Below are 57,349 nucleotides of genomic sequence, written 5' to 3' on the forward strand. Positions count from 1 at the left end.
ACGCGTTGTCCCGCCACGGGATCCGGATCCTCAAACTCGGTGTCATCCACCCGCTCGAACCGTCGATCGTCCGCCGCTTCGCCGACGGACTCGACGAGATCGTCGTGGTGGAGGAGAAGCGCTCCTTCGTCGAATCGGCGATCAAGGAAGTCTTGTACGGCACCGCCGGCGCGCCCGCCGTGTACGGCAAGACCGGCCCGGACGGCCGCACGCTGTGCACCGAACTCGGCGAGCTCGACCCGGACGCCATCGCGAGGGCGCTGGCCACCCGGCTGAGCGAGCATCACGAGATCCCGTCCGTGACCGCGTGGCGGCACCAGCGCCGCCGCGAGCGCATCTCCGTGCCGCTGCTGACCAGGACGCCGTACTTCTGTTCCGGCTGCCCGCACAACTCCTCGACCAAGGTGCCCGAGGGCACGGTGGTCGGCGGCGGCATCGGCTGCCACGCCATGGCGTTGTTCATGGAGCCGGAACAGGTCGGGGACGTCGTCGGCCTGACCCAGATGGGCGGCGAGGGCGCGCAGTGGCTCGGAATGGAGCCGTTCGTCGACGCCTCGCATTTCGTGCAGAACATCGGTGACGGCACGTTCACCCACTCCGGCAGCCTCGCGGTCCGGGCGGCGGTGGCCGCCGGGGTGAACATCACCTACAAGATCCTCTACAACGCGACGGTCGCGATGACCGGCGGGCAGGACGCCGTCGGCGGCCTGTCGGTGGAACGGCTGGCGTCGCTGCTCCTGGTCGAAGGCGTCGCGAAGGTGGTCATCACCAGCGACGAGCCGAAGCGGCTCCGCGGCGTCCGGATGCCGGACGGTGTCGAGGTCCGGCACCGTGACGAACTGCTGAGCACCCAAGAGGAACTGGCCCGCGTTCCCGGCGTGACGGTGCTCATCCACGACCAGGAATGCGCCGCCGAGAAACGCCGCAAACGCCGTCGCGGCAAACTGGAGACCCCGGCGGCCAAGGTCGTGATCAACGAGCGGGTATGCGAGGGCTGCGGCGACTGCGGCGAGAAGTCGAACTGCCTGTCGGTTCAACCGGTCAGCACCGAATTCGGCCGCAAGACCACGATCCACCAGTCGTCGTGCAACGTGGACTACTCCTGCCTGGCCGGCGACTGCCCCTCGTTCATGACGGTGGTGCCCACCGGCCGCAAACACCGGCGCAAGGCCGGGGAGATCACCGCGGCCGAACTGCCCGAGCCCGAGACCTCCGGCACCGACTTCACCGTGCGCATCACCGGGGTCGGCGGGACCGGCGTGGTCACCGTCGCGCAGATCCTCGCGACGGCCGCCGTGCTCGAAGGCAAGCAGGTCCGGACACTGGACCAGACCGGGCTCGCGCAGAAGGGCGGTGCCGTCGTCTCGGATCTGAAGATCACCGCCGAGCCGACGCCGCAGGCCCCGAAACTCGCGGCCGGGGAATGCGACCTCTACCTGGCCTGCGATGTCCTCGTCGGCGCTGATCCGGCGCATCTGACGGTGGCGGACTCCGGCCGGACCACGGCCGTGGTCTCCACGACCGAGGTGCCGACCGGCCGGATGGTCGTCGACACCACGGTGTCCTTCCCCGATGCCGCCGCCGTGCGCGGGGCGATCTCGGACAACGCGGCGCGGACGGTGGCGCTCGACGCGCGGGAACTGGCGGAAATCCTGTTCGACGACGACCAGTTCGCCAACATCCTCCAGCTCGGCGCGGCGCACCAGACCGGCGCCATCCCGCTGGACGCGGCCAGCCTGGAACGCGCGATCGAACTCAACGGGGTCGCCGTCGCGGGCAACCTCCAGGCGTTCCGGCGCGGCAGGCAACTCGTCGCCGATCCCGACGCGCTGCACGCCGTGGTCGCCCCGGCCGCCGTCGCCGCGAGCCCCACTCCGTCGGCGGCCGCCCTGCGTGCCCGCGCGCTCGTGCACGCCGAGCCGGGTTCGGAACTCGCGCGGCTGCTGGACATCCGCGTCCCCGAACTCGTCCGGTACCAGAACGTGCACTACGCGAGGGAGTACGCCGAGTTCGTCGAGCGTGTCCGGATCCTGGAAGGGGATTCGACCGCCATCACCGAGGCGGTGGCGCGGAATCTGCACAAACTGATGGCGTATAAGGACGAGTACGAGGTCGCGCGGCTGTCGCTCGATCCCGCCGTGCTCGCCGGGATCGAGGAGGAGTTCGGCGTCGGGAGCCGGTACGCCTACCGCCTGCACCCGCCCTTCCTGCGCGCGATGGGCATGAAGCGGAAGATCGCGCTGGGCCCGAAGTTCCGTCCGGTGTTCGTCGCGCTGCGTGCCGCGCGGAAACTGCGCGGCACCCGCTGGGACCTGTTCGGCAAGGCACACGTCCGGAAGGTGGAGCGGGAGCTCGTCGGGCAGTACCGGGCGACGATCCTCACCGCTTTCGGCACCGAGGAGGCCGATCGCGGAAGGCTGCTGGCCTTGGCCGAGCTCCCCGATCTGGTTCGTGGCTACGAGGACGTCAAACTGGCGAACGTCGAGGCATACCACCGGGAACAGGCCGCGCTCCTGGCCGATCTCGTCCGGGCGGACCGGCTCGGCGCGAACACCTGACGCGCCGGCCACCGGATACGGCCGAACGTACGAATGCCGCCGCCCGATTGTGTTTCCCGACGGCATTTTCCGGATAGTCCGCGCTTCTTGTGTCAAGAATGTGCCGGGTTTTCGGATACCGGCGCGCGTGACTGCCAAATTCGGCTGCTGTCAAGAGTTTCCGCTGCCTGACGGTCCCGGTCGGCTGTTCGTGTGGAACGTGCGCGATTCGTGAAGTGAGTGCATTAGTGTCGCTCCGGGGTCCGCACATCCACACCACTGATCGGGATTGGGGAGTCATCGTGAAGAGGAATAGTGTGCCTGTCGCGCGAAGACGGATGTTCACACTGGTGGCGGCTCTCGCCGTGGTCACCGGCGCGGTGACGGGGACCGCGCGGGCCACCACTACGGGCCCGGTGGATCTCGGCACGCTGCCGGGGGACGACGAGAGCACGGTCCTCGCGGTCAACGAGGCGGGGGAGATGGTGGGGCTGTCGCTCGCGGGCCCGACCCCGAAGCGCAGCCATCCGGTTCGCTGGGACGCCACCGGCCAGATCATGGCGCTGCCCACGCCGGGAGGCACCGAGGGGCAGGTGCGCGACATCAACAGCTTCGGGGTGTCCGCGGGGTACGTGCTGACCGCGACCACCGCCGTACCCGCACGCTGGGACGCCACGGGGCAGGCGACCTTGCTGCAGCTTCCGCCCGGTTATCACAACGCCACCGCCTGGGCGATCAGCGACACCGACGTCGTCGTCGGGGCCTGGCTGACGCCGGCCGAGCAGTATCACGGGTTCCGCTGGGATCCCGATGGCACGGCCACCGACCTCGGCACGTTGCCCGGTGAGACCTGGAGCATGGCCGACGGTATCTCCGGCGACGGCACCATCGTCATCGGCAGCGCCGTCCGCTCCGCGGCGAACCAGGCCGCGCGGTGGGTGAACGGCGGGCCGATCACCGAGCTGGCGCCGCAAGGGGTGAGCAGCGGCGCGAGCCGGATCAACAAGGGCGGAGTGGCCGCCGGCGCCTTGCGCGAGACCAGCAGCGGGCCCCCGATCCCGGCGAAATGGGATCGGGACGGCGTGATCCATCCCCTGGACTGGCCCAGCCCATATTCGGTGTGGATCTACGGGATCGGCCCCACCGGTTACGTGGTCGGCAGCGGCTATCTCAACCCGCCGCGCCGATCGGCCGTGCTGTGGGATCTCGACGGCGACGTCATCGCGCTGCCCGACGACGGTCTCGGCGCCGACGCCGAAGCGGTCGACTCGCAGGGCACCGTGGCGGGCACTTTCCGGAGCCAGGCGACGGTCTGGTTCCGGGACGGGGAACGCAGGCAGCTCGGCACGCTGCCCGGCGGCACCCGCAGCCAGGGTTACCGGATCACGGACAACGGCCGCGTCGTCGGCACCGCCTCGAACGCGGCCGGGAAGTCGCACGCGGTGTACTGGACCCTCGGCTAGGGCTGGAGGAGCAGGTATCGGTTGCGAGTGGGGAGGATTCGGGACGTTGGACGTCCCGAATCCTCCCCACTCGGCATGACGTCCGCCGAATATCCACTGGACGGCACGACGAGACTCGGAGTGTGGATTCCCCGCGACCGAAGAGCACTACGCCGGACCTGGGCCCGATGCCGCGGCGCGTCACCGTGGACGCGGCGCAGCTACTCGCGCTGCTGAGCGGGCAGTTCCCGGAGTGGGCCGGTCTCCCGGTCCGCCCGGTGGCCGAATCCGGGTGGGACAACAGGACTTTCCGGATCGGCGACGACATGGTGGCACGGCTGCCGAGCGCCGCCGAGTACGCCTTGGCGGTGGACAAGGAGCAGCGCTGGCTCCCGTTGCTCGCTCCCCGGTTGCCGGTGCCCGTCCCGGTTCCGCTGGCGAAAGGACGGCCTGGCGCCGGCTACCCCTTCGAGTGGTCGGTCTACCGATGGCTCGACGGCGAACCCGCGAGCGCCGACCGTATCTCCAACCCGGTCCGGTTCGCCCTCGACCTCGCCGGTTTCCTGGCGGCGCTGCGGACCATCGACACGACGGGCGGCCCGCAACCCGGCAAGCACAACTGGTTCCGGGGCGCCACACTGCGCACCTACGACGCGCAGACCGAGCGGGCGCTCGCGGCGTTGGACGGCGACATCGACACCGGCGCAGCGCGCGAGATCTGGAAGACCGCGCTGGACAGCCCTTGGGACGGAACGGATCGCTGGTTCCACGGCGACTTCGCGCCGGGGAATCTCCTGCTCGACGGCGAGGGACTCGCGGCCGTCATCGATTTCGGCACCTGTGGCGTCGGCGATCCGTCCTGTGACTTGGCGATCGCCTGGACGTCGCTGACCGCCGACGGCAGGCGAGCGTTCCGCGAGCGGCTTCCGGTCGACGACTCCGAATGGGAGCGTGGCCGTGGGTGGGCGCTCTGGAAGGCCTTGATCACTCGCGCGCGGACGAGGGACCGCGTCGACGAGGAAGCGGCGAACGCGCGTCGCGTCTTGGCCGCGATCGCTGAGTGACACTCGCCGGGCGGCCGATCGTGGTTGGATCGATCGCATGTCTTCCATCGTCGTCGCCGTGATCGCAGCCGTCGCCTCGATCTCCGCGGCGGTGGTCGCCGGGATCTTCGCGCTGGCCGCGCGCCGTCTCGAGGCGCGGGTGCAGAGCGCCGACCAGGTCCGCGAACGGATCTCCGAGCAGAAACGCGCGATGTGCGAACCCGTCGTCGACATGCTGGAACGGATGTTCACCACCGACGACCTGCCCACGGAAGAGGAGCTGAAGCACAAGCGCCGCTTCGACACCTGGGTGAACGTCTACGGCTCGGACGGCATCGTCAAGGCGTACTCCCGCCTCATGCAGGGACTTCCGGCCGGGGCACCGCCGGACATCCAGTTCCGCCTCTACGCGGACTTCCTGATCGAGGTCCGCAAGGACATCGGCGACCCGGGTACCGCGGTCGACCGGATGCAGATCCTCGGGCCGCGGTCGGCGAATCTCTCGGATCGCCGGAGCCTGACCGACGCCGACTTCGACACGGTCTGCAAACGCCTCGGCTGGGTCCCGCCCTGGCGCGGCAAGTAGGCCGACCCGATCGCGGCCCTGTTGGCCAGTAACCACCCTCGCGGGGGTGGCGGCGGACGTTTTGGGGGCGCGGCTGACAGATTCGCGAACGGCGAATCGACCGCGTATGACAAAGACGAAGAATGGTCGCGCGGGCGCTGTGATTTTCCTTGCCTGCCGAGCCTCGCGGGTGTGTTAATTCCCTGTGGCATACCCGTAAATGTGCACACGCGCCCGCTGGGAAGGGCCCGCGAAAGCGGCCATTAATCGTTTGTCCGATGCTTTCGGCGGGTGTGGTCTATGTGTTGGAGAGGGACCTGTGAAACACAGAAGACGTAGTCGAAGACTGGCCGGGGGCATCGCCGTCGTGAGCACGGCGGCCTTGGTGACACTGGGTCTCACGATCGGCTCGGGCACCAGTGCCGCGGCTCCGGGTGAGCTCACGCAGAATTACTCGTGCCCGTTCCCGTTGATCGGTGATCAGAACGTCTCGGTCACCATCAAGACCACGCAACCTTCGACGATCGAGACCGGGAAACTGACTCCCGCCATCGAGATCACCGCCGTGTCCAACGCGGGCAAGACGGCGACGGAAGGCCTTCGTCTCGTCGGTGCCGAGTCCATCAAGGGCACCGCGAAGGCGACCTCCACCGTGACGATGCCCGGCAGCCAGGGCACGATGACGGTGAAGGTCGATTCCGACGTGCCGAAGCAGCCGATCCCGGCGGCGGGCAACGACCTCGTCGTGAACGCCACGGGCAGCGCGCCCGCGCTGAGGTTCGATCAGCCCGGCACCGCGACGCTCGCCGTGAACAACTTGCAGCTGGTGATGACCCCGCTCAAGGCCGACGGCACCGAAACCGGTCTCGGCACCTTCACTTCGGACTGCACGCTGGCGGCGGGGGCCGAGACCGTCTTGCAGACCTACACGGTGACCGGTTCGCCGGTCACCCCGGAAGCCGTTGTCGGCTCGGGGAACCACCCGCCGCTGAAGCAGGTCTACAGCTGCCCGTTCCCGTTGATCGGCAACCAGGACGTCACGGTCGACATCAACGCCACGCTGCCGAACTCGATCCCGGTGGGCCAGTTCACCCCCAAGATAGACATCACGGCGGTCTCCAACGCGGGCTCGACCGCGACCGAAGGGCTCCGGCTCGTCGGCGCCGAGACCATCAAGGGATCCGCGCTGGCCACCTCGCTGGTCTCGAGCCCGCAGGGGCATCTCGCCGTCGGCGTGCCGACCGCGGTTCCGCAGCAACCCATCCCGCCCAAGGGCAACGACCTGGTGATCAACGCGACCGGTTCCGCGCCGTCGCTGCGGTTCGACCAGCCGGGGACGGCCACGCTGTCGGTGCACGACCTGGTGCTGACCATGACGCCGCTGACCGCCTCCGGCGCGGAGACCGGCCTCGGTACGTTCGTCGCGGACTGCACCCCCGCAAGCGGTCAGGCCAACGTGCTGCACACCTTCACCGTCACCGCGGCGGCGGACACGATCGCGCCGTCGGCTCCCGGCGCCGTGACGGTCGGTGACGTCACCCAGAACAGTGTCGCGCTGTCCTGGGGCGCCGCCACCGACAACGTCGCCGTGACCGGCTACGACGTCTACTCGGGCGCGAATCTCGTCAAGTCCGTGACCGGCACTTCGGCCACGGTCGACGGTCTCACCCCGGACACGGAGTATTCCTTCACCGTCAAGGCGAAGGACGCGGCCGGCAACGTCTCGCCCGCCACCGCGCCCGCGACCGCCCGGACCGCGAAGGCCCCGGACACGCAGGCGCCGACGACGCCCGCGAACGTGCACTCGACCGGAACCACCCAAACCAGTGTGACGCTGGCGTGGGACGCGTCGAGTGACAACGTCGGTGTCACCGGGTACGACGTCTTGAAGGGTTCCGAGGTCGTCAAGTCGGTCACCGAACCGCAGGCCACGATCGACGGTCTGACGGCCGACACGGAGTACTCGTTCACCGTGGTGGCCAAGGACGCCGCGGGCAACCCGTCGGCGGCGAGTGCCGCTGTCACGGCGCGGACGCAGGCGGCGCCCGACACGCAGGCTCCGGGTGCGCCGGGCAACCCGCGCTCGACCGGTACCTCGGCCTCCAGCGTCGGCCTGGCGTGGGACGCGTCGAGTGACAACGTCGGCGTCACCGGTTACGACGTCTACAACGGCGCCACGCTGGTGAAGTCGGTGACCGAAACCAGCGCCACCGTCGACGGTCTCGCCGCCGACACCGAATACACCTTCACCGTGGTGGCCAAGGACGCGGCCGGGAACAAGTCGGAGCCCAGCGCGCCGGTGACCGCCCGGACCGCCACCGCTCCGGACACCGAAGCACCCGGCGTTCCGGCCGGTCTCGCCACGACCGACGTCACCCAGTCCAGCGTCGCGCTGTCCTGGACCGCGTCGAGCGACAACGTCGGTGTCGTCGGCTACGACGTCTTCAACGGCGGCACGCTGGTGAAGACGGTGACGGGGACTTCGGCCACTGTGGACGGTCTCGCGCCGGACACGGAGTACTCGTTCACCGTGGTGGCGAAGGACGCCGCGGGCAACGTGTCGGCTCCCAGTGCCGCCGCCACGGCGCGGACGCAGGCCGCGCCGGACACGCAGGCTCCCGCCGCGCCGGGCAACCCGCGCTCCACCGGGACCACGCAGACCAGCGTGAACCTCGAATGGAACGCCGCGACGGACAACGTCGGCGTGACCGGCTATGACGTCTTCAACGGCACCACGCTGGTGAAGTCGGTGGCAGGGACTTCGGCCACTGTGGACGGTCTCGCGGCCGACACGGAGTACTCGTTCACCGTCGTCGCCAAGGACGCCGCGGGCAACGCGTCGGCCCCCAGCGCCGCCGTCACCGTCCGGACGCAGGCCGCGCCCGACACGGTGGCTCCCGGCGTGCCGGGCAACCCGCTGTCCACCGGGACCACGCAGACCAGCGTGAGCCTCGCGTGGGACGCGGCGACGGACAACGTCGGCGTGACCGGCTACGACGTCTTGAAGGGCACCGAGGTCGTCAAGTCGGTCACGGGCACTTCGGCCACTGTGGACGGTCTCACGGCCGACACGGAGTACACCTTCACCGTCGTCGCCAAGGACGCCGCGGGGAACAAGTCGGCCGCCAGCGCGCCGGTCACGGCGAAGACCAAGCCGAGCACGTCCCCGGTCGTCAAGTACAGCTACGACCTGACCGGCAAGACGCAGCTGAAGAAGCTCTCCGGCCCGATCGACCTGCGCGGTGGTATCAACGCCGCGATCAACCTGGCGAACGGGACCTTCGAGGCCGACCTGACGCTGAACCCGACGAGCGCGAACCTCACGCTCTGGGGCTTCGTCCCGGTCAACGCGAAGATCGAGTTCGCGTCGGCGGGCAAGACCACCGGCACGCTGGCCGGCGGTGTGCTCAAGTCGACCTCGGCGGTGACGGTCAAGTTGCCGCGGATCAGCGTCTTCGGCTTCCCGGTCTCGGCGAGCGCGAAGTGCCAGACGAAGACGCCGGCTCAGATCCCGCTGCAGTCGAAGGCGGGCTTCGACCCGCTGGCCGGTGGCAAGCTCACCGGCTCCTACACCCTGCCGCCGCTGCAGGGCTGTGGGTTCCTCAACGACATCATCACCGCCGTCACGTCCGGCCCCGGCAACACGGTGGAGGTGAACCTCAAGCCGCGTCCGGTCGGCTGATCCCGCGCACTCCCTGAACCGGCCCCGTCGCATCCCGCGGCGGGGCCGGTTCGCTGCGCAGGATCCCGGCCAGCAGCAGCGCGGTCGCGATCAGAAGGATCGGCCAGGGCGTGAACAGAAGGACCGCGGCGATCAGCAGGGTCCAGATCCCCAGCGCCCAGGCGAGGAACAGGGGAGGGGTGATGCCGCGACGCTCCAGCCAGAGCACGGTCAGGCCGACCAGGACGAGCGGCACGCCGAAACTGGCCGCGCTGAGCCAAAAGGCGCTGTTCGCGGGGCTCATGGCGGCGAGATCGTCTCGCCACAGGGCTCCGCTGAACCAGGCGCCGGCGTGACCGGCGGCCTTCATCACCGTGAGGGCGCCCAAGGTGTGGGCCGTGCCGAACAGGGTGATGAGCCAACCCGCCCATTTGATCATGTCAACTCCCCAGGTTGTGTTATACGGTTGCGTATAACGTCAGGCTAGACCGGTTATACGGTGGCGTACAATCAGTGGAGAGGGTGAGGTGGGCCACGGCATGGGCGCATTGCGCACACCGCGGGAGAAGTGGGTCGAAGAAGGTCTGCGGGCACTGGCGGAAGGCGGGGTGGACGCGGTGCGCGTCGAGGCGCTCGCCAAGGCGCTCGGCGTGACCAAGGGCGGGTTCTACGGCTACTTCGCCGACCGCGCGGCGCTGCTGGAGGCGATGCTGGACGCTTGGGAGTACGAAAGCGTCGACGAGGTCCTCGCTCGTGTCGAGCAGGAGGGGTGCGACGCGCGGGACAAGGTCCGGCTGGCCGGTCGGCTCACCTTCTCCGGCGGCCGGCTGCTGCCCATCGACCTGGCCGTGCGTGACTGGGCTCGTCGTGACGAAGCCGTGGCCGAACGTCTGCGGCGCGTGGACAACCGGCGGATGCAGCTGGCCCGCGACGGGATCGCGACGTTCTGCGACGACCCGGACGAGGTCGAAGCCCGGGCGCTGCTCGCGTTCTGCGCGGCCATCGGCAACCACTTTCTCGCCGCTGACCACCCGGGACAGACCCGTGTTCAGGTCCTCGCTCGCGCCGCCGACCTGATTCTCGATGGTCCGCCCAGTGATCCCAGCCGATTCACCGGACCACCGGCGTAACTGGTCCGGGTTACTCCGATCGGCCCTGCCGGGCGCGACGGTTCAGGTAATAAGTTGCCGCTAACAACAAATCCTGCCGTCGATGAAGCCTGTGGGAAGGACCCTCATGAAGTCACCGAAGCGGCGTCGCGCGATAGTCGCGCTGTTGACCGTGCCGGCACTCCTGGCCGCCACGCCGGTGAGCGCCGCGCCCTTGGCGGACGCACCAGGGGCGCCGGGTACCGGGGCGGCCTGGACGACCGGGGGCAAGGAAGGTTTCGGTACCGCCGCCGGGGCCGCGTCGAAGGTGTGGTTCACCCTCGGCCAGGGCATCAATCACGAGATCTATTACCCGACCGTGGACACCGCCAACGTCCAGGACCTGCAGTACGTGGTGTCGGACGGCGCCGGGTTCACCCAGCTGGAACGCGATCACACCACCAAACAGCTCGTGCTTACCGATCCGCGTTCGCTGAGCTACCGGCAGATCAACACCGCCACCAACGGCCGGTATCGCATCACCAAGACCCACACTGCCGACCCGGCCCGGTCCACCGTGCTGATCCAGACCAGGTTCGAGGTACTCAGCGGCGGTCCGCTGCAGTTGTACGCGCTGTACAACCCGTCCCTGAACAACAGCGGCATGGGGGACACGGGCGCCACGTCCGGCGGGCAGCTGGTCGCTTCGGACGGGCCGGTGTCCAGCGCGTTGGCCGCCTCCACCGGTTTCGTCAAGGCGACCAGCGGCTACAGCGGGACCGCGAGCGACGGCTATGTCGACCTGAGCGGTGATCACGTTCTCGGCGCGCAATACGACTCGGCCTCGACGCCGGGGAACCTGGTGCAGCTGGGGCAGATTCCCGTGGGGACCGACACGACCTTCACGCTCGCGGTCGGTTTCGGGAGTGATCGCGGTGCCGCGTCGGCGAACGCGTCGGCCTCGCTCGCGGGCGGTTTCGCGGCGGCGGACACCGCGTACCGGTCCGGCTGGACCGGTTATCTCTCGTCGCTGGCCGCGGTACCCCGGTCGATCTCGGGCGCCGGGCTGACCACGCAGTACAACGTCGCGCTGATGACCCTCAAAGCCCACGAGGACAAGACCTATCCGGGAGCGAACGTCGCGTCGCTCACCAATCCGTGGGGCGAGGCGAAGGACGCGAACGGCACGGGGGACTGCGGATACCACGCCGTCTGGTCTCGTGACCTCTACCAGGTCTCGACCGCGCAGATCGCGGCGGGCGACTCGGCGGCGGCCAACCGGTCGGTCGACTATCTGTTCACCGTGCAGCAGCGAGCGGACGGCTCCTTCCCGCAGAACACCAGGCTCGACGGCACCAACTGCTGGACCAGCCTGCAGATGGACGAGGTCGCCTTCCCGATCGTGCTTGCGTGGCAGCTGGGCCGCTTCGACGCGGGGATGTGGGCGAAGGTGAAGAAGTCCGCGGACTTCCTCGTCGCACGCGGTCCCTCCACGCCGCAGGAACGCTGGGAGGAGAACGGCGGCTACTCGCCGTCCACCATCGCCGCGGAGATCGCCGGCCTGATCTGCGCCGCCGACATCGCCGAACGCAACGGGGACACCACGAGCGCCGCGCGCTACCGCCGGCTCGCCGACCAGTGGCAGGCGCAGGTCAGCGCGTGGACGTTCACCACCTCCGGCCCGCTCGGCGACGGCCGGTACTTCCACCGGATCGACGGAAACGGCAATCCCAACGACGGCCAGAACGTCTTCCTGCAGAACGGCGGCGGGAACCACGACGAGCGCGCCATCATCGACGCGGGCTTCCTGGACCTCGTCCGGCTCGGCGTGAAACCGGCGGCCGATCCCGACGTCGCCGCTTCACTGTCCGAAGTGGACTCCACGCTGAAGGTCGACACCCCGAACGGCCCGATGTGGTACCGGTACAACCACGACGGCTACGGCGAGACGGCGTCCGGAGGTCCCTACACCGGCGCCGGCGTCGGACGGCTGTGGCCGCTTCTCACCGGTGAACGCGGCGAATACGAACTGGCCAACGGCCGCTCGGCGACGACGCATCTGGCCACCATGGCAGCCTCGGCGAACGCCGGTTTCCTGATCCCGGAACAGGTTTGGGACCGGCCGAGCGCCGCGGGCTTCACCTTCGGCGAAGGTACTGGTGCGGCGACACCGCTGGCGTGGTCGATGGCGCAGTTCGTCCGGCTGGCGCACTCGATCGACGCCGGTGCCCCGGTCGAGACGCCGTCCGTGGTGAAGCAGCGGTACAGCGCGGCGTGCTCCGGCGTTTCGGCGGAGTTCACGGTGAACGCCACGACTTCGTGGGGCCAGAACATCTTCGTCGTCGGCGACCGTGCCGAACTCGGTGCGTGGAACCCGGCGAACGCCGTGCCGCTTTCGTCCGCGAACTATCCTTTGTGGACGGGTAAGGTCGCGCTGCCGAAGGGGGCCGCGTTCCAGTACAAGTACATTCGCAAGGAGGGTGGCGGCGTCACCTGGGAATCTGGTGCCAATCGCGTCGGTAACGCTTCGAGTGGCTGCACGCTGGCGTTGAACGACACCTGGCGCTCCTGACGTTGCGCGTGAAGGCCTCCTTCCCTCGGCTCAGCCGAGGGAAGGAGGCCTTCACGCGCAACGCTTGCCGGCGTTGCGAAAGCCACTTTCGCAACCTTCAATGTTGCGAAAGTGGCTTTCGCAACACCCGCACCTTCGGCTTGGCAGGCCTGCGCCCCTGACCTCGTGAGCGGTAAGCCGCTTAGCGTCAAGGTGGTGGTGGCAGTGGGGTCGTAGTCCGTGAAGGCCTCCTTCACTACCCTCAGGGTAGGTAAGGAGGCCTTCACGGACTCAGCGGCGCCGCATGTGCACCAGCAACCACAGCAGTCACAGCGATCGCGGGTGAAGGGCCCCTTCCCTCGGCTCAGCCGAGTGAAGGAGGCCTTCACGCGCTGCCAAGTACATGAAGGCCCCCTTCACTGCGTCTAGCGCAAGGAAGGGGGCCTTCACGTACTTCAGCGAGCAAGGGCGGCGCCAGCGCGGTCCTCACCCCTCGGCCGGGGCGGGATCGTTGGGCGGCACCATCTTCACGCAGTCCCCTGGCGACTTGATCTCCTGGTCGGTGGCATCGGCCACCTGCTCGAAGTTCGTCACGAAGCTCTGGTAGATCGCCTTGTCGTTCAACACCCGGATGACGTTCTCGTCGTTCTCGTGCAACGACGGGTTGTTGAAGTTCTGGCTCCCGGTGAAGACGACCTTGGTGCCCGGCTTCAGGTAGTCGCCCTCGATCATCATGTTCTTCTCGTGGATACCGGCCTCGTTCCCGGCTTTGAACCCGCGAAGCCGCACTCGATCCGGCTCCCCCTTCATCAGCGCCTCGCACGAGCCCTCGGTCATCCGCAAGGCGACGATGTCCACCGAGCAACCCTGCGCGGCCAGGATGCGCAGCCGTTCGATGATCTTCATCCGGGTGAGTGACCAGACCCCGATGCGGATCTTGCTCTTCTCCTTCGAACAGCCGACCTCCTTCAAGGAGTTCTCGACGGTGTCGTTGCCCGCGTCCTTGAGCCTCGGATAGAAGTAGCTCTTGGTGTCACCGGTGACGACGGGCGGGTTGGCTTCGTAGTAGCCGGGATTCGCCGTGGCCCCGTCCGCGACCCTGCGCAAGTCGGCGAAGTAGTCGTTGTACCTGGCGAACAGGCCGGCGTTGCCGACGTCGGTGTAGTAGCTGTTCCAGCCGCCCTTGCCGCCCGTCGTGTTCTCGCTGAAGTTGGCCGAGCCGGTCGCGACCACCGCGGCCGCGTCCAGCGTCCGGTCGAACAGGAAGAACTTGTTGTGCATCGCGTTGCCGCCGTTGCAGCCTCGGCCGCTCTTGCAGTGCTTCGCCCACGAGTTCTTGTCGCCGGTCTTTTCGAGCCGGTTCTTCATCTCCTTGTAGTTCGGATGGTCCGTCGCCTTCCCGTTGACCAGGACCTGGACGTGCACCCCGCGTTCCGCGGCGTCCCCGAGCGCGTCCGTGATCGGCGCGTCCCGCAGAAGGTATTGCGCGGTCCTGATCGTCGAGTTCTCCGGCGCGCCCCGGATCAGCTTTTCGAGGTGTTCGACGATCTGGCCGCCGCCCGGGGTGTTGAAGGTCGCCCGGGTGGTGAGCTTCGACGGCGCGGACGCGGCGGCGGCCGGAACTCCGGTCGCCACCGCCATCAGCAGCGCGCCCGCCAGTGCGCCCAGCCGCAGTCGCGACTTCCCTCCGGACGCCGTCGTCCTGTGCGGTTCCATTTCCGATTCCTCCCCATGGCCGGATCTGCTGCCGGGTCCACGCTCTCCGCCGCGGCGCATCGTGGCAAGCGAAACCGCGCGGAATGGGAGGCTGGGATGGAATCAGCCCGCTGACCTGCGGCGACGCCGGGGCGGGAGACGTGATCTTCCGAATTCGCGCGGCGAAAGGCCCACGATGGGACACTGAGAACCGTTCGGGCACGTGGAGCGGAGGGGGCTCAGCGGAATGGTGAGCGAGGCGGCTGCCAGGTTGGCGGCACTTCTCACCGAGCACAAACAGCGGAGCGGGCTGAGCTACGAACAGCTCGGACGCAAGGTGCATTCGAGCCGGTCGACCGTGCATCGCTACTGCACGGGCCGGAACGTTCCCGCGACGTTCGCGCCGATCGAGGCGATCGCGACGACGTGCGGCGCGAGCCGGGAGGAACTCGCGAAGCTGTACCGGGCGTGGGAGCGCGCGGACCTGGGCGACGCCACGGTCCGGGACACCCCCGGCCCGGACACCGTCATCCCGGACGTCGAGGTGGTCGTGCCCGAGCGGAGGCGGCCGCTCACCAAGGTCGCGCTGGCCGCGGTCCTCGGGGTCGTCCTGCTCGCCGGAGGAGCCATGGCGTATCCGCCGGACCGGCCGGTGCTCGACACGACCCCCGCCGTCCAGGCGTCGATGTGGACGAACGCGCCCCGCGCGATCGAGCCGGAATTCGTCGGGGTGACGGCGAACTCCAACACCGGGCAGATGCCGTCGTTCGGCGTCGGGTCCGTCCGGTTGTGGAACACCCGCACCCGGTGGCAGAACCTGGAGCCCGCGCGCGGCAGTTACGACTGGAAGACGCTCGAACGGCTCGTGACCGGCGCTCGAGGGGCCGGTCTCCCGGTGACGCTGACCTTCGGCGGTACCCCGTCCTGGGCGAGCCCGAACAGCCCGAAGTCCGTCTACACCGACGACTCCCGCACCGGCCCGCCCGACGACCTCGCGGACTGGGAACGGTTCGTGCGTGCCGTCGCCGAGCAGTACCGGGGCCGGATCGACGCCTACGAGCTGTGGGATCTGGCCAATCATCAGGACTTCTTCTCCGGTTCGATGCCCGAATTGGTGGAGATGACGCGGCTGGCGAGCCGGGTGATCAAGTCCGCCGACCCGGCCGCCACCGTGGTGTGCCCGTCCATGGGCGAGCTCTGGGATCCTTCGGCGTTCGAGAAGCTGCGACAGTTCGCCCGGCTCGGCGGCTACGACCATTGCGCCGCCGCCGCGGTGAAACTGGCTCCCCGCAACGACTCCGACCCGCCGGAGACGATGCTGCCGTTGGCGCGGGAGATCGAGAAGGCACTGCAGGAGGCCGGCGCCGGCGTCCGGCTGTGGAGCACCGGTTCGGCCTACGACGTGAACAGGCAGCAACCCGTGGACGCCGATCGGGGCGCGCAGCACGCGGCCCGGTTCTTCCTCTCCGGGCTGTACGCGCAATACCGCCGGATGTACTTCTACAACTGGGGCAGCGCGAAGATCCCGATCGTGCTGCAACCCGTCGGCGGCCCGCACACGAAGGCGGCGCGACACGTGGAACGCCTGAACGAGTGGTTGAAGGGCAGCCGAATCCATTCCTGCGGGCAAGGGCGCGAAGCCGGGCTGCCCGACCATCTTTGGCAATGCCGCTTCGACCAGGGCGGCCGGAACTTCCTGATCTGGTGGACCATCGACCGTTCCGAACGGATCCCGTCGGCGCCGGGCACCACTTCGGTCGAAGGGCTCGACGGGACCGGGACACCGGTCGAGCCCGGTGCCGATGTCACCGTCACCGGAAGCCCGATCCTGCTCCGGCTCGGCTGAGCCCGGACTTCAGCCGCTGTTCAAGGCGGATACGACCGCCGCCACGGTGACGGTGTTGAACACGAAGGCGATGATCGCGTGCGTCGTCACCGTCCTGCGCATCTCGCGGGAGACGACGTCCACGTCGGTCGTGCCGAACGTCGTCATCACGGACACCGCGAAGTAGATGTAGTCGGACCACTCGGCGGTTCCGTCGTCGGGGAACCGCATCGCCTTGCCCTCTTCGACCACGTTGTCCGCGTGGTAGGCGATCGCGAAGGACACGAGGACACAGATCCACGCGACGACGACCAGGGCCACCGCCACTCCCACTCGCATGCCCGCGGGCAGGCTCTCGCCGCCCAAGCCGGGCATCCACACGACCGCCACCGCGAGCGCGGCCGCGGCGATGAAGATCGACACTCCCGGCCCCGGCGCCGTCCCGAAGACGTAGCGCTGCACGAACGTGCCGCGGCTCTCCCGGCACGCCCAGTCCTGGATCTGCTCCGAGGTCGCCGCGCCGAACGCGGCCACCGTCACGACGAGGTAGCCGACGAGGTAGGCGAGAAGAACCAGGACGCCGCCGTCCACCGAGGCGAGTGAAAGCACGTCGTCGCCGAACGCGATCGCCAGCGCGGCGACGAGCAGCGCGAACGCGAGACTCAAGCCGCTCCGGCGCCGCTCGGGCAACCAGATCCGAGCCGTTTGCCGAGACAGTGCCGTCTCCTTTCGCCCGCGTCGAGGGGGCCAGTGTCGCACCAGGGCCCGTTCGGCAGCGCGTCGGTGGTACTCCATTCCAGTGATGTGACATTTCGTGGCAATCTGTCAAACTTCAGAGGTGTCGAAGGGGATGCTTCCGGAGCACGAGGGGGACGAATGGGGCAGGGGTTCTCGGTCGAGCCGGCCGCGGTGCGCGCGCTCGGCGATCTGGTCCTGCGGGCGGGCGCGGGTGCCGACAGCTATCGCCAGTGGTTCGACCGGCTGCTCGGCGCCGGGGCGGGGTTCGACACCGAACGCGGTGAGGGTTTCCTCGCCGCGGCCTGGCCGAAACTGGACCTATGGCAGCGCACGGCATTGAGCCAGTCGAGGTTCGCGGCCGATATCGCCGCGAGCGGCGGCCACGAACTGCGCTGCGTGGCGCATTGGTACGGCGTGGTGGACGCGCGGGCGGCGGAGTTGCTGGACCGGCTCAACCCGGAGCCGGACGCCGCGCGGGTCCCGGCGCACGAGGTGCGTGACCCGGTGGGGGCCGCGTCGTTCCGCGACGCCGTCCCGGTGGGCTACGGCGGACCCGATCCGGAGGCGGTCACCGACCCGGCCTGGTGGCCGGTGAAGGCCGAGCAGGAGCGCCAGGAACTGCTCGACCTCGGCGGGTCGCTGGGCGACGTCGCCGAGGTGATCAAGATCCTCACCGGGTCCGACAAGGACTTCATCACCATGATCGCGGACCTGCTCGTCGGCGACTGGACCGTGCTGCAGGAACAGGCGGTGCTCTACAACGACGCCGCGACGGGACTGGAGAACATCGCGGCGAACATCGACCAGGGCCGGTTCGGGATCCAGGAGGTGTGGGCGGGGGAGGCCGCCGATCGGGCGAAGAACTGGCTGGCCGCTTACCGGGCCTGTGTGCTTCAGCTCGCGCAGTACTTCCGCGGCGCGTGCCGCGCGATCCAGGCGCTGGCGAAGCTCGCGTACCACCTGATGCAGGAGATCCGGCACGGCTACAGCTCGACGATCGACATCGTGCTGATGATCCTCACCAAGGGCAGGAAACTCGGGCTGGAAAGAGGGCTCCGAGTGGTGGACGTGATCAGCGAGGTGCTGGACGAGATCGGTCGTGGCGGCAAGATCGCGAAAATCGTGGAGGACCGCGAGATACGGGACATCATCCACCTGATCCTGTCCTTCGACGAGGTCGTCGGTGCCATCCAGACGCTGATCAGCGCCGCGCTCGGGCTGGCGCATTCGTTCGCGGGGCAGAAGACCCTCGACGAACTGCTGGAAGCCACCATCGCGATGGGTGAACCGCCGCAGTGGCCGGAGGACTACGAGCACCGGGACGCCGAATGTCCCGCCAAGGGCAAGCGGGTGTTGCTGTGACGGGACACGGTCCGTTCGATTCCGAGCAGGGGGAGCGGGCGCGGCAGACGGTGCTGCGGTTGCTGGCGGCGACCGGCGGCGCCGCCGGGGATTTCGCCGGCGAGGTGCTCGCCGGACGACGACGGCCGCACGAACTGCTGGCCCACGGTCCGCTCCTGGACGAATTCGTCCGGGACGCGCAGGGCTGGTGGAAGCTCGTCGACGCGTTGCCCGCCGAGGAACGGCGACGTCTCGCCGCCGAAGCCGGGTCCTCCCTCGAACGACAGATCGGCGAACTGGCCACTTTGGACGTCGACGACGAGGTCGCCGAGCTGGAAGAGCTGGCCGCGCCGGCACAAGGCACGCCCGCCCCTCCCCGGCGGACTCGCGACGACGATGAGGACGACGACTGGTCCGGCCGCTCCTACCTGGAGCCGCTCTGAGCCGAAGTGTCGTCCGCCGCGTCGCTGATCGCGTTCGCCTCGTCGATCCGTGACATGTGCTCTTCGGCCCAGTCCCGGAGCGCCGCCAGCGGGACGTCCAGTGACAAACCGAGGTCGGTCAGCCCGTAGTGCACCCGGGGCGGCACGGTGGGCTCCACCCGGCGGACGACGAGGCCGTCGCGAACCAGGCTGTGCAAGGTCACCGACAGCATCTTCTGGGACACCCCGGGGATCCGGCGCCGCAGCTCGGCGAACCGCACCTCGTGCGGAGCCGCCTCCGCGAGGACCTTGACCGCCATCGACGTCCATTTCGTCCCGATGCGGTCCAGCAGACGGCGAGTGGGGCATTCGGGGTCGAAGAGATCACCGCGCCGTGTGGTCACCTGGAGCTCACCACCTGTGTCGAAAGTGCCGTCTTGGCGGCACCGCTGAAGTTACCTACGGTTTTCTGGTAACCAATGGTAACCACAATGGAGGCGACGTGCCCTCATCACGGCGGATCACCGTCGACGGCATCCAGGTCAACGTGGCCGTCGCGGGCAGCGGGCCCGCGGTTCTCCTGCTGCACGGCTTCCCGCACACCTGGCGGCTCTGGAGCGAGATCATCGGCCCGCTCTCCGAGCACCACCGGGTCATCGCCCCGGATCTGCGCGGGTTCGGCGACAGCACCCGAGCCGCCGAAGGCTACGACGCGAGCACGCTGGCCTCGGACGTCGAGAGCCTTCTCGACGCGCTGGGCGAATCCAGTGCGGCGGTGGTCGCCATCGACGCCGGTACGCCGGTCGCCTTCCTGCTCGCCCTGCGGCGGCCGGATCTGGTGCGGCGGCTCGTCCTGATGGAGTCGCTGTTGGGCTCGCTGCCCGGCGCCGAGGACTTCCTCGCCGGTGGCCCGCCGTGGTGGTTCGGCTTCCACGCTGTTCCCGGGCTGGGCGAAACGGTCCTTATCGGACACGAGGCGGAGTACGTCGACTGGTTTCTCGCCTCGGGCACCCTCGGGCGTGGTGTGGCGCCGGAGATCCGCGACGCCTTCGTCGACGCCTACACCGGTGGGGAAGCCCTGCGCTGCGCCTTTTCCTGCTATCGCGCCATGCCGGTCAGCGCGCGCCAGATCGGTGATGCGGTCGCGACGCGCCGTCTCACCGTGCCCACGATGGCGATCGGCGCGCATCCCGTCGGCCGTGCGCTGGAACGGCAACTGCGCCCCGTCACCGACGACCTCACCGCTCATCTGCTGCCGGACTGCGGCCACATCATCCCGCTGGACAAACCCGGGGAATTGCTCCGCCTGCTGACGCCGTTCCTCGCCGACGGCCATCGTGTGTCCACAGTGGATCGTGCCCTTTAGGGCAAGGAACGTTGTCTGTCCGCACAGAGCACGGACACGGGCGGCGGGTGGCTGGCATCGTGTCCGCGTTGACGCTCCGGCCCCTCGAAGGGATGGCAGATGAGTTTTCAGGTCGTACCGGCCGAAATCGGCAAGCACGCGGCCACTGTCGACGGGATCGCCGAGCGGTTGGGCACCGTGCTGTCGGCGGCGAACACCGCGGCGATGTCGGACGAGGCCTACGGTCTGATCTGCGCGTTCGTCCCGCCGTTCATCAATCCGGCGGAGGAGAAGACGATCGACTCGATCAAGGCCGCGATCGACGGCGTGAAGGCGACCGCCGCGAACCTGCGCACGGCCGAACGGTCCTACACCGAGCAGGACACCGCCGGTGTCGAGATGTTCAAGCAGTACGAGGCCGCGATCCCGGCGACGCCGAAGGAGAAGGCGCAGCGATGACCAACCCGCTCGTCGCCACACCGAAGGATTCCACCACCGCGGTGTCCGGCGTTCCCTTGCTCGAGTCCGCGACCGACCTCAAGGCGTCCATCGAAAGCGGTGACTGGGCTTCCGTCGCCGTCGGCGCGGTCGGCACCGCCATGGACGCGGTGTCCGCCGCCCTCGATCCGTTCGGCACCATCCTCGCCGCCGGGGTCGGCTGGCTGATGGAGCACGTCGGTCCGCTGAAGGAGGCGCTCGACGCCCTCGCCGGAGCACCGGACGAGATCGCCGCGCACGCCGAAACCTGGCAGAACGTGGCCGTCGAACTCGGCTCGATCAGTGCCGACCTGGACGCGATGGTCGTCGCCGAAACCGCGAACTGGGCCGGTGCCGCGGGCGATGCCTATCGCACGCGGGGAGCGGACGTCGCGGCGCTGATCGGCGCCTGCCAGCAGGCCGCAGGCGGCGCGGCGTCCGGCACCAAGATCGGCGGGGAGGTGGTCACCGCGGTCCGCACCCTGGTCCGCGATACCATCGCCGAACTGATCGGCAGGCTGATCAGCTGGGCCCTGCAGGTACTGGCGACGCTCGGCCTCGGCATGACCTGGGTGCTGCCCCAGGTCACCGCCGCCATCGCGAAGACCGCCTCGAAGATCGCCACCGTCGTCACCAAACTGGTCAAGGCGATGAGCGCGCTCGCGCCGTTGATGAAGAAGGCGAAGAACATCTTCGCCGAGGCGGAGAAGGCGCTCCGCAAGATCGACACGGGCAAGGCCGGCCCGGCGGGGAAACCCCGCGGCCCGAAACCGGGCGGCGAGTACAGCGGAACGCGCGGCGGAGGCGGCGGCAAGGGGAAGAATTCCAAACCGCAACCCGAGCAGCCGCCCGGGCTTTCCCCGAACCTCGGGAAGTTCGACGAGCTGACCCAGGCGCAGAAGGACGCGGCGATCAAGATGAAACAGTGGATCCGCGACCACAAGGACAGCGGCCAGTTCGGCGCCTGGCACAACGGCGTGGACGACAACAAGCTCAACTCGCTGGGCTTGGGGAACAAGCCGACCCCCGGTCCCGGCTCGACCTGGGGCGGCAGGATCTACGGGAACCACGGCCAGGCGGGCGGCAAGCTCGGGAACGAGGGCCGGTTGCCGCACAACGGCAAGACGAGCGACGGCAAGAACCACGCCGATCAGCCGTTCGGCCCGGACGGGAAGCCGACGAAACCGTACGACGGCAAGTACTACGAATTCGACGTCCACCCGACGCCGCGGTACGACAACAAACCCATCCGGGACGCCGACCAGTACACCGACTTCAACGGGAAACCGTTGCCGGAGAACCAGCGGCCGAAGCCGGATCGCATCGTCATGGACGACAAGGGCAAGTTCTATTACGCGCCGGGCCACTACGACAAGTTCTACGAAGTCCCCTGATCGTCGGCCGGGAGCGGGGTTTCGGGGCGTTCCTGGCGGAGGAGACGCCGGCGAGTGGGGAGGATTGGGGACGTTGAGCGTCCCCGACCCTCCCCACTCGGACCGGACCTTGATCAACGGAGGATCGGGGCCACTCAACGTCCCCAATCCTCCGTCGTCGCCGAACATCGGCACCGCCCATGAACACGACACATTTGACCTTCTCCGCGCTGAACAGAAGAGGCCTTCACCACGTCTCCGATATGAACCCCTCGGCCACCCTTCAACAGGACAAGGAAAGCTCCGCGAGTTCCGTCCTGGTGCATTCCGCGGCGGGAAGGCCCAGTTCGGCGTAGCGGGCGATCGCGCGTTCGTAGTGGTCGCGGACGGTTTCCGGATCGGAGGCGACCCGCGCGAGTCCCCGGTGGGCGCGCGCGACCTGCTCGTGGCAGCCGTACCGCGTCGCCACGTCCAGGGCTTCGGCGTGGTTCGCGCCGGCCGTGTCCGGGTAGCCACAGGCCAGGCAGGCTTCGCCGAGTCCGTTGAGCGCCCACGATTCGCCGTCGCGGCCACCGTGCCGCCGGAACAGGTCGAGTGCCTGACGGTGGTGGGCGGCCGCGTCGACCGGACGGCCGTCCAGCGCTTCCGCCCGTCCGAGCCCGTCGATGGCCCATGCCTCGCTGCCCCGATGGCCGAGCCTGCCGAACAAGGCCGCGGCTTCGGCGTGCAGACGGCAGGAATCGGCGAGCCCGCCTTCGTTCGCGGCGAGTTCCCCGAGACCGATCTTCACCCAGGCCTCGCCGAAACGGTGGCCCGCCTCCTGATGCAGGGCCATCGCCTGCCGAAGGTGCTCGTATCCCTCTTCCCGGCGGTCGATCCGGGCTTCGACGGTGCCCAGCCGGGTGAGCTGATGAGCCTGACCGGTCAGGTCGCCGAGACGGTGGAACAGGGCCAGCGCGCGGGTGTAGTAGTCGGCGGCCTGCCGGTAGTATCCGGCGCTTTCCTCGATCATTCCGACATTTCCGAGTGCGCGTGCCTGGCCGAGCGGATTCCCGGCCTCGCCGAACAAGGCGTACGCCGCCCACATGTCCGCGGCGGCCGACACGGCTCTGCCCGCTTGCATGTGGAGGCCGCCGGCGGCGACCAGCGCGTCCGCTTCGGCGGCGCGGTCACCGATGGCGCGGGCGGCCTTGACGGCGTGCCCGTGGACGGCCAGCGCCGCCGTCTCGTGACGTCCGTCGAGGTAGCGGAACAGCAGCGCGGACAGTGTCACGGCGTGTTCGGGTCTCCCGGCCGTGGCCAGCGCCTGGACGGTCGGCAGTTCGGCGTCCAGCCAGTCCCGGGCACTGTCGGCGTCGTCGAGCGCGGGCATCGCGCACTCCGGCGAGGCGACCGAGGGCCGGCGGTTCGCTTCGGCGGGGTAGAGGCGATCCATCGCGGCCGCGATGGTGGCGAGGTAGTAGCCGTAGACCCGGTCCAGCGCCGCGGGCTCGTCGCTCTCGATCTCCGCGGCGTACGCCTTCAGCAGGTCGTGCATGCCGTAGCGGTCGTCACCGGTGGGGTGGACCAGATGCGCGCGGACGAGGGCGTCCAGCGCGGACCGTGCCTCGTCGAAGGAGCGGCCGGTCAACGCGGCCAGGGCGTACGAGTCGAACACGGGCGCCGGATGCCTGCCGAGGAGGGCGAAGGCGCGGATGGTGTCTTCGCTGAGCTGCCGCAGTGACCACGAGAACACCGCCCGCACCGCGGCCCGCTGATCACCGCCGGAACTGAGCAGCTTCAACGTCTCCTGGGCGGCCCGCAGTTCGCCGACCAGCCGGGACAGCGGGGTGGCGGGCCGGGACACGGCGAGTTCGGCCGCGAGGCGCAGGGTGAGCGGCAGCCGGACACATCGTTCGGCCAGTTCGGCGGTGGCCTCGGGTTCGGTGTCGACCCGGGTGCCGATCAGCCGCCGGAGCAGGGCGGCCGCGTCGGCTTCGGACAACCGGTCGACGTCGACCCGGTGGGCGCCGTGGAGCGCGACCAGCCCGGCGAGTGAGTCGCGGCTGGTGACCACCACGGCGCAGGTGTGCGTGCCGGGGAGCAGCGGCCGGATCTGTTCGAGCGTCGCCGCGTTGTCCAGCAGGACGAGCATCCGCCTGCTCGCCACCTCGGTGCGGAACCGGGCGGCGCGTTCCGCCTGCCCCGGCGGCATCCGCGTGCCTTCGGGCAGCAGCGCGGACAGGAGGGCGGCCAGCGCGTCGGACGAGGGCATCGGCTCGCCGGGGGCGTAGCCGCACAGATCCAGGTACAGCTGTCCGTCGGGAAAGCGGTCCCGGACCCGGTGGCCCCAGTGCACGGCGGTCGCGGTCTTGCCCGCCCCGGCCGTACCGGTGAGGCAGACGAGGACCGGTTCTTCGCCGGTGCCGTCGGCGAGCCGGTCCAGTTCGGCCAGCACATCGGCCCGGCCGGTGAACGCCGCGACGTCGGCGGGCAGCTGGGCGGGCACGGGAGCAGGCGCCGCGGTCGCCGTCGGCAGGTCGTGGCGGAGCACGGCCTCGTGCACGGCGGCGAGTTCCGGTCCTGGATCCGCGCCCAGTTCTTCTCGCAGTGCGCGAAGAATCCGTTCGTAGTGGGTGAGCGCGTCGGCGCCGCGGCCCACGGCGTACAGCGCCCGCATCAACGCCGCCGCGGCGGGCTCCTGCAACGGATTCTCGTCGGTGAGTTCGGTCAGGCGGGTGAGCGTCGCCGCCGCGTCGCCGTCACGGATCTTGGCGTCGGCCCACGCGACGATCGCCGCCGTGTACTCCTGACGGAGCGTGCGGCGGGTGCGTTCGGCCCAATCGCCGCGCAGCCCGGCCAGTGGTTCGCCCTCCCAGAGTTCGAGTGCCGCGCTCAGCCTGGTGACGTCGGTCGGGTGCTCGCGGAGCAGGCGCCGGAACCGGAAGACGTCGACCTGTTCGGGCCGGGCGACGAGGCGGTAGCCACCGGGATCCCTGGCCACCCGCGCGCCACCGGGATCGGCTTGTTCCAGCGCGCGCCGGATCCGCGTGATGTGCGCCTGCAGGGAACGGCGCACCTGCCCGGGCGGCGACTCGCCCCAGACCCGGTCTATCAGCAGATCGACGCCGACGGTTCGGCCCGCTTCGAGCAGCAGCACGGCGAGTACGGCCTGCCTGCGCGGCTCGCCGATGGCGACGTTCTGCCCGTGCACCTGCAGCCGGACCGGCCCCAGTAACCGGAAATCCACGTGATCCCCTCGCAATCCTCCCGCCCGGAAGAATGGTAGAACCGGTATTTCGGTCACCACAACATCTTTCGGGACAAGCCGAACAGAAATCCTTTTATCGCAAGGGAAAGGAACGGAAAGAGCCGGTACCCTGTTGGCGGCTAACCGGTGGTGGGCGGGCATGATCACGACTCATGAAGCGTGATGCAGACGACCGTTCGTTGTACGAGACCATCTTCCGCCGCCGGGACACGAGGGGTGAGTTCACCGGAGAGCCGATTCCGGCGGAGGTATTGCGTCGCGTGCTGAGCGCGGCGCACGCCGCACCGAGCGTCGGCCTGTCCCAGCCATGGGATTTCGTCGTCGTGTCCGATATGGACCTTCGCAAGAGGTTCCGTGAACATGTGCTGGCCGAACGCGAAGTGTTCGAGGGCGGGCTGGATGCCGAGAGGGCCCGTGTCTTCGCGCCGATCAAGATCGAAGGGATCGTGGCGTCTTCCGCGGGCATCGTGGTCGGCTACGACCCGTCGCGCGGTGCGCCGGATGTCCTGGGGCGGCACGCGATCGCCGACGCAGGCCTGTACTCGGTGTGCCTGGCCATCCAGAACCTCTGGCTGGCGGCGACCGCCGAAGGGCTCGGCGTCGGCTGGGTCAGCTTCTACCGCGAAGAGTACTTGCGCGAACTGGTGGCGTTGCCCGAACACGTGCGCCCGGTGGCGTGGCTGTGCGTCGGCCCGGTGCGCGATCTGCCGACGGTGCCCGATCTGGAACGGCACGGCTGGCGGGAACGTCTCCCGCTCGACGCGGTGCTGCACTACGAGCGGTACTCGAAGTAAGGCAAGCGTGCTCTGTGGCGTGAGTCTGGACTGGCGATGGGGCAGACCGGCCTTGAGTGTCCACAAGGGACATCGGCGGCGAGTGGTCGGCGCGGATGAGTGGCCGGGGTGAAGGCTCCCTTCATCGCATCAGACGCGGCGAAGGGAGCCTTCACTCCACGACCGACCCGTCCGCCCCACCCAGATCACTCACACCCCGCGCTCAAAGTGGTCAAATCGGGCATTCTGCCTCAGGGAGTGTCCCTTGTGGACGGCCAAAGGGTGCGCGCCAGAGCTCTGTGGCGAGCGGGCTCTCGTCGCCATCTCCATCACGCCACGTTTGCCGTAACCCCTCAATTTCAAGAGATGGGGCAAAGCGGCGTGCTCCGCGGCTGGACCGAAGGGGGCTTTCGCTGCGTCTGATGCTGCGAGTTGGTGTGCGCCCAATGTGGCATTGGAGACGGTGGGCGTCCCCAATGCCACATTGGGCGCATCGAGGCAACGGCTCGGCCCGCAAGCGGCGGCCGACGGTCAGTGCAGCTTGTCGACCTCGGCGATCCGCTCCCAGCGCGCGCCGAGGGCGTTGAGCAGCGCGGCCATGTCGATGTCGTCGTCGCCGTCGAGGAGCGCCTTGTCCAGCCGCCGGGCGCGGCGGTTGACCTGGCTCAGGACCGACTTGCCCTCGTCGGTGAGCGAAAGCAGTTTGCGCCGCGCGTCGTGCGGGGATTCGACGCGCCGGATGAGCCCTCGTCGCTCCAGCCTGCGGCACAGGTCGGCCATCGTCGAGGTGTCGAGGGCGACCGCGCCGGCCAGTGAGCTCTGGTCGCTTCCGGGGTAGGCGCGGACCGCGGACAGGACCGCGAACTGCGGACCGGTCAGCACCGGGTCCACGTGACGGTTCCACGCGGCGAGGTAGGCCTGGTACAGCCGCCGGGCGCCGTAGCCGGGGGCCGCCAGCAGGTCGGAGGGTGGCGCGGGAGTGACGGCCGGCGTGTCGCCCTTGAGCCTGCCCGTACGCGCCGATTCACCCATCGCTACTCCTTGTCGGCTCCAACCCGCTGCCCGGGCCCCCGGCGGTGATCCTACGTGTCCGGACGGTCGCTCACGGGCAGGCCGCCGAGATCTGTCCGCAGTCACCTCTTGCGTATCCGGATAGTACGTGTTCGTATGAAGCCCGGTCTTGCGTACCCGGATAGTACGTGCTCGGATCAATATGGAGGTGGTCGGCGATGGACCGGAACCTGTTCAACGACATCTGTTTGCGCCAGCTGACGTTCTCGGGGGTGCACGAGGGCGAGACCGTGGTGGTGCTGACCCGCGGCGGTGAGCGGGCGGAGTACGCCGACGCCTTCTTGTGGGCCGCCCAGCAGCTGGGTGCTTCGGCCTACCACATGCGGCTGCCCTCGCCGGTCAGCGCGGCGGGCGCGTGGGCGGTGGGCGACTCGGGGCTCGGGAACATCCCGTTGGCGGTCGAGGCGCTCAAGAGCGTCGACATGGTGGTCGACTGCACGTTCCTGTTGTTCAGCAAGGAACAGTTCGCCATCCAGGACGCGGGCACCCGGATCCTCACCGCCGTCGAACCGCCCGAGCTGCTGGCCCGGCTCATGCCGACGAAGGAACTGCGCGAGCGCGTGGAGATCGGCGCGGAACTCCTGGCCAAGGCAGGCACGATGCGCATCACCAGCCCGGCGGGTACCGACGTCACGTATCAACTCGGCGTGTACCCGACGCTGTCCGAATACGGCTACACCGACACGCCCGGCCGCTGGGACCACTGGCCGGCGGCGTTCGTGTTCACCGGCGGTGCCGACGACGGCGTCGACGGGAAGATCGTGCTGTCTCCGGGCGACGTTCTGCTGCCGTTCAACAGCTACGTACAGACCCCGGTCGAAATCACCATCGAGCAGGGCTTCATCCGGGACATCCGCGGCGGAGCCGGATCGTCCGGGCTCGACGCGGATCTGCTGCGCTCCTACATCGAGAGTTTCGACGATCCCCGCGGCTACGGCATGAGCCACGTCGGCTGGGGCCTCGACGAGCGCGCGCACTGGCACGGCCTGACCCAGTTCCCCGGCGGGATGGGCATGGAGCTGCGGAGTTTCTACGGCAACGTCATGTTCTCCATCGGCCCCAACAACGAGCTCGGCGGCCCGAACGACACGCCTTGCCACTTCGACATCCCGATGCGCGGCAATTCCCTTTACCTGGACGACGAACTGATCGTCGACAACGGCGAGCTGACCGTCGCCGAGATGCGTCCGGCGGCCCGCCGATGACCGACCACCACATCGGGATGATCGTCCCCAGCTCGAATCTCACGATGGAGACCGAGCTGCCGCGGATGCTGCGCGCCAGGGAGGAGGCCGAGCCGGGGGACCGGTTCGTCTTCCACTCCGCGCGGGCCCGGATGCGGCACGTCGAACCCGAACAGCTGCGGGCGATGAACGCCCAGGCCGGACGGGCGGCGGCCGAACTCGCCGACGCCAAACCCGGCGTCGTCGCCACCGCGTGCCTCGTGGCGATCATGGCGCAGGGGCCCGGCTACCACTGCACCGCCGAAGACGACATCACGCGTGTGCTGCGTGAGGAGGGCTGCGACGCGCCGGTCGTCTCCAGCGCCGGTGCGCTGCTGTCCGGGCTCGAAGCGCTCGGCGCCCGCAAGGTCGCGATCATCACGCCGTACATGAAGCCGCTGACCAAGGCGGTGGCGGACTACATCGAGGACGCCGGATTCGAGGTCGCCGACGCCCTTTCGCTGGAGGTGCCGGACAACCTCGCCGTGGCCCGGCTGGATCCCGCCGGGCTGCGGGAACATCACCGCAGGCTGAATCTGTCCGATGTGGACACCCTGGTGCTGTCCGCCTGTGTGCAGATGCCATCTCTGCCCGCGATCCAGCCGGTGGAGGACGAGATCGGGATCCCGGTCCTGTCCGCGGCGACGGCCACGACGTTCCGGATCCTGACGGAACTCGGCGTCGAGCCCACGGTGCCCGGCGCCGGCAGGTTGCTCAGTGGCGCGGAAGCGTTGACGAAGACGGGAGGCGGGCATGGCCGCGAGTCAGTCGTTTGAGGTCGTTGTCGTCGGAGGCGGGCTCGGTGGGCTCTGCGCCGCGTTGTCCTTGCGGCAGCGGGGTTTGCGCGTGACCGTGGTCGAGGCCGCCCCGGCGCTGGGCGAGATCGGCGCGGGGATCCAGACCGCGCCGAACGCCAGCCGGATCCTCATCGGCCTCGGGCTGCGTGCCCGGCTGGAGCGGGTGCGGACCGAACCGCAGGACCAGGTGCGCCGTCGCTGGGCCGACGGGAGCATCATCGCCCAGCTGGAGCTCGGCGGGCGGGTGACCGACCAGTACGGCGCGCCCTACTGGCACTACCACCGCGCCGACCTGCACGGAGTGCTGCTCGACGCCTGCCTGGATCCCGACGGGATCGGTCCGGTGGTGCGGGTGGCGACCGGCGCGCGGGTGGTAGACCTCGACCGGACGGTGCCGGACCGGCCCGCCGTGATCGCCGCCGACGGACGCCGGTTCACCGGCGACCTCGTGATCGGGGCGGACGGCATCCGGTCTTCGGTGCGCGACCTCGCCGGCTTCGACGACACCCTCGCGTTCTCCGGCGAGATGGCGTACCGGGCGCTGATCTCCGGCGACCTGATCGCGCAGGATCCCGCCACGCGCTTCCTGTCCGACCGCTACCACTCCACGATCTGGTACGGCCCCAACAAACACCTGGTGCACTACATGATCCGCGGCGGGGAGTACCTCAACGTGGTCGCGATCGTGCCGTGCACCGAAACGGTGGAGAAGGACTGGAGCGGTCCGGCGACCGCCGCCGAACTCGCCGCGGAGTACCACGACTGGGACGATCGGGTTCCGACGATGCTGGCGAAGGCGAAGGACGAGGACGTCTCGGTGTGGGCGATGTACCGCCGTCGCCGTGACCCGGTCTGGGTCGACGGCCGGGTCGCCCTGCTCGGCGACGCCTGCCACGCGATGCTGCCGTACCAGGCACAAGGCGCGTCCCAGGCGATGGAAGACGCCGCGGTGCTGGCCGAAGAGCTGGGCCGCGTCACGCGCGACGGGATCGACGGTGCCCTGGTCCGCTACGTGGACCGGCGCGCCAAGCACGCGGGCATGGTCCAGGACGCCTCGCTGCAGAACATGGACTTCTACCACCTGCCCGACGGTCCCGAACAGCGCGAACGGGACGAGAAGCTACGGCGCTTCGACGGCGAATCCGACGTGTCCTACGACTGGCTGTGGAACGGCAGCCCGCTCACCGACCCCGACACCGAGTCCATCCACTACCAGTTCGCCCGCTGAGGCGCGCTGGCCGGCAATCGCATCGGAGTGGTTCATGCGTACTGGTGATCAGATCGTCCAGGACCTGCCCTGGCGTTGGAGCGTGCAGGGAAAGATCTTCCTCATCGGCGGGCTGGGCTACATGTTCGATGCCTGGGACGTCGCGCTGAACGGATTCCTCACCCCGCTCGTCGGGACGGAATTCGGCTTGTCCGCCGGCGGGAAGGGCCTGGTGGCCACCGCGAACCTGATCGGCATGGCCGTCGGCGCGGTCGTCTGGGGCACGATCGCGGACCGGATCGGCCGGAAACGGGCGTTCAGTGTCACGCTGCTGCTGTTCGCGCTGTTCTCCGTGCTGGGCGCGCTCGCGCCTAACGTGGAGACGTTCCTGGCGCTGCGTTTCCTCGCGGGGATCGGACTGGGCGGCTGCATCCCGGTCGACTACGCGATCGTCAGTGAGTTCTCCCCCCGCAAGCATCGCGGCCGGGTCTTGTCCGCGATGGACGGCTGGTGGCCGATCGGGACCACACTGGCCGCCGTCACCGCGACGCTGCTGCTCCCGGTCCAGGGGAACTGGCGGTGGATGCTGGTCTTGATGATCCTGCCCGCGCTGCTGCTGTTCTGGGTGCGGCGTGGCGTTCCGGAATCACCGCTGTACCTGGTGCGCAAGGGGCGTGAGGCGGAGGCGCGGGCCGTGATCGACGACCTCGTGCGCCGCACGGGAGCGACACCGGAGCCGTACTCGGTCCCACCCGCGGTGGTCGAGGACACCCGTGGTGGTGCGATCGCGGCCGCGTTCGATCAGCTGCGCCGGGTGTGGGCGTTCAACCCGCGGATCACGGCGGTGGCGTGGTCGCTGTTCATCAGCGTCATGCTGGTCTACTACGCCGCGCTCAGCTGGATGCCGTCCATCCTGCGGGCGCAGGGATTCGGCGAGATCGCCGCCTTCGCGTCGACCGCGCTCATGAACGCGACCGGCATCGTCGGTGTCGCGGTGGCCGTGCTCCTGGTCGACAAGGTCGGCCGCAAGCGGATCATCATGGTCGCCGGCCCGCTCACCGCACTGTCGCTCGTCGTGTTCTCCCTGCTGCTCGACACGCCTGCCGCGGCGGTGGTGGCGATCGGCGCGTTCGGCCTGTTCGCGCTGGTGGTCATCCCGGTGATGTACGCCTACGTCTCCGAGCTCTACCCGACGGAACTGCGGGCTTCGGGGTTCGGCTGGGCGTCGTCGTCGAGCCGGGCGATCACCGGTTTCGCGCCGCTGCTGTTCGGAAGCGTGCTGTGGCCGGTGCTCGGGCTGCCGCTCACCTTCACCGTGCTGGGTGTGCTCGTGGTGGCCGCGGTCGTGTTCATGAAGGTGGGCGCGCCGGAGACCCGCGGCCGCGAACTCGACCGGATCGTCGACCCGGTCGAGGCACCCGCCGAGACCAGGACGGCTCTGTGAAGCCCGCCGCGTTCCGGTACCACCGGGCCCACGACGTCACCGACGCCGTCGGCCTGCTCGGCGAGCTCGCCGCGGCGGGCGAGGATCCGAAACTCATCGCCGGCGGCCAGAGCCTGATGCCGATGATGAACTTCCGGCTCGCCCGCCCGACGGCGCTGGTGGATCTGGGACCGTTGCGCCGGGACCCGGCGCTGAACTCCGTCCGGCGTGACGGTTCCAGCCTCACCATCGGCGCGCTGGTCACCCATCGGGTGGTCGAGCTCGCCGAGCTGGGACCGGATTTCGACGTGCTCTCCCGCGCGATGCGGTGGGTGGGGCACCTGCCGATCCGGTCCCGCGGCACGGTGGCGGGCAGCGTCGTCCACGGTGACGCGACCGCGGAATGGTGCCTGCTGGCCCTGCTGCTCGACGCGGTCATCGTCGCCGAGGGCCCGCGCGGCCCCAGGGAGATCCCGGCCGCGGAGATGTTCCACGGCTTCTACACCACCGCCGTCGAACCGGACGAGGTCGTGACCGCGGTGCGCTTCACACGGCCGTCGCCCCGGGCCGCGCTGACCGAATTCGCCCGCCGTCACGGCGATTTCGCGATCGTCGACGCCGCGGTGAGCATCGACGCGGAGCGCGGGGGCCGCGTCGTGCTCGGCGGCGTCGCCCCCGCGCCCGTCCGGGTGCCCGAGGCCGAGGCGCTGCTCGACGGCGGCGTTCCCGGGCCGGAGCTGTTCGCCGCGTGCGGGGCGGCCGCGGCGGCGGCCATCGATCCGCCCGACGACGCGGCGGGCAGCGCGGTCTACCGCCGCCGGCTGGCGCGCACGCTCGTCACCCAGGCGCTGCACGAGGCGTGGGAGAAAGGAGGAACGCGATGACCGCACGGTTCGACGGACGCCAAGGCCGCTGGGTCGGCGCGTCCGTGCCCCGGCGTGAGGATCCTCGCCTGCTCACCGGCCGCGGCCGGTTCGTCGACGACATCCAGCTGCCGGGAATGCTGCACGCGGCCTTCGTCCGTTCGACGGTCGCGCACGGCAAGCTCGCCGGGATCGACCTGTCGGCCACTCTGGCGGTCGAAGGAGTCGTCGCCGCGTATACGGCGGAAGACCTGGGGCTCGGGGACATCGTCGCGTTGCTCGACCGCCCGCCCGAGGAGTTCTCGCCGACCGCGATGCCGATCCTCGCCAGGGAGAAGGTGCGGTTCACCGGAGAGCCGGTGGCGCTGGTCGTCGCCCGCGATCCGTACAGCGCCGAAGACGGTGTCGAGGCCGCGGTGGTGGACTACGAGCCGCTCGGGGCGATCGTGTCGGAGGAGTCGGCCTTTGCCGAGGGCGCTCCGCTCGTGCACGACGAGGCGCCCGGCAACGTGCTCGTCGACGTGTCGATGTTCGACACGCCCGGTGTCGACGCGGCGTTCGAGGCGGCCCGCGCGGGCGGCGGCCGCGTGGTCGAGGTCGTCACGAAGAGCGGGCGGCAGAACGCGCTCCCGCTCGAAACACGGGGAGTCGTGGCGTCCTGGGACGACCACGACGACCAGCTGCTCGTCCAGATGTGCACCCAGGTGCCGCATCAGGTGCGCACGGCGATGGCCCGCTCGCTGCGGGTCCCCGAACGCACCGTGCGGGTCACCGTCCCGGACATGGGCGGCGGCTTCGGCCAGAAATGCGTCGTCGGCCGCGAGGAGATCGCGGTCGCGGCGGCGGCCCGGCGGCTGAACCGGCCGGTGAAGTGGATCGAAGACCGGCGCGAGGCGCTCACGGCCGGATTCCTTGCCAGGGAACAGCGTTACCGCACGCTGGCGGCGTTCGACGAGGACGGGCGGATCACCGCGCTGGACGTCGACGTCGTCTGCGACATGGGCGCCTACTCCTGCTACCCGTTCACGGCGGGGATCGAGCCACTGATGGCGTCGGCCGAGATGCCGAGCGTGTACCAGGTGCCCGAATACCGCGTCCGTGCCCGCGCCATCGCGAGCAACAAGGCACCGACGGCGCCCTATCGCGGGGTCAGCCGTCCGCAGTACGTGATGGCGATCGAACGGATCATGGAACGCGCGGCGCGGGAACTCGGCCTCGATCCGGTCGAGATCCGGCGGCGCAACCTGATCACGCAGTTCCCGTACACCGGGGTCAACGCCATCACCTACGACCCCGGCACCTACCGCGAATCGCTCGAACTCGCCGAGGCGGCCATCCGGGACGAGGGCTGGTACGAGATCCGGGACCGCGCCGCCGCCGAGGGCAGGCACATCGGCATCGGCTACTGCTGTTTCTCCGAGCGGACCGGATACGGCTCGGGCGCCTTCGCCAAACGGAAGATGGCCGTGGTCCCCGGTTTCGACATCTCCGAGATCCGGATGGACACCACCGGCTCCGTCGTGGTCACCAGCGGCACCATGAACCACGGCCAGTCGCACGAGACGACACTGGCGCAGATCGTGGCCGACCGGCTCGGGCTGCATATCGACCAGGTGAAGCTGCGCCAGGGCGACACCGAGCGCATCGCCTACGGCTGGGGGACGTTCGCTTCCCGGTCGGTGACGATCGGCGGCTCGGCGGTTTCCCTCGCTGCCGGGAAACTCGGGGAACTGCTGTGCAAGATCGCCGCGCATCTGCTCGAGACGAGTCCGGACAACGTCCGCCTCGACGGTGACGGCGGCGTCGTCCAGATCGACGATCCGCAGCGCCGCGCGTCGTTCGAGGAGATCGCCGACGTGGCGTACCTGCGCAGTCACCTGCTGCCCAAGGACGTCGAGCCGACGCTGACGGCCACGGCGAGCTTCGACGTGCCCGGTGACGGCACCTTCTCGAACGCCACACACGCCGTGGTCGTCGAGGCCGATCCTGGCACCGGCCAGATCAAGATCCTGCGCTATGCGTGCGTCGAGGACTGCGGGGTGGTGATCCACCCGCAGGTCGTCGACGGCCAATGCCGCGGCGGGATCGCGCAGGGTATCGCCGGCGCGTTGTTCGAGGAGATCACCTATGCGGGCAACGGCGAACCGTCGGCCGCCAGCTTCATCGACTACCTGGTCCCGACCGCGACGGAGATCCCCGACATCACCGTCACCCATCTCGAAACCCCTTGCGCTTTCACGGAAAACGGCGCGAAGGGAGCAGGGGAGGGCGGCACCATCGGCGCGCCCGCCGCGGTGCTGAACGCGATCAACGACGCGTTGCGCCACACGGGAGTCGAACTCGACGTGACCCCGGTGCATCCGCAGACCGTGCTCGCCGCGCTCGACGCGGGGGTCCACAAGGAAATGAGCGTTCCATCATGAGCGACCGGCACCTGATCGACCTGAACGTCAACGGCGAGACGCACGAGGCCCTCGTCGAGCCGCGCAAGACCCTGCTCGACGTGCTGCGGCACGACCTCGGGCTCACCGGCACCCACGTCGGCTGCGAGCACGGCGTGTGCGGCGCGTGCACCGTCCTCGTCGACGGCGAACCGGTGCGGGCGTGCCTGATGTTCGCCGTGCAGGCGGAGTCGGCCGAGATCCGCACGGTCGAATCATTGGGGCGCGACGGGGAACTTTCCGATCTGCAGCGGTCTTTCAGCGAGCACCACGGCCTGCAGTGCGGCTTCTGCACCCCCGGATTCCTCATGCTGGCCGAAGGATTTCTGGCCCAGCGGCCCGACGCCGGCCGCGAGGAGATCCGCGAGGCCGTCTCGGCGAATCTGTGCCGCTGCACCGGTTATCAGACGATCGTGGACGCGATCGAGGCGACCGCGACCCGTCGATGCCACGCCAAGGAGAAGGAGGCGACAGCGTGATCCTGGAGAACCAGCTGTCCGTACCGGCGGGACCCGACGAGGTCTTCGCCTTGATCAACGACGTCGAACGGGTGGCGGGCTGCCTGCCCGGCGCGACCCTCGACGGGCGGCAGGACGATGCCTATCTCGGCCGCGTCAAGGTCAAGGTCGGCCCGATCACCGCCGCCTACTCGGGCACCGTGCGGTTCACCGACGTCACCGAGGCCGATCGCAGCCTGCGGCTGGTGGCCAGGGGAGCGGACGCGCACGGCAACGGCGACGCCGAGGCCGACGTGACGCTGACCGTGCGCGAGGCACCCGGCGGCGCCACCATCGAGCTGCGCACCGATCTGTCGATCCGCGGCAAACTCGCGCAATTCGGAAAGGGCGCGATCGGCGCCGTCTCCACCCGGCTGCTCGACCAGTTCGCCCGCAATCTTGCGGACCAGCTTCGAGCGGGGCCCGTCGCGGCCACGAGCGCCGCTCCCGCGCCGGTGCCGGAAGCCGTCGACGGGCTCGCCATGGTGCTTCCGGAGGGCGTCAAACGCTACGGCGTGATCGCGGCCGCCGCGGCGCTCGGGCTGTTCCAGGGCTGGCTGCTGGGCCGGATCCGCACCCAGGACAAACTGATCAAGGAGTTGCAGCGTGGCCGTCGATGAAAGTCTCGACAGCGTGTACGACCGGGCCGGTTTCGGGGCGAGCGTGCCACGCGGATCGCGTCCGGCGCTGGTCGTGGTCGACCTGACCCGGGGATTCACCGAGCCCGGTTTCCCGTCCGGTGCCGATCTCACCGCCGAGGTGACCGCGACCGCCGCCCTCGTCGCCGAAGCCCGGCGACGAGGCGTGCCGGTGATCTACACCGCGATCAGTTACACACCGGCCGAGGCGGACGGTGACGCCGTCGCGTGGCTCCGGAAAGCGCCCGGGATGCGGGCACTCCGCGAAGGAAGCGACGCGGTCGCCCTCGATCCACGACTCGAACAGCGTGAGGGCGACCACCTCATCCTGAAGAAGGGCGCGTCGGCGTTCCACGGGACGTCGCTGGCCGCGCTCCTCACGAGCCTGGGCACGGACACCGTCGTCGTGTGCGGCGCGACGACTTCGGGATGTGTCCGCGCGACCGCCGTCGACGCCGTCCAGTCCGGCTTCGACACTCTCGTCGTCCGGGACGCCTGTGGTGACCGTGCCGCCGGGCCCCACGATGCCGCTTTGTTCGACCTGCAAGCGAAATACGCGGACGTCGTCGAACTCGACGAGGCCCTGACGTATCTCGCGGAGCTGGATCGCCGCACGCTCGGTCAACCCGCCTCGGCGGATCTCGGCGACGTTCCGGCGACCAGCCGCTGGGTGACTTCGGGTTCGGTCCGGCTGCACGTGCTCGACTACGGTCCCGCCGACGGCGTCCCGGTGCTCGTGCTGCCGGGGATCACCAGCCCCGCGGTCACGATGGACTTCGTGGCGCGCGAACTCACCGATCTCGTGCGCCCGCTCGTGCTCGACGTCCGCGGCCGCGGGCTGTCCGATGACGGCGCGGAGTACGACCTGGCGAGCTACGCCGCGGACGTCGACGCGGTCGTGGACGGACTCGGACTGAGCGATCCGATCCTTTTCGGACACTCGATGGGTGCGCGGATCGCGGCCCGTGCCGCCACCACCCGGCGGCTTCGGGGCACGGTGCTGGCCGATCCGCCGCTGAGCGGCCCCGGGCGGGCACCGTATCCGACCACTCTCGACGCGTTCCTCGGTCAACTCGACCAGGCCCGCCGGGGGACCGACGCCGACGAGGTGGCCCGATCCTGGCCGCGATGGCCGCGCCGGGAACAGGAATTGCGCGCCCGCTGGCTGTCTTCGTGCTCCCGCGACGCGATCGTCGCCACGCATGCCGGGTTCGAATCCGAGGACTTCTTCGACGACTGGCCGAAGGTGCCCGCTCCGACGTACTTCCTGTACGGCGGCGCGAGCCCGGTCGTCACCGCCGCCGGGGCGGCCGAAGCGGCGGAGCGCAATCCGGCGGCGGAGTTCGTCGAGATCCCGGAGGCAGGGCACATGATCTTCTGGGACGAGCCCGAAGCCGCTCTTTCCGCGCTGCGGGAAGCGTTGCGGAAGCTGGTGTAGCCGCCGTACCTCGGGTGACTGGACGGACAACACACGTGACTGGACGGACGGCACGCGTGTTCAGGCGGACGACTCGCGGCGAAGCTGGCGGCGCTGTACAGGTGATCACCAGTCGATCGGCACCGCGACCGGACCTCGGAGCGTCAGGAACATTCGCCGCCAGGCGACTTCTTCGAGCGGTACCGCGAGGCGCAGTCCCGGTGCGGCGGCCAGCAGCGCTGCGACGCCGGTCCGCAGTTGCAGGCGGGCCAGTGCCGCGCCGAGGCAGTGGTGCGGTCCGTGGCCGAAGGTCAGATGTCCTTGCGTGCGAAGGGGATCGACCCGGTCCGGTTCGGGAAACCGCCGGGGGTCGTGGTTGCCCGCCTGCAGGGAGGCGAGGACGAACTCGCCGGCGCGGATCGGCACCCCGCCGACGTCGGCGTCTTCGACCGCGACCCGCCCCTGGTCGGCGGCCGAACCTTGGTCCTGGCGAAGGAATTCCTCGACCGGCGCGGGATCGCGGGGAAGTTCGGGGTCGGCGGCCAGCCGCAGCACGTTCTGGGCCAAGGCGTTCGCGGGCGGGACGTATCCGCCGAGAAGGATCGCGAAGGCGAGATGGGTGACCTCGTCCGGCCGCAGCGCGTCGCCGTCATCGTCTCTGGCCTGCAACAGGCCGGTCAGGAGGTCCTCGCCGGGCGCGCGGCGTTTCGCCTCGACCAGTTCCGTGAGGTGGTCACCCAGCTTCCGGGAAGCCTCCGTCATCTCCTCGTAGCTCGGCGCGGTGAACACCGCGAGCATGCCGTCCGCCCAGCTCCGCAGCGCGTCACGCGCCGACGGCGGAACACCGAGGAGTTCGTTCAGCACCGAGAGGGCGAACGGGATCGCATACCCCTCTAGGACTTCCGCGGGCGGACCCGGTGCGAGCAGCTTCGTGACCAGGTCTTCCGCGATCGCTTCGACGCGCGGCCGCAGGAACTCCACCCGGCGTGGGGTGAGTGCCTTCCCCGCGATGCGCCTGAGCCGCGCGTGTTCGGGGCCGTTCATGGTGAAGAGCAGAGCGTCGGCGCCGGCCTCGGGAACCCCGGGCAGCCAGACGCGGAATCGTGGATCGGTAAGCAGGGCGCGGATGTCGTCGTAGCGGGTGACGAGCCAAGCGTCCTCGCCGGTCGCGAGACGCATGCGGCTCACGGGCTCCTCGAGTTCGGTCGCCGTGAACGGGTAGTCCATGTGCTTTCCCCTATTTCTTCGGTTTGCCGGTCACCTCTTCGGCCAGCGAGTGCAGCGGCATCAGCGCGGCGGGGTCCCCGCCCACCTTGAGGGCGCGGGCGGTGAGCAGGCGGTACAGCTCGTCGGCGGCCTCTACCAGGCGGGCCGCGCGTTCCGCGGCCGAATCCTCGTCCGCATCGAGTTCGGTGAGCGCCGCCGCGAGAACCTGCTCGGCGTCACGCTGCTGGCGCTGCGCGACAGCCGTGACCAGGCCGTCGACCGGGGAGACCAGGGTGCGGCGGCGGTCGGCCGGATCCGGATGCGTGCGCAGGGCGCCCCGCTCACGCAGCTTTCCGACGGCGGCGGAGACATGGCTCTGCGCGAAACCGGTGCGCGCGGTCAGCTCGCTGATCGACAGCCCCGGCGCCTCGACGACCACCGAGATCAGCACGAGATAGATCTCCGGCACCTCGGGATCGGCGTCGTCGCGCATGCCCCGGGAGGCGAGCTCCATCAGGTGCTTGCCGAGCAGGTAAAGCTCACCGGCCTTCATATCGGAAACGATACATCTAAAACGATGTATCTCGCCAGGTGCTTCCGGGGTGACGGCGAGTGCCGCCACCCCGGCCGGTTCGTCAGCGGCGGCCGCTGAGGGTGGTGGAACCGGCGTAGCGGGCCTCGGTGCCGAGTTCCTCTTCGATGCGGATGAGCTGGTTGTACTTGGCCGTGCGGTCGGAGCGCGACAGCGAGCCGGTCTTGATCTGACCGCAGTTGGTGGCGACGGCGAGGTCGGCGATGGTGGTGTCCTCGGTCTCGCCGGAGCGGTGCGACATCACCACGGAGTAGCCCGCCTTGTGCGCGGTCTCGACCGTGGTGAGGGTTTCGGTGAGCGTCCCGATCTGGTTGACCTTCACCAGGATCGAGTTCCCGATGCCCCGCTCGATACCGTCGTTGAGCAGATTCACGTTGGTGCAGAAGACATCGTCGCCGACGAGCTGGACACGATCGCCGATGGTGTCGGTGAGCTGCTTCCAGCCGGTGAAGTCGTCCTGGGCGACACCGTCCTCAATGGACACGATGGGGTAGCGCGACGTCAGGTCGGCGAGATAGGCCACGTGCTCCTCGACGCTGCGTTTGCGTCCCTCGCCGGTGTAGTCGTAGACGCCGTCGGTGTAGAACTCGGACGCGGCCGGGTCGAGCAGCAGGGCGATGTCCTCGCCGGGGGTGTAGCCGGACTGCTCGATGGCGCGCAGCACGAACTCGAGTGCTTCGTCCGCGGAGCTGAGGTTCGGCGCGAAGCCGCCTTCGTCGCCGACGTTGGTGCCGTGCCCGGCTTCGCGCAGCGACGCGCGCAGGGTGTGGAACACCTCCGAGCCCATGCGGACGGCGTCGGCGAAGGTTTCCGCGCCGAGCGGGCCGATCATGAACTCCTGGAAGTCGATCGGGTTGTCCGCGTGCGCTCCGCCGTTGATGATGTTCATCATCGGCATCGGAAGCAGATGCGCGAACACGCCACCGACATAGCGGTACAACGGAAGTCGCTTGGCGGCCGCGGCGGCTTTCGCCACGGCCAGCGAAACGCCGAGAGTGGCGTTGGCGCCGAGCCGCGCCTTGTTCGCGGTGCCGTCGAGAGCGATCAGCGCGCGGTCGACGTCGGCCTGGGCTTCGGCGTCGAGCCCGACGACCGCCTCGGCGATCTCGGTGTTGACGGCGTCGACGGCTTTGCGGACACCCTTGCCGTGGAAACGGGTCTTGTCGCCGTCGCGCAGTTCGACGGCTTCCTTGGTGCCGGTGGAGGCGCCCGACGGCACGGCGGCCCGTCCGAGCGAGCCGTCCGCGAGTTCGACGTCGACCTCGACGGTCGGGTTGCCCCGGCTGTCGAGGATCTGACGACCGTGGACGCGGATGATCGCGGTCATGTGCACTCCTTGCCTGGTCGCGCCGCCCCCGGTGAGCAGCGGGACGTCCGCGAGGCTAGCAGAGAATCCCTGAATCGATCCCGATCTCTGACCAGGCAATTCAGGTCATGACATAGGACCCAGGGCCGACTGGCGCCAGGCAGGATCGGTCCTCGGTCCGACGCGTGCGGATGCCCCGTCGGGATGGACTGGCGAGCGATGTGATCACGCTCGACAGGAAGAAGACCTGATGATCCAGTTCGACCGGCTCACCAAACGACGAGGATCGGCGACGATCCTTTCCGACGTCGGTTTCGAAGCGCGTCCGGGCCGCGTGACCGGCTTCCTCGGGCCCAACGGCGCCGGGAAATCGTCGACCCTGCGGATCCTGCTCGGGCTGGACCGGCCGACGTCGGGGACCGCGCTGGTCGACGGCGTTCCGTTCGCCGGGCTGCGGGATCCCCTCCGCAAGGTCGGCGCCGTACTCGACGGCTCTGGGGCGCATCGCTCGCGCACCGGCCGGGCTCATCTGAACTGGGTCGCCGCGGCGGGCGGCATCCCGCGCGGCAGGGTGGACGAGGTCCTCGCGGAGGTCGGACTGTCCACCGCCGCGGGCAAACGCGTCCGCGGCTACTCGCTGGGGATGGGTCGTCGGCTGGCCCTGGCGGCGGCGCTGCTGGGCGATCCCGAGGTACTGGTGCTCGACGAACCGGTCAACGGCCTCGATCCGGAAGGCATCCGCTGGATCCGCGGTTTCCTCCGTGCGCGGGCCGCGGCCGGGCGGACCGTCCTGCTTTCGAGTCATCTCATGGGAGAACTGTCGGAGACGGTCGACGACGTCGTGGTCATCGACCGCGGCAGGATCGTCGCGCGGGGAACACTCACGGAAGTCGTCGGCGGGCACCGAAGCCTGGAGGACGCCTTCTTCGCGCTCACCACGGGGGCGGCGCGATGAGGGCCTATCGGGGAGAACTCCGCAAGCTCACTTCGCTGCCGTCGGTCTGGGCCGCGGTCGCGATCGGCGTACTGCTTCCGGCCGCCCTGACGTTCCTCAACGCAAGGGCTGCGGGCAGCAACGTGGATCTCGGATTCCAGGAACTCGCGTTCGGCGTGGTGGGCGCGATCATCCTGGGCGTCGTCGCGGTGAGCAGCGAATACACCACCGAGGGGGAGAACGCCGGCGGCGGACGCCAGATCACCACGAGCCTCACGGCCGTGCCGTCCCGGTGGCGATTGCTGATCACGAAACTGGCGGCGGTGATCACCGTGGTCGCCGCACTGGCGACGGTTTCCTCGACGATCACCCTCGTCATCGTCGAGACGCTGGGCGTGAGTGATTTCGGGCGCCTGCCCGGAGTCGTCCTCTACTGGGTGCTGACGGCCCTGCTCGCGTCCGGCCTGACCCTGGTGACGCGCAACGGAATCCTGCCGCTCACCGTGCTGATCCTGAACACGTCGGTGGTCACGGTCACCTACCTGCTCACGAAACTCACGCCGCTGGCCGCGTTCTTCCCCGACCTGGCCGGATTCCGGATGTTCATCGAGCGAGTGGATCTGCCCGTCCGGCTCTCGCCGGTCACCGGGGGCCTGGTGATGACGGCCTGGGTCGCGGCGCTGCTCGCCGCGGGCTTCCTGGTCTTCCGCGGGAGGGACGCGTGACGGGCGGCCGGGCGATCCGGGCCGAGGTCCTCAAACTGCTCAGCCTGCCGGCGACGTATTTCACCCTGCTCGCCGCCTTGGGGGTTTCGGCGATCCTCGCGACCGCGTTCTCACGACAAGGCGTCTCACCCGTCGGCTACACCCAGGCCGGGTTCCTCGTTCTCGGCGTCGTCGCGGCGACGTCGGAGTACGGCGGCGGCCAGATCCACCGGACCCTGACCGCCATGCCCCGCCGGATCACCTTGCACCTGGCCAAAATGACCGCACTCCTGATCGTGGCCGTCCCGGCGGCCGTCCTGACCGCGCTGGCCGGTGGACCGTGGTCCGACGTGGTGGGAGCGAGCGCCTACCTCGCACTCACCACGGTCTTCTCCGCCGCCGTCGCGACGGTCGTGCGGTGGAGTGTCCCGGCGGTGGCCGGGCTGCTCGGGTACTACTTCATCGCGGGCCCGCTTCTCCGTGACCGGGCCGCTTTCGCGGACTACCTGCCGGACGCCGCGAGTCACGACGTGCGCTCACTCGGCGGCTCGGCCCTCGTGCTGGGCTGGGCGCTCGTCGCGGTGGGGATCTCGGCGATCACCTTCCACCGGCGGGACGCTTGACCGCGCGCGGGGCCACGAGGCCCAGGTCGTACGCCGTGATCACCAGCTGAGCGCGGTCGCGGGCCGAAAGTTTGCTCAGGAGCCGGCTGATATGCGTCTTGACCGTCTTGACGGAGATGGTCAGCGTCTCGGCGATCTCGGTGTTGGACAGCCCGCGGCCGACGAACGTGAGGATCTCGATCTCCCGCTGGGTCAGCCCGGCAGGCGGGGGCGGGCTGCGGTGCGGCGGCGCCGTGACGTAGTGCTCTATCAGCCGGGTGAGGATGGCGGGCGCGAACAGGGACTCGCCGCTGTGCGTCCGGCGGACGGCGGTGAGAAGCTCGTCCGGTTCGGTGTCCTTGAGCAGGAAACCGCTCGCTCCGGCGCGGAGCGCGCCGTAGACGTACTCGTCCAGTTCGAACATGCTCAGCACGAGGATCCTGGTCCCGGCCAGGCCGGGGCAGGCGCCGATCTCCTGGGTGGCCACGATCCCGTCCTGGCCGGGCATGCGGATGTCCATCAGCACGACGTCCGGGCTCAGCCGCCGCGCCATTTCCACCGCTTGGAGCCCGTCCTCGGCCTGTCCGACGACGACCATGTCCGGTGTGGCGTCGATGATGATCGCCAGGCTGTGCCGCAACAGCCGCTGGTCGTCGGCGAGCAGGACCCGGATCGGTGGCTGTTCGGTCACCGGCGTGCTCCGTCCGGAAGTCGTGCGGTGAGGCGGAATCCGGTTCCGGCCGGCGCCGCGTGCAGATCGCCGCCGAGGATCTCGGCACGTTCCCGAAGTCCGGCCAGGCCGTGGCCGGCGCCGGTGGCGGGGGACCAGGTGCTTCGCGGCCCGTCGTCCTCGACGGTCACGACGATCGTGTCGCCGTCGCGCCTCAACCCGACGCGAGCGGTCGTCGGTCCGGCGTAGCGCGCGGTGTTCGCGACGGCTTCACGGACGATTTCGCAGACAGTCGCTTGTACCCCAGGGGAAACGTCCCCGAGTTCGCCGACGTCCAGTCGTGGTTCGAGGCCCAGCGGGCGGACGGCCTCGACGATGGCGGGAAGATCCGACAGGTTCAGCACGGGCCGCAACGGCGCGCCGCGCTCGTCAGGGTCGCGAAGCACGGCCAGCATGCGCCGGAGTTCGGTGACCGCGTCCCGGCTCGTCCGCTCGATGTCGACGAGCGCCTGTTCGCGCTCCGCTTCCCGGACTTCGCCTTGAACCCGCCGTGCCGCGCTGGCTCGCAACGTGATCACGCCGAGACCGTGGGAAACGATGTCATGGAGCTCCCGGGCGATCCGGAGCCGCTCATGCTGCGTGGCGTGCTCGGCCGCCCAACCGGTGAGGCGTGCTTCGTAGTCGAGGCGCCGCTTGCGCGCGCGGACCACCGTCCACGTCGTCACGCCGATGGCCGTGGCCACGACGAGAATCGGCACGACGACCGCGCCAGGCCCGTTCGCGCCGACGGCCAGCAGCGCGACCGCGGCCACGACCAGCACCGCGGAGGCGACCAGCCACGCACGCGATCGCCATTCGGGGCGGTCCGGCGGTGTCATCACCGGCCATCGTATTACCGGCGGTGCTCAGGCCGCGTGCGCCAGCGTCAGCGCGCCACCCGCCGCCGAAAGCAGCAGGACGGACCAGCGGACGGACCGTTCACCGACCCGGCGGCTCAGCGCTCGCCCCAGCAGATCGCCCGCGAGTGCGGCGACCGCGACCGCGAGGAGCACGCTCACGGGCACCTCCACCCAGCCGAGGCTCGGCAACGCGACCAGGCCGAGCAGGAAGAAGTAGATCGACAGCGTCCCGCGGGTCTCGTCCGCGCCCCAGCCCGCGCTCGCCCCGTACACCGCCACGGCGGGACCGGAAAGCCCGGCGACGGAGTTCATCGCCGCGCTCAGCACGCCCGCGCCGACGGCCGCCGTTCTGCCCGCCAGCCGTCTGCTGGTGACACCGCTCGCCAGCACACCGACGGCGAGGACACAGCAGCCGCCCGCGGCGAGCAGCAGCGGCCGTGCCGGGACATCGCGGACCGCGAGCGCGACGACCGGGGTGAACACCACCGCGGGCACCGTCAGCCACGCGACCTGCGTCCACCTGATCGCCCGCCAATGGGTGATCGCGACCGCGAGATAGACCGGGAAGCCGAGCAGCAGGGTGAGCCGGACGGCGTCGAGCGGGCCCAGCGCCAACGCCAGGAACGGTACGCACAGCAGGGAAAGCCCCATCCCGGAAAGGCGCTGGGCGACGACCCCGGCCGCCGCCGCGAGCGAGGTCATGGCCAGGGTTCCCACGAGTCCATTGTGGAGCCGGGCGCTGGGTGCCGGTAGCCGTCGCCTGGTGAAGACGTCATAGCCCAGCGCTATGAGCGGCGAAGGAGGTCGGGTGTTGTGAAGGTGGCTTTCGTCGCGTCGGATGTGGGGAAAGTCCCCTTCGGCCCGGGCTCTGAGGGTTCGCGACACGCTATGACCGCGAGCAGGTTCATGATCTACGACGGCACGTGGTGAGACCTTCACGGACCACCGCCTGGTGAACTGGACCCGTCGAACACGCGGGTTCTGGCACTTCTGGCCGTTCCAGCCGTGCCGCACGCTCAGCGTCACTGCTTTGGAACAGACGGGAGCGTGAGATGAAGATCGGTGTCCCTCGTGAAGTCAAGAACCACGAGTACCGGGTCGCGGTGACGCCCGCGGGCGTGCACGAGTTCACTTCGGCCGGGCACGAGGTGTTCGTCGAGCGCGGAGCGGGCGAAGGATCCTCCGTGCGCGACGAGGACTACGCCGCCGCCGGCGCGAAGGTGCTCGACAACGCCGACGACGTCTGGGCGACCGGAGACCTCGTGCTCAAGGTCAAGGAGCCGATCGCCGAGGAGTACCACCGCCTGCGCCGCGATCAGCTGCTGTTCACCTACCTGCACCTCGCCGCGAGCGAGCCGTGCACGCGGGCGCTGCTGGACGCGGGCACGACGTCGGTGGCGTACGAGACGGTGCAGCTGCCGAACGGGTCGCTGCCCCTGCTGTTCCCGATGAGCGAGGTCGCCGGACGGCTGGCCCCTCAGGTCGGCGCGCAGACGCTCATGCGCGCCAACGGCGGGCGCGGGGTACTCATCGGCGGTGTCTCCGGGGTGGCCCCGGCGCGGGTGGTCGTACTCGGCGCCGGTGTCGCGGGGATGAACGCGGTCGCCGGCGCGGCCGGGACCTGGGCCGACGTCGTCCTGTTCGACAAGAACGTCGACAAGCTACGCGCCGCCGATCGGATGTACCAGGGCCGGATCCGCACCGCCGCGGCCAACGCGTACTCGATCGAAGAGGCGGTGCTCGAAGCCGATCTCGTGATCGGCGCGGTGCTCGTGCCCGGTGCCAAGGCGCCGAGCCTCGTGTCGAACGATCTCGTGTCCCGCATGAAGCCGGGCAGCGTGCTCGTCGACATCTCGGTCGACCAGGGCGGCTGCTTCGAGGACACGCGGCCGACGACGCACGCGGAGCCGACCTTCCAGGTGCACAACTCGGTGTTCTACTGCGTCGCCAACATGCCCGGCGCCGTCCCGCACACCTCGACGTACGCGCTGACGAACGTCACGCTGCCGTACGCGCTGGAGCTGGCGAACCACGGTCTGTCCGGCGCCGTCGCGCGGTGCCCGGAGCTGCGCGGCGGGGTCAGCACGGTCGACGGCAGGCTGACGTCCGCGCCGGTCGGCGAGGCGCTCGGAATCGGCTCCGTTTCGCTCGACGACGTGCTCGGCTAGGTGGTGCGGGCCGGGATCCGGAGTTAGGTTCAGATCCCGGCCCGTCGCCGAAAGGGAGGTGCCGTTGCCGCGAACGTTGATCGAAATCGACCGGACGTCCGCCGAGCCGCTCTACCGGCAGGTGCGGCGCGCCATCGAGCACGGCATCGCGATCGGCACGTTCGATCCGGCGCACCGGCTGCCGAGTTCGCGTGAGCTGGCCGCCGAACTCAGCGTTTCCCGCAACACCATCAACCTCGCCTACCAGGAGCTGGTCGCCGAGGGGTTCGTGGAAAGCCGCGAGCGCAGCGGGCTGTTCATCAACGCGGAGATGCGGCCGCACTGCGCGGTGCAGGAGCGCGGCACCAGCCCGGCCATCGACTGGAGCGCGCGGGTGCGCCGGTATCCGGACGCCGGTGTGCCGCATATCGAGAAACGCCCGGACTGGCACACCTATCCGTACCCGTTCCTCGCCGGTCAGGTGGACGTCACCGCCTTTCCCGCGCGGTCGTGGACCCGCTGCCTGCGTGACGCGCTGTACCGGCCGCACGTGTTCCCGAGCCTGCAGGACAGCGTCGGCTCCGACGACCCGATGCTGGTCGACCTGATCTGCCGTCAGCTGCTCACCGCGCGGGGGATCGAGGCCGACCCGTCCGAGGTCCTGATCACCGTCGGCTCGCAGCAGGGGCTCGACCTGCTCGGCCGCGCGCTGCTCGGGCCGGACAGCGTCGTGGCGATGGAGAACCCGGGCTATCTCGACGCACGGCACATCTTCCTGCGCACCGGCGCCGGGCTGCGCGGCGTCGACGTCGATCAGAGCGGCCTGCGCCCGCCGGACACGCTCGACGGCGTCGACCTGCTCTACCTCACCCCGAGCCACCATCACCCGACGAACGCGACGTTGAGCATCGGCCGCCGCCGAAGGCTGCTCAGCCTCGCCGCGAGTGCGGGCACGGTGCTCGTCGAGGACGACTACGACAGCGAATTCCGGTACCACGGCAGCCCCACGCCCGCGCTCAAGGCGCTCGACGGCACCGGTGACGCGATCTACCTCGGCACCTTCTCCAAATTCCTCTCGCCCGGCCTGCGGCTGGGATACCTGGTCGGCCCGCGCGAACTGGTGCGGGAGCTGCGGGAGATCCGGCGATACGTGCTGCGGCATCCGCCCGGTCACCTCCAGCGGGCGCTGGCGTTGCTGATCGACAGCGGCGAGTACCACCGTTCCCTCCGCCGGTATCGCACGAAACTGATGCGGAAATGGGAGGCGACCTGCGCCGCGGTCACCGAACACCTGCCGTGGACGCAGACGGCGTATCCGCCGGGCGGGGTCAGCCTCTGGATGACCGGACCGTCCGAACTGGACTGCCGGGCGCTGATGGAGCGAGCCGAGCGCGACGGCGTCCTGATCGAGCCCGGCGACATCTTCTTCGTCGGGGACGACCCGTCGAAGAACCATTTCCGGATCGGGTTCGCGGCCGTCCCCTTGCGCGACATCGACCCCGGCATCCGTCTGCTCGGTGAGGCCTGCCGCGACCTGATCGCGTAACTGGTACCACCGCGCCGGACCGTTCTGGACCTGTTCTGGCGGCCAGACGTGCCGCAGTGTCTGGGGATCGCTCGTGAGCCAGGACACGTCGCCAGGAGGTCCGTGTGGTGGAGTTCGTTCGAGAAGCCGATTTCGTCGCGCTCGGTGGCACCGTCCTCACCCTGGACGCGGCGGGGAGACGGGTGCGCGCACTGGCCGCGAGCGGCGGCCGGATCACCGCGCTGGGTTCCGAACGGGACATCTCCCGGCTGATCGGCCCGGAGACCACCGTGCTCGACCTGGCCGGACGCACGGTGATCCCCGGTTTCGTCGAATCCCACAACCATCCGGCGTTCTTCGGGATGACGCTGGCCGCGCCGGTCGACGCCGGCAGCCCGCCCAACGACACCATCGCCGACATCGTGGGCCGGGTCGCGCAAGCGGCGAAGGAGCTGGGCCCGGGGGAGTGGATCCGGGGTTTCCGGTACGACGACACGCTGCTCGCGGACGGCCGTCATCCGACCCGCGCGGACCTCGACCCCGTCTCCGGCCGCAATCCCGTGGTGCTGACCCATGTTTCCGGTCATTTCTGCACCGCGAACTCGCTCGCCCTGCGCGAGGTCGGGATCACCGCCGAGACCCCGGACCCGCCCGGCGGGCTCATCATGCGCGACGCCCGTGGGGAGCCGACCGGTGTGCTCGTGGAGACGGCGGCCTTCCTCGTCACGTCCCGGCTGCCCGGGCAGAGCGCGGGCGAACTGGCCGACGCCCTCCTCCTGGCGGACGAGGAGTATCTCGCCAACGGCGTGACCTCCGTGCACGACACCGGGATCGGGCTCATCGGCGGAGCGGCGGAACTGGAGGCGTACGCGCTGCTGAGGCGCGCCGGGAAGCTGCGTGTCCGGGTGCGCGGCTACCTGTTCGACGGTCTGCTGCCCGGCCTCGACGAAGGCCGGCCGGAAGCGCCGGAAGCCCAGGTGGACGACAAGTTCGCGATGACGGGGGTGAAGATCGTCGCGGACGGCTCGATCCAGGGCAAGACCGGCTGTCTCGCGGAGGGTTACACCTGCGCCCCGGACGAGCACGGCATGATGCTGCTCGAACCCGCCGACCTCGGCCGCCGGATCGCCGCGCTCGACGCGGCGGGCTGGCAGGTCGCCGTGCACGGCAACGGGGACGCGGCGATCGACGCGATCATCGACGGCTACTCACGGCTGGGCTCGCCCCGAGGGACCGGCAGGCGGCACCGGATCGAGCATTGCCAGACGGTGCGCGAAGACCAGCTGGACCGGATGGCCGCCCACGACGTCCTCGCGTCGTTCTTCATCAAGCACGTCTACTACTGGGGAGACCGGCATCGCGACGTCTTCCTCGGGCCCGAGCGGGCGCGACGGATCAGCCCGCTGGTCTCGGCTCGCTCGCGTGGAATCCATTTCGGACTGCATTCGGACACCCCAGTGACACCTGTGCCGCCGCTGGAGGGGATCTGGTGCGCGGTTCGCCGGATCACCAGGCAGGGCAAGGTACTCGGCCCCGAACAGGCAGTGGACGTCGACGCCGCGTTGCGCGGCTACACGATCGACGCCGCCTACCTCGCGGGAGAGGAAGACATCAAAGGCAGCCTGGAGATCGGGAAACTCGCCGATCTCGCGGTGCTGTCCGGCGATCCCACCACGGTCGCCCCCGACCGGATCCGCGAGCTGACCGTGGACGCCACCGTCAGCGGCGGCGAGATCGTCTGGCGGCGCGAGACGACGGGAGCACGACGATGATCCGCAGCTGGCCGAGTGTCCTCATAGGACTATTCGTCCCCGCTTTCGCCCTGCTGGCGGGAATTCTGCTCCTGTCCGGATCGACGGCGTCGGTGCTGGGCATCCCGGTGCTGTTCTTCTGGGTGTTCTGCTGCTGCCCGCTGACCACCCTGTGCCTGTGGATCAGCTGGCGTTTCTTCGACCGCGCCCACTACCCGGAGGACGACTGATGCTGATCGCGATCGTGGCGGTGGTGATGGCGGGCTCGATCGGGCTCGCGGTGTGGGCCGGACGGTCCACGCGCGGCGGCGGGATCTCGGAATTCCTCGTCGGCGGCCGGTCTTTCCCGGCGTGGCTGGTGTACTTCCTCGCGGTGGGCGAGGTGTACAGCATCGGGACGATGATCGGGTTCCCGAGCGGGATCTACGCGCACGGCGCGAGCTACGGGATCTGGTTCCTCGGCTACATCCTGCTCGCGTACTCGCTGGGCTACTTCCTGGCCCCGCTGGTGTGGCGGGCGGCGAAACGGTACGACGCGATGACCGTGCCCGACGTGTTCGGACGGCATTTCGGCAGCAGGCGGCTCGAGCTGATCACCTGCGTGACGATGCTGATCGCCCTGGTCCCGTGGGGGCAGTACCAGTTCATCGGGCTCCAGGTGGTGCTGAGCAACCTGGGGCTGCGGCTGGATCCGGTGCAAAGCGTGGTGCTGGCGGGCATCGTGGCGTTCATCTACATCGCCGTCTCCGGTGTGCGGTCGCCCGCGTTCGTCTCGATCCTCAAGGATTTCTTCATGCTGCTCGGCGTCGTGCTCGTCGGGGTGGCGGTCGTGATCGCCGCCGGCGGTACCGCGAAGGTCAGCGGACCCGAGGTGCTCAGCGCGGCTCAGACCACGATGGGCGGCTCGGAACTGACGTTCGCGATGACGACGATCCTGTTCCAGAGCATCGTGTTCTATCTCGGCTTCGGTGGCGCGTACGTGTTCCCGGCCCGCTCCGAACGTGCCGTGAAGAGTTCGACCGTGTGGATGCCGATGTACATGCTGATCTACCCGTTCCTGGTGCTGGCCGCGTACTACGGCGTGCGCGCGCACCCGGACCTGAAGAACCCGAACACGGTGTTCATGGTGACAGCCAAGGGTTTGCTGCCCGACTGGCTGCTCGGACTCGTCGCCGCCGGCGCCGCGCTCTCCGGTGTGCTCGTGCTCGCGGCGACCGCGCTCACCATCGGCGGCATGGTCTGCCGCAACCTCGCGCCGAACGTCCCGGCGGCGGCGCAACGGCGGTGGACGGTCGTCGCGGTGGCGAGCTTCCTGGTGCTGGCGGCGGTCCTGACCCTCGTCGCGTCGACGTTGATGCTCACGATCCTGAACCTGACCTACAACCTGCTGGCCCAGGTCGTCCCCGGCTGGCTCGCGATCCTCTTCGTGCGCCGGGTGCGGACGGCCGCGGTCGCCGCCGGGATGATCGCCGGAGTGTTGACCGCGATCGCCCTGTACGTCACCGGCGCGACGTTCGGCGGCTTCAACGCGGGTCTGGTGTCGCTCGGGGTGAACCTGGCCGTGGTGGTGGCCTGGAGCTTGGTGAAACCGGACGTGGCGCGGACACCGGTGGCGCGATCGGCCGAGAGTGCCCCGGCCGCCGAGGCGGTCCCCTCCCTCAGCACGTGACCAGAGACCGAACTCGCGTGATCGAGGACGGAACTCGCGTGATTGGAGACGGAACTCGCGGGTGATCCGCCCGGAATCACGTGAGATCCGGCGCCAAGCACGCGAGATCCGGCTAGCTTGACCGGGTTCGCCATGAGCGCAGGGCGAGGCGCCGCGTCGCGGGCCGGACCTCCTCGATCACTTGACTCCCGTACACCGCCGTCGCGACCGAGCGTTTCAGGTCGCGGCACCGCCTGAGGACGTGGGGCGGGAACCCGGTACCGGTCGGCCGGTCCGGAGTTCCGCCCTCCTCGGCGTCGAACGACGTCCAACCTGAGCCGAGGTCGATGAGGCTGCGGTGCTTGGTCGTGTAATACCCGCGCGACACGCTGAACGCGAGACCGCTCGCGCCGGCCGCGGCGGCGACGAGATGCAGGTGGTAGCGGCTGGAAATCCAAGTCTGCCCGGGCGCCAGCGGCAGGCCGTGACGCCAGATGTCGCGGAACGGGTGGAACTCGGCACCGGCGAGTTCGTGTTCCAGCAGCGCCGGAACAGCGCGGTCGACGCGGGGAATCCCTTCGACGACGGCGAGATGCTCCGGGTGGACTTCCCAAGCCCGCAACAAACCCAGTACCTGGGCGGCCAGCACGGACGGCTCGAAGGCGCCGATGTCGGATTGGACGCACAGCACGAATTCGCGCGCCTGCGCGGTGGGTCTCTGCTCGGGTGGTTCCAGGAAGACGTCGTCGCACGTGCGGACGACCCCGGGCAGCAGTTCGGCCGACGGACCGTCGCGGACGTCGACGACGTCGAAACGGTCGGCGAGCGAGCGGAGGAGATCGGTGGCGCCGGGCGGGAACGGCGTCAGTCCCTGCCCGGTCATGGCGGTGCGGGCCCCCGATCGCCGGGCGGCGGCCGCGGCGCCCGCGAGCAGCCCGATGTGCCGCGGCCACAGCGCGTTGAGGTAGCCGCCGCCGATCAGGTGCAGCACGTCGGTCCGGCCGAGCAGGTCGATGCCCGCGTCCCAGCGTGGCGCGAGCCCGGGGTCGTTCACCGCCGACTGCACCCAGTTCGCGACGTCCCACGGATCGTCCGACGGCGCCTCGCCGCACAGCCGCCACAAGGTGTCCGTACACCGGAGGCGCGGGTGCAGATCGTTCAGCAGCAGTTGCGCGGGCCCCGGTGAGTGGGTGTCAAGCCAGACGTCCGCCTCCGGCTCGGTCCGCGCCAGATAGCGAAGCCACGTCGCCGCGATCAGCTCGTCGCCGAAATTCGGAAAACCGCTCGGGCCGATCAGGTAGTGACAACGGCGGGGACGCGGCGCGCGGGCGGGGGATTCGCTTCCCCCGCCCGCGCTTCCGTCGAAGGTCACTGCGCGACGGTGATCTGCGTGTCCAACGCCTTGTCGCCCTGCGCCTTTTCGTTGCCGGTCGCCTCGGTCTTGACGCGATCCTTGGCCACGCCCGCTCCTTCGAGCGCGGCGGCGATCGCTTCCGCCCGCTTTTCGGACAGGGTCTTGGACTTTTCCGCGTCGGGGTAACCCGCGTGCGTGGCGACGGCGATCTTGACGTCGTTGCCCTGCATGGCCTTGGCGATTTCGCCGAGGGCCGATTTACTCTTTTCGGACAGTTCCGCACTTTCGGTGGTAAAGGTGATCGGTGACTGCTGAAGCGCCTGCTGGATCGCGGCGGTCACCTTCTGGGCCGCCTCGCCGCCGGCCTGGCCCGCGTCGCCGGTTCCCGCTCCCGACGAGGCCGAAGCGTCGGCGCCGGAAGACGGCGCGCCCGCCGCACTTGAAGCGGTTCCATTCGTGCCAGAAGATCCAGCCGCACCGTTTTCGCCTTCGGAGCCGCACGCGGCCACGAGGCCGGCCACGATCGCCACGCCCGTTACCGTTCGGGCAATTGTCCTGCGCATGAAGTTCGAACTCCCTTTGGCCGTCTCCGCATTGGCTGACGCCAGGGATACGAACACGAAAGGACTAAAAGCGCCAACCGCGAGCGAGGGCGGCCCTCAGTCGCCATCCGTGGCCGAAGTCCGGATAAATCGCTTCGACCAGGAAACTCGTTACAGTCATGGACCGGTGAAGAGATCGGCAAGTCCACCCGAGTGAGCGACCGTGAGTGTCGTCTCCTCGTGGTCGAAGCACTTTTCCTTACCTGGTCGAAGGAAATCGTGCCGGACTCACCCACCCGTCGCCCCCGGGTTGCCCCTCGACGCGAATGCACTTTGATGGAAGACAGGCGCCGGATCGACGGCGTACCGAAAAAGTGAGGAGCTCTCATGGGTATCGACTTCGAAGGCATGAAGGACAAGGTGAGCGGGGAGCACGTCGACAAGGCCGCCGACTTCGCGAAGTCCCGCTTCGGTGAACACTCCGACAAGATCGACTCGGCCGCAGACAAGGCGAAGGACTACCTCGGTGAGTCCGGCGGCGAGCAGCAGAACGAAGGCCAGCAGGATTCACCGCAGGGCCAGTAATCCGAGGACGTCCCGGAACGGCGCGTACCCGGACGTGACCGAAGTGTCGAGCACTCGCGAGCGTCGGTAGAAGGGGCTGAGGTCGAGGCCGACGCCGACCCCACGGATCTCGACGGTGCTTTCCTCCCGCAGCACCGTTTCCCGCAGATGCTCGTCCAGGTAATGCGGATCGTTCGCCAGGCTCGTCGCGCTGTCCATGGGGCTGCCGTCGGAGAGGACGAGCAGGATCCGGCGTGCTTCGGGTCGCGCGCGCATCCGGGCGCAGGCCCAGGCCACCGCCTCGCCGTCGATCCCTTCGCGGAACAGATCGGCTTTCAGCAGCGCGGCGAGATCGGGGCGTGCCCGGCGCCATGGCGTCTCGGCGGCCTTGAACACGAGGTGGAGTCGTTCGTTGAGCCTGCCGGGATGCCGTGGCCGTCCGGCCCGGATCCAGTCCCGCCGTGGCCTGCCCCCGTTCCAGCCGCCGGTGGTGAACCCGAGCACTTCGCAGGTCGCCCCGGCGAGTTCGATCGAGCGCGCGAAGAGGTCGACCAGCGCGGCGACGGGTTCCGCGTGCGCGGTCATCGAACCCGAGCAGTCGATCAGGAACGTCACGAGCGTGTCCGCCACCGGTTCGATCCGCTCGGTGCGGAAGATCCTCCGCTCCGTGGGGGAACTGATCAGCTGCGCCAGGGTCCGGCCGTCGAGGAGGCCTTCCTCCTGCGCGCCGTCCCAGCCGTCGCGCGCCGGTTCGGCGAGCACCGCCTTGAGGTCGCGTGCCAGCCGTCCCGGCCTGACGCCCTGCCTGCCGACGCGCCGGTCGAGCCGCTCGCGGAGTTCGGCGAGCATCGCGGGGCGCACCAGGTCCGACGCCCGTTGTTCACGGTCGTACGCGGTGGTGTGAATCCGGTACGCCGCACCGGATTCACCCAACGTCCGGCTGGTGCCCGCGGTCGCGATGGGAGTCTGTTCGCCGTGGCTCTTGTCGAAGTCGATCACGAGGCTGAACCGCGGGTCGGTGGGATCACCCTCGTTTTCGGCGGCCTGCTCGGTTCCGGCGAGCAGGCCGCCGGTCGTCCGGGCGATCGCCAGCGCGTGTTCGGCGAACGCCTTCTGATCCGTCCGGTGCCGTCGAAGCCCGGCGAGGTCGTGACCGAGTGAAGGCGCCAGCGCGAATCTGGTCGCCTCGATGAGATCCTCGGTCTCCTCGACCACCGGTTCGCCGGTGATCCGCGACCGGCAGATCTGCGCGACGGTGTACAGGAGCAGTCCGCGCGCGGTCTCGGTCAGCCCGGACCGGTGGAACTCCAGCGACCAGCGCAGATGACGCAGTCGCAGGTTCCGTCGCATTCCCGGCATGTCCGCGGGCGGGATCGACTCGGCGCGGAACTGTTCCAGCAGCTCGAAAATCCCGCGCTCGGCCGGATCGCTCGGGCTCAGGCCACGGTGCAGCGCGGCGTCCGAGACGGTGAGACGCAAGGCCATCCCGTCCGCGATCCCGCGGGACGACACTAGATCGTCGTCGGCGGACTGACGCAGATGCGGCGCGTGCAGGGGGAGCGGCTCGCGTCCCCGATGCAGCCGCCGCGCCCGGAAATGCAGGGCCGGATCGCCGCTGAGCGCCCGGACCGCGGCCGCGCACAGTTCCTCGGCCTGGTTGCGGCGCCGGGTTTCCGCCTGGCCGGCGGTCATGCCGAGAGCAGGTGGAGTTCGTCGTCGAAGCAGCGCTGGAAGTACTCCGCCACCAGGTCGCGCTCGGCTTCGTCGCATTTGTTCACGAAGGACAACCGGAAGGCCGTCGCCGGATCACCGAAGATCTCGATGTTCTCCGCCCAGGTGATCACCGTGCGCGGGGACATCAAAGTGGACAGATCACCGGCCTGGAAACCCTTGCGGGTCAAAGCGGCCACCGCGACCAGGGACGCCGCCAGGGTTTCCGGGATGCCGGGCACCCTGGCCCGTACGATCGCGATCTCCTCGGCGGCGGGCAGGTAGTTCAGCGACGCCACGATGTTCCAGCGGTCGATCTGCGCGTGGTTCAGCCGCTGCGCGCCGTGGTAGAGCCCGTTGAGGTTGCCCAGCCCGACCGTGTTGGCGGTGGCGAACAGCCGGAACGACGGATGCGGCCGCAGCACCCGGTTCTGATCGGTGAGGGTGAACTTGCCGTCGCGTTCGAGGACCCGTTGCAGCACGAACATCACGTCCGGGCGGCCCGCGTCGTACTCGTCGAGCACCAGCGCGACCGGCCGCTGCAACGCCCACGGGAGGATGCCCTCCTGGAACTCGGTGACCTGCTTGCCCTCGCGCAGCACGACCGCGTCGCGGCCGACGAGGTCGAGGCGGTTGAGGTGGCCGTCCAGGTTGACCCGCACACACGGCCAATTGAGCCGCGCGGCGACCTGTTCGATATGGGTCGACTTCCCGGTGCCGTGCAGCCCCTGCACCAGCACGCGGCGGTCGCGGGTGAACCCGGCGAGCAGCGCCAGCGTCACGTCCGGGTTGAAGCGGTACGCCTCGTCGACCTCGGGGACGTGCTCGGTGCGTTCGCGGAACGCGCCGACGACGAGATCCGAATCGATGCCGAAGACGCCACGTACCGGGAGCCGAAGCTCGGGGATCATGAGAACTCCTTACGACGGAACACTTTCCGGTTCGGAACCGCCCTCGGCGTCGACGCGGCTGATCGCCTCGGCCGCGCGCTGCAGTGCCGGGAGCGTCTGCAGGGCCTTGTCCGGCGTCAGGCGCATGACCGGCGCCTGCACGGCGGCGCAGAGGTTGGCGCGCCCCGGCACTAGGACCGCGACGCACACCAGACCGGGCAGGAACTCCTCGTCGTCGAGGGCGAACCCGTCCCGGCGGATGCGGGTGAACTCGGCCTCGAGCGCGTCGAGGTCGGTGATGGTCTTGTCGGTGTACCGCTTGAGCGGCGCGTGCGCGAGCAGTTTCCGCCGCTGCGACGGGCTCATCTGCGCGAGGATCATCTTGCCGCTGGCGGAACAGTGGATCGGCACCCGCGAGCCCGGCCGGAGGTAGAACCGCAGCGGCTCCGGGGTTTCGACCCGGTCGAGGTACACGATTTCGTTGCCGGACAAGGTGGTCACGTTGCAGCTTTCGCCGAGTTCGTCGACGAGGTGACGCAGGACGGCGTGCCGGGCGCCGTGATGGGTGGCGTTGAGGAGCAGGTTCTCCGCGAGCCGCCGCA

Annotated in this window: 49 protein-coding genes (2 of these 49 cut by a window edge); 32 read left to right on the forward strand and 17 right to left on the reverse strand. The window is 69.4% G+C overall.

Annotation, left to right across the window (positions count from 1 at the left end; genetic code table 11):
- From ACSMFO_RS22445 to ACSMFO_RS22465, 5 genes are all read left to right on the forward strand, one after another.
- On the forward strand, window positions 1–2,558 hold the 3' portion of the coding sequence (locus ACSMFO_RS22445) for an indolepyruvate ferredoxin oxidoreductase family protein (protein ID WP_436460382.1). It extends 892 nt beyond the left edge of the window; only the last 2,558 of its 3,450 coding nucleotides appear in the window; its start codon lies beyond the left edge, outside the window; the stop codon is at window positions 2,556–2,558.
- 317 nt (window positions 2,559–2,875) lie between these two features.
- Window positions 2,876–4,000 carry an HAF repeat-containing protein gene (locus ACSMFO_RS22450; RefSeq protein ID WP_436460383.1) on the forward strand — a complete coding sequence of 375 codons (1,125 nt, stop codon included), beginning with the start codon at window positions 2,876–2,878 and terminating at the stop codon, window positions 3,998–4,000.
- Between the two features lie 167 nt (window positions 4,001–4,167).
- Window positions 4,168–5,043, forward strand: coding sequence for an aminoglycoside phosphotransferase family protein (locus tag ACSMFO_RS22455; protein WP_436460437.1), 876 nt, complete (start codon window positions 4,168–4,170; stop codon window positions 5,041–5,043).
- Between the two features lie 37 nt (window positions 5,044–5,080).
- Window positions 5,081–5,608, forward strand: a complete 528-nt coding sequence (locus ACSMFO_RS22460; RefSeq protein WP_038512115.1) for a hypothetical protein — start codon at window positions 5,081–5,083, stop codon at window positions 5,606–5,608.
- 298 nt (window positions 5,609–5,906) lie between these two features.
- Complete coding sequence (locus ACSMFO_RS22465; protein WP_436460384.1) at window positions 5,907–9,269, forward strand: fibronectin type III domain-containing protein; 3,363 nt, start codon at window positions 5,907–5,909, stop codon at window positions 9,267–9,269.
- Here ACSMFO_RS22465 and ACSMFO_RS22470 read toward each other — a convergent pair.
- Window positions 9,247–9,687 (reverse strand): hypothetical protein, encoded by a 441-nt coding sequence (locus tag ACSMFO_RS22470; RefSeq protein WP_378413018.1) that lies wholly within the window; start codon window positions 9,685–9,687, stop codon window positions 9,247–9,249. The two genes, ACSMFO_RS22465 and ACSMFO_RS22470, sit on opposite strands and share 23 nt — an antisense overlap.
- A 100-nt stretch (window positions 9,688–9,787) precedes the next feature.
- On the opposite strand from ACSMFO_RS22470, the gene ACSMFO_RS22475 reads away from it, so the two are divergent.
- Entirely contained in the window at window positions 9,788–10,378 is a 591-nt protein-coding gene (locus ACSMFO_RS22475) for a TetR/AcrR family transcriptional regulator (RefSeq protein WP_038512122.1), read from the forward strand.
- Between the two features lie 106 nt (window positions 10,379–10,484).
- Complete coding sequence (locus ACSMFO_RS22480; RefSeq protein ID WP_436460385.1) at window positions 10,485–12,908, forward strand: glucan 1,4-alpha-glucosidase; 2,424 nt, start codon at window positions 10,485–10,487, stop codon at window positions 12,906–12,908.
- A 465-nt stretch (window positions 12,909–13,373) separates the two neighbouring features.
- Here the strand turns inward: ACSMFO_RS22480 and ACSMFO_RS22485 are convergent, their stop codons facing one another.
- Complete coding sequence (locus ACSMFO_RS22485; RefSeq protein ID WP_436460386.1) at window positions 13,374–14,603, reverse strand: phospholipase D-like domain-containing protein; 1,230 nt, start codon at window positions 14,601–14,603, stop codon at window positions 13,374–13,376.
- Between the two features lie 250 nt (window positions 14,604–14,853).
- Here ACSMFO_RS22485 and ACSMFO_RS22490 point away from each other — a divergent pair, with 250 nt between their 5' ends.
- Window positions 14,854–16,428 (forward strand): helix-turn-helix domain-containing protein, encoded by a 1,575-nt coding sequence (locus ACSMFO_RS22490; RefSeq protein WP_436460387.1) that lies wholly within the window; start codon window positions 14,854–14,856, stop codon window positions 16,426–16,428.
- Between the two features lie 9 nt (window positions 16,429–16,437).
- On the opposite strand, the gene ACSMFO_RS22495 is transcribed toward ACSMFO_RS22490, so the two are convergent.
- Window positions 16,438–17,073: a DUF1345 domain-containing protein gene (locus ACSMFO_RS22495; RefSeq protein ID WP_360132519.1), complete on the reverse strand. Its 636-nt coding sequence runs from the start codon at window positions 17,071–17,073 to the stop codon at window positions 16,438–16,440.
- Window positions 17,074–17,283: 210 nt separating this feature from the next.
- On the opposite strand from ACSMFO_RS22495, the gene ACSMFO_RS22500 reads away from it, so the two are divergent.
- Both ACSMFO_RS22500 and ACSMFO_RS22505 read left to right on the forward strand, forming a co-directional pair.
- Complete coding sequence (locus tag ACSMFO_RS22500; RefSeq protein ID WP_436460388.1) at window positions 17,284–18,507, forward strand: hypothetical protein; 1,224 nt, start codon at window positions 17,284–17,286, stop codon at window positions 18,505–18,507.
- The gene (locus ACSMFO_RS22505) at window positions 18,504–18,929 is read left to right on the forward strand and encodes a hypothetical protein (RefSeq protein WP_436460389.1); all 426 of its coding nucleotides are present in this window, start codon (window positions 18,504–18,506) and stop codon (window positions 18,927–18,929) included. Before ACSMFO_RS22500 ends, ACSMFO_RS22505 begins: the two co-directional genes overlap by 4 nt.
- Here ACSMFO_RS22505 and ACSMFO_RS22510 read toward each other — a convergent pair.
- Entirely contained in the window at window positions 18,911–19,312 is a 402-nt protein-coding gene (locus ACSMFO_RS22510) for a winged helix-turn-helix transcriptional regulator (protein WP_360096160.1), read from the reverse strand. The two genes, ACSMFO_RS22505 and ACSMFO_RS22510, sit on opposite strands and share 19 nt — an antisense overlap.
- Window positions 19,313–19,410: 98 nt before the next feature.
- Here ACSMFO_RS22510 and ACSMFO_RS22515 point away from each other — a divergent pair, with 98 nt between their 5' ends.
- The 3 genes from ACSMFO_RS22515 to ACSMFO_RS22525 all read left to right on the forward strand — a co-directional run bounded on the left by ACSMFO_RS22515 (window position 19,411) and on the right by ACSMFO_RS22525 (window position 22,124).
- The gene (locus tag ACSMFO_RS22515; protein ID WP_436460390.1) at window positions 19,411–20,274 is read left to right on the forward strand and encodes an alpha/beta fold hydrolase; all 864 of its coding nucleotides are present in this window, start codon (window positions 19,411–19,413) and stop codon (window positions 20,272–20,274) included.
- A gap of 99 nt (window positions 20,275–20,373) precedes the next feature.
- Window positions 20,374–20,712, forward strand: a complete 339-nt coding sequence (locus tag ACSMFO_RS22520) for a type VII secretion target (RefSeq protein WP_038512139.1) — start codon at window positions 20,374–20,376, stop codon at window positions 20,710–20,712.
- Complete coding sequence (locus ACSMFO_RS22525; RefSeq protein WP_436460391.1) at window positions 20,709–22,124, forward strand: WXG100 family type VII secretion target; 1,416 nt, start codon at window positions 20,709–20,711, stop codon at window positions 22,122–22,124. The genes ACSMFO_RS22520 and ACSMFO_RS22525 overlap by 4 nt, the downstream gene beginning before the upstream one ends.
- Before the next feature lie 262 nt (window positions 22,125–22,386).
- On the opposite strand, the gene ACSMFO_RS22530 is transcribed toward ACSMFO_RS22525, so the two are convergent.
- Window positions 22,387–25,332, reverse strand: a complete 2,946-nt coding sequence (locus ACSMFO_RS22530) for a BTAD domain-containing putative transcriptional regulator (RefSeq protein WP_436460392.1) — start codon at window positions 25,330–25,332, stop codon at window positions 22,387–22,389.
- Between the two features lie 173 nt (window positions 25,333–25,505).
- Here ACSMFO_RS22530 and bluB point away from each other — a divergent pair, with 173 nt between their 5' ends.
- Window positions 25,506–26,147 carry a 5,6-dimethylbenzimidazole synthase gene (gene bluB, locus ACSMFO_RS22535; RefSeq protein ID WP_436460393.1) on the forward strand — a complete coding sequence of 214 codons (642 nt, stop codon included), beginning with the start codon at window positions 25,506–25,508 and terminating at the stop codon, window positions 26,145–26,147.
- 510 nt (window positions 26,148–26,657) lie between these two features.
- Here the strand turns inward: bluB and ACSMFO_RS22540 are convergent.
- The gene (locus ACSMFO_RS22540; RefSeq protein WP_436460394.1) at window positions 26,658–27,158 is read right to left on the reverse strand and encodes a MarR family winged helix-turn-helix transcriptional regulator; all 501 of its coding nucleotides are present in this window, start codon (window positions 27,156–27,158) and stop codon (window positions 26,658–26,660) included.
- Between the two features lie 197 nt (window positions 27,159–27,355).
- On the opposite strand from ACSMFO_RS22540, the gene ACSMFO_RS22545 reads away from it, so the two are divergent.
- From ACSMFO_RS22545 to ACSMFO_RS22585, 9 genes are read left to right on the forward strand one after another with little or no spacing between them, the layout of a single operon-like run.
- Window positions 27,356–28,402 carry a leucyl aminopeptidase gene (locus ACSMFO_RS22545; RefSeq protein WP_038512165.1) on the forward strand — a complete coding sequence of 349 codons (1,047 nt, stop codon included), beginning with the start codon at window positions 27,356–27,358 and terminating at the stop codon, window positions 28,400–28,402.
- Window positions 28,399–29,196 carry a maleate cis-trans isomerase family protein gene (locus ACSMFO_RS22550; RefSeq protein WP_037339347.1) on the forward strand — a complete coding sequence of 266 codons (798 nt, stop codon included), beginning with the start codon at window positions 28,399–28,401 and terminating at the stop codon, window positions 29,194–29,196. Before ACSMFO_RS22545 ends, ACSMFO_RS22550 begins: the two co-directional genes overlap by 4 nt.
- Window positions 29,174–30,445: an FAD-dependent monooxygenase gene (locus ACSMFO_RS22555; RefSeq protein WP_073844092.1), complete on the forward strand. Its 1,272-nt coding sequence runs from the start codon at window positions 29,174–29,176 to the stop codon at window positions 30,443–30,445. Before ACSMFO_RS22550 ends, ACSMFO_RS22555 begins: the two co-directional genes overlap by 23 nt.
- A 34-nt stretch (window positions 30,446–30,479) precedes the next feature.
- Window positions 30,480–31,868, forward strand: a complete 1,389-nt coding sequence (locus tag ACSMFO_RS22560; protein ID WP_436460395.1) for an MFS transporter — start codon at window positions 30,480–30,482, stop codon at window positions 31,866–31,868.
- Window positions 31,865–32,731, forward strand: coding sequence for an FAD binding domain-containing protein (locus tag ACSMFO_RS22565; protein ID WP_436460396.1), 867 nt, complete (start codon window positions 31,865–31,867; stop codon window positions 32,729–32,731). The genes ACSMFO_RS22560 and ACSMFO_RS22565 overlap by 4 nt, the downstream gene beginning before the upstream one ends.
- Window positions 32,728–35,133 carry a xanthine dehydrogenase family protein molybdopterin-binding subunit gene (locus tag ACSMFO_RS22570; protein ID WP_436460397.1) on the forward strand — a complete coding sequence of 802 codons (2,406 nt, stop codon included), beginning with the start codon at window positions 32,728–32,730 and terminating at the stop codon, window positions 35,131–35,133. Before ACSMFO_RS22565 ends, ACSMFO_RS22570 begins: the two co-directional genes overlap by 4 nt.
- Window positions 35,130–35,630 carry a (2Fe-2S)-binding protein gene (locus ACSMFO_RS22575; RefSeq protein ID WP_038512183.1) on the forward strand — a complete coding sequence of 167 codons (501 nt, stop codon included), beginning with the start codon at window positions 35,130–35,132 and terminating at the stop codon, window positions 35,628–35,630. Before ACSMFO_RS22570 ends, ACSMFO_RS22575 begins: the two co-directional genes overlap by 4 nt.
- On the forward strand, window positions 35,627–36,268 hold the full coding sequence (locus ACSMFO_RS22580) for an SRPBCC family protein (protein ID WP_016335101.1): 642 nt from the start codon (window positions 35,627–35,629) through the stop codon (window positions 36,266–36,268). The genes ACSMFO_RS22575 and ACSMFO_RS22580 overlap by 4 nt, the downstream gene beginning before the upstream one ends.
- Entirely contained in the window at window positions 36,255–37,724 is a 1,470-nt protein-coding gene (locus ACSMFO_RS22585; RefSeq protein ID WP_436460398.1) for an isochorismatase family protein, read from the forward strand. Before ACSMFO_RS22580 ends, ACSMFO_RS22585 begins: the two co-directional genes overlap by 14 nt.
- A 105-nt stretch (window positions 37,725–37,829) precedes the next feature.
- Here the strand turns inward: ACSMFO_RS22585 and ACSMFO_RS22590 are convergent, their stop codons facing one another.
- The 3 genes from ACSMFO_RS22590 to eno form a co-directional block, all read right to left on the reverse strand.
- Window positions 37,830–38,930, reverse strand: coding sequence for a cytochrome P450 (locus ACSMFO_RS22590; protein WP_436460399.1), 1,101 nt, complete (start codon window positions 38,928–38,930; stop codon window positions 37,830–37,832).
- Between the two features lie 10 nt (window positions 38,931–38,940).
- The gene (locus ACSMFO_RS22595) at window positions 38,941–39,462 is read right to left on the reverse strand and encodes a MarR family winged helix-turn-helix transcriptional regulator (protein WP_436460400.1); all 522 of its coding nucleotides are present in this window, start codon (window positions 39,460–39,462) and stop codon (window positions 38,941–38,943) included.
- A gap of 82 nt (window positions 39,463–39,544) precedes the next feature.
- Window positions 39,545–40,828, reverse strand: a complete 1,284-nt coding sequence (gene eno / locus ACSMFO_RS22600) for a phosphopyruvate hydratase (RefSeq protein ID WP_073844078.1) — start codon at window positions 40,826–40,828, stop codon at window positions 39,545–39,547.
- 229 nt (window positions 40,829–41,057) lie between these two features.
- On the opposite strand from eno, the gene ACSMFO_RS22605 reads away from it, so the two are divergent.
- Genes ACSMFO_RS22605 through ACSMFO_RS22615 form a run of 3 tightly spaced genes read left to right on the forward strand, consistent with a single transcriptional unit; the run spans window position 41,058 to window position 43,068 of the window.
- A complete protein-coding gene (locus ACSMFO_RS22605) occupies window positions 41,058–41,762 on the forward strand; it encodes an ABC transporter ATP-binding protein (RefSeq protein ID WP_436460401.1) in 705 nt (234 codons plus the stop codon).
- Window positions 41,759–42,466 carry an ABC transporter permease gene (locus ACSMFO_RS22610; RefSeq protein ID WP_436460402.1) on the forward strand — a complete coding sequence of 236 codons (708 nt, stop codon included), beginning with the start codon at window positions 41,759–41,761 and terminating at the stop codon, window positions 42,464–42,466. Before ACSMFO_RS22605 ends, ACSMFO_RS22610 begins: the two co-directional genes overlap by 4 nt.
- The gene (locus ACSMFO_RS22615) at window positions 42,463–43,068 is read left to right on the forward strand and encodes a hypothetical protein (protein WP_436460403.1); all 606 of its coding nucleotides are present in this window, start codon (window positions 42,463–42,465) and stop codon (window positions 43,066–43,068) included. The genes ACSMFO_RS22610 and ACSMFO_RS22615 overlap by 4 nt, the downstream gene beginning before the upstream one ends.
- Here ACSMFO_RS22615 and ACSMFO_RS22620 read toward each other — a convergent pair.
- From ACSMFO_RS22620 to ACSMFO_RS22630, 3 genes are read right to left on the reverse strand one after another with little or no spacing between them, the layout of a single operon-like run.
- Window positions 43,043–43,738, reverse strand: coding sequence for a response regulator (locus ACSMFO_RS22620; protein ID WP_436460404.1), 696 nt, complete (start codon window positions 43,736–43,738; stop codon window positions 43,043–43,045). The genes ACSMFO_RS22615 and ACSMFO_RS22620 overlap by 26 nt on opposite strands.
- Window positions 43,735–44,595, reverse strand: a complete 861-nt coding sequence (locus tag ACSMFO_RS22625) for a sensor histidine kinase (RefSeq protein WP_436460405.1) — start codon at window positions 44,593–44,595, stop codon at window positions 43,735–43,737. Before ACSMFO_RS22625 ends, ACSMFO_RS22620 begins: the two co-directional genes overlap by 4 nt.
- 27 nt (window positions 44,596–44,622) lie before the next feature.
- Entirely contained in the window at window positions 44,623–45,333 is a 711-nt protein-coding gene (locus ACSMFO_RS22630) for a sulfite exporter TauE/SafE family protein (protein WP_350586482.1), read from the reverse strand.
- Window positions 45,334–45,668: 335 nt separating this feature from the next.
- On the opposite strand from ACSMFO_RS22630, the gene ald reads away from it, so the two are divergent.
- From ald to ACSMFO_RS22655, 5 genes are all read left to right on the forward strand, one after another.
- Window positions 45,669–46,784, forward strand: a complete 1,116-nt coding sequence (ald, locus tag ACSMFO_RS22635; protein ID WP_436460406.1) for an alanine dehydrogenase — start codon at window positions 45,669–45,671, stop codon at window positions 46,782–46,784.
- Window positions 46,785–46,848: 64 nt separating this feature from the next.
- Complete coding sequence (locus ACSMFO_RS22640) at window positions 46,849–48,309, forward strand: PLP-dependent aminotransferase family protein (protein WP_436460407.1); 1,461 nt, start codon at window positions 46,849–46,851, stop codon at window positions 48,307–48,309.
- 104 nt (window positions 48,310–48,413) lie between these two features.
- A complete protein-coding gene (locus ACSMFO_RS22645; protein ID WP_436460408.1) occupies window positions 48,414–50,060 on the forward strand; it encodes an amidohydrolase in 1,647 nt (548 codons plus the stop codon).
- A complete protein-coding gene (locus tag ACSMFO_RS22650; protein WP_037339284.1) occupies window positions 50,057–50,269 on the forward strand; it encodes a DUF3311 domain-containing protein in 213 nt (70 codons plus the stop codon). Before ACSMFO_RS22645 ends, ACSMFO_RS22650 begins: the two co-directional genes overlap by 4 nt.
- Window positions 50,269–51,708, forward strand: coding sequence for a sodium:solute symporter family protein (locus ACSMFO_RS22655; protein WP_360091273.1), 1,440 nt, complete (start codon window positions 50,269–50,271; stop codon window positions 51,706–51,708). Before ACSMFO_RS22650 ends, ACSMFO_RS22655 begins: the two co-directional genes overlap by 1 nt.
- 112 nt (window positions 51,709–51,820) lie before the next feature.
- Here ACSMFO_RS22655 and ACSMFO_RS22660 read toward each other — a convergent pair whose 3' ends face one another.
- Together ACSMFO_RS22660 and ACSMFO_RS22665 are read right to left on the reverse strand one after the other, a co-directional pair.
- Entirely contained in the window at window positions 51,821–53,059 is a 1,239-nt protein-coding gene (locus ACSMFO_RS22660) for a polysaccharide pyruvyl transferase family protein (protein ID WP_436460409.1), read from the reverse strand.
- Entirely contained in the window at window positions 53,056–53,661 is a 606-nt protein-coding gene (locus tag ACSMFO_RS22665) for an OmpA family protein (protein WP_394361519.1), read from the reverse strand. Before ACSMFO_RS22665 ends, ACSMFO_RS22660 begins: the two co-directional genes overlap by 4 nt.
- 309 nt (window positions 53,662–53,970) lie before the next feature.
- Between ACSMFO_RS22665 and ACSMFO_RS22670 the strand changes: the two genes are divergently transcribed.
- The gene (locus ACSMFO_RS22670) at window positions 53,971–54,168 is read left to right on the forward strand and encodes an antitoxin (RefSeq protein WP_037339279.1); all 198 of its coding nucleotides are present in this window, start codon (window positions 53,971–53,973) and stop codon (window positions 54,166–54,168) included.
- Here ACSMFO_RS22670 and ACSMFO_RS22675 read toward each other — a convergent pair.
- The 3 genes in view from ACSMFO_RS22675 to ACSMFO_RS22685 are tightly spaced (at most 9 nt apart) and all read right to left on the reverse strand, a layout consistent with a single transcriptional unit that may run on beyond the window.
- Window positions 54,151–55,839, reverse strand: a complete 1,689-nt coding sequence (locus tag ACSMFO_RS22675; RefSeq protein WP_436460410.1) for a cobaltochelatase CobT-related protein — start codon at window positions 55,837–55,839, stop codon at window positions 54,151–54,153. The two genes, ACSMFO_RS22670 and ACSMFO_RS22675, sit on opposite strands and share 18 nt — an antisense overlap.
- Window positions 55,836–56,768, reverse strand: coding sequence for an AAA family ATPase (locus ACSMFO_RS22680; RefSeq protein WP_436460411.1), 933 nt, complete (start codon window positions 56,766–56,768; stop codon window positions 55,836–55,838). Before ACSMFO_RS22680 ends, ACSMFO_RS22675 begins: the two co-directional genes overlap by 4 nt.
- A 9-nt stretch (window positions 56,769–56,777) precedes the next feature.
- Window positions 56,778–57,349: the 3' portion of an IclR family transcriptional regulator gene (locus ACSMFO_RS22685; RefSeq protein WP_436460412.1), read on the reverse strand. Its footprint extends 229 nt past the window's final position; the window shows 572 of its 801 coding nt (coding positions 230–801); the start codon falls outside the window, past its right edge; the stop codon is at window positions 56,778–56,780.

It is taken from the genome of Amycolatopsis sp. w19 (assembly GCF_051373225.1).
In the GTDB taxonomy this organism is placed as follows: Bacteria; Actinomycetota; Actinomycetes; order Mycobacteriales; family Pseudonocardiaceae; genus Amycolatopsis; species Amycolatopsis japonica.

What these genes read in the sequence shown, in the direction of transcription:
- ACSMFO_RS22590 (WP_436460399.1), bottom strand. Translation starts at nt 38,930, where the DNA reads ATGGACTACCCGTTCACGGCGACCGAACTCGAGGAGCCCGTGAGCCGC.
- ACSMFO_RS22680 (WP_436460411.1), bottom strand. Translation starts at nt 56,768, where the DNA reads ATGATCCCCGAGCTTCGGCTCCCGGTACGTGGCGTCTTCGGCATCGAT.
- ACSMFO_RS22555 (WP_073844092.1), top strand. Translation starts at nt 29,174, where the DNA reads ATGGCCGCGAGTCAGTCGTTTGAGGTCGTTGTCGTCGGAGGCGGGCTC.
- ACSMFO_RS22520 (WP_038512139.1), top strand. Translation starts at nt 20,374, where the DNA reads ATGAGTTTTCAGGTCGTACCGGCCGAAATCGGCAAGCACGCGGCCACT.
- ACSMFO_RS22455 (WP_436460437.1), top strand. Translation starts at nt 4,168, where the DNA reads ATGCCGCGGCGCGTCACCGTGGACGCGGCGCAGCTACTCGCGCTGCTG.
- ACSMFO_RS22560 (WP_436460395.1), top strand. Translation starts at nt 30,480, where the DNA reads ATGCGTACTGGTGATCAGATCGTCCAGGACCTGCCCTGGCGTTGGAGC.
- ACSMFO_RS22575 (WP_038512183.1), top strand. Translation starts at nt 35,130, where the DNA reads ATGAGCGACCGGCACCTGATCGACCTGAACGTCAACGGCGAGACGCAC.
- ACSMFO_RS22610 (WP_436460402.1), top strand. Translation starts at nt 41,759, where the DNA reads ATGAGGGCCTATCGGGGAGAACTCCGCAAGCTCACTTCGCTGCCGTCG.
- ACSMFO_RS22525 (WP_436460391.1), top strand. Translation starts at nt 20,709, where the DNA reads ATGACCAACCCGCTCGTCGCCACACCGAAGGATTCCACCACCGCGGTG.
- ACSMFO_RS22650 (WP_037339284.1), top strand. Translation starts at nt 50,057, where the DNA reads ATGATCCGCAGCTGGCCGAGTGTCCTCATAGGACTATTCGTCCCCGCT.
- ACSMFO_RS22475 (WP_038512122.1), top strand. Translation starts at nt 9,788, where the DNA reads ATGGGCGCATTGCGCACACCGCGGGAGAAGTGGGTCGAAGAAGGTCTG.
- ACSMFO_RS22545 (WP_038512165.1), top strand. Translation starts at nt 27,356, where the DNA reads ATGGACCGGAACCTGTTCAACGACATCTGTTTGCGCCAGCTGACGTTC.
- ACSMFO_RS22595 (WP_436460400.1), bottom strand. Translation starts at nt 39,462, where the DNA reads ATGAAGGCCGGTGAGCTTTACCTGCTCGGCAAGCACCTGATGGAGCTC.
- ACSMFO_RS22570 (WP_436460397.1), top strand. Translation starts at nt 32,728, where the DNA reads ATGACCGCACGGTTCGACGGACGCCAAGGCCGCTGGGTCGGCGCGTCC.
- ald (WP_436460406.1), top strand. Translation starts at nt 45,669, where the DNA reads ATGAAGATCGGTGTCCCTCGTGAAGTCAAGAACCACGAGTACCGGGTC.
- ACSMFO_RS22480 (WP_436460385.1), top strand. Translation starts at nt 10,485, where the DNA reads ATGAAGTCACCGAAGCGGCGTCGCGCGATAGTCGCGCTGTTGACCGTG.
- ACSMFO_RS22550 (WP_037339347.1), top strand. Translation starts at nt 28,399, where the DNA reads ATGACCGACCACCACATCGGGATGATCGTCCCCAGCTCGAATCTCACG.
- ACSMFO_RS22460 (WP_038512115.1), top strand. Translation starts at nt 5,081, where the DNA reads ATGTCTTCCATCGTCGTCGCCGTGATCGCAGCCGTCGCCTCGATCTCC.
- ACSMFO_RS22500 (WP_436460388.1), top strand. Translation starts at nt 17,284, where the DNA reads ATGGGGCAGGGGTTCTCGGTCGAGCCGGCCGCGGTGCGCGCGCTCGGC.
- ACSMFO_RS22470 (WP_378413018.1), bottom strand. Translation starts at nt 9,687, where the DNA reads ATGATCAAATGGGCGGGTTGGCTCATCACCCTGTTCGGCACGGCCCAC.
- ACSMFO_RS22675 (WP_436460410.1), bottom strand. Translation starts at nt 55,839, where the DNA reads ATGACCGCCGGCCAGGCGGAAACCCGGCGCCGCAACCAGGCCGAGGAA.
- ACSMFO_RS22450 (WP_436460383.1), top strand. Translation starts at nt 2,876, where the DNA reads ATGTTCACACTGGTGGCGGCTCTCGCCGTGGTCACCGGCGCGGTGACG.
- ACSMFO_RS22655 (WP_360091273.1), top strand. Translation starts at nt 50,269, where the DNA reads ATGCTGATCGCGATCGTGGCGGTGGTGATGGCGGGCTCGATCGGGCTC.
- ACSMFO_RS22485 (WP_436460386.1), bottom strand. Translation starts at nt 14,603, where the DNA reads ATGGAACCGCACAGGACGACGGCGTCCGGAGGGAAGTCGCGACTGCGG.
- ACSMFO_RS22605 (WP_436460401.1), top strand. Translation starts at nt 41,058, where the DNA reads ATGATCCAGTTCGACCGGCTCACCAAACGACGAGGATCGGCGACGATC.
- ACSMFO_RS22540 (WP_436460394.1), bottom strand. Translation starts at nt 27,158, where the DNA reads ATGGGTGAATCGGCGCGTACGGGCAGGCTCAAGGGCGACACGCCGGCC.
- ACSMFO_RS22670 (WP_037339279.1), top strand. Translation starts at nt 53,971, where the DNA reads ATGGGTATCGACTTCGAAGGCATGAAGGACAAGGTGAGCGGGGAGCAC.
- eno (WP_073844078.1), bottom strand. Translation starts at nt 40,828, where the DNA reads ATGACCGCGATCATCCGCGTCCACGGTCGTCAGATCCTCGACAGCCGG.
- ACSMFO_RS22625 (WP_436460405.1), bottom strand. Translation starts at nt 44,595, where the DNA reads ATGACACCGCCGGACCGCCCCGAATGGCGATCGCGTGCGTGGCTGGTC.
- bluB (WP_436460393.1), top strand. Translation starts at nt 25,506, where the DNA reads ATGAAGCGTGATGCAGACGACCGTTCGTTGTACGAGACCATCTTCCGC.